Annotated in this window: 52 protein-coding genes, 1 tRNA gene and 1 riboswitch (2 of these 54 running past the window's edge); of the genes, 28 read left to right on the top strand and 25 right to left on the bottom strand. The window is 60.5% G+C overall.

Annotated features, from left to right (window positions below):
* The 3 genes in view from ACQZ48_RS18960 to ACQZ48_RS18950 are tightly spaced (at most 10 nt apart) and all read right to left on the bottom strand, a layout consistent with a single transcriptional unit that may run on beyond the window.
* A protein-coding gene (locus ACQZ48_RS18960; protein ID WP_077982200.1) for an MlaD family protein crosses the window boundary here: on the bottom strand, positions 1-28 show its 5' portion. Its footprint begins 1,343 nt before the window's first position; 28 of the gene's 1,371 nt are visible here — the first part of the coding sequence; its start codon is at positions 26-28; its stop codon lies off the left edge, out of view.
* 8 nt (positions 29-36) lie between these two features.
* On the bottom strand, positions 37-873 hold the full coding sequence (locus ACQZ48_RS18955) for an ABC transporter ATP-binding protein (RefSeq protein WP_271365367.1): 837 nt from the start codon (positions 871-873) through the stop codon (positions 37-39).
* Positions 874-883: 10 nt separating this feature from the next.
* Positions 884-2,044, bottom strand: a complete 1,161-nt coding sequence (locus ACQZ48_RS18950) for an MlaE family lipid ABC transporter permease subunit (RefSeq protein WP_448729178.1) — start codon at positions 2,042-2,044, stop codon at positions 884-886.
* Between the two features lie 143 nt (positions 2,045-2,187).
* On the opposite strand from ACQZ48_RS18950, the gene dgcA reads away from it, so the two are divergent.
* On the top strand, positions 2,188-3,171 hold the full coding sequence (dgcA, locus tag ACQZ48_RS18945) for an N-acetyl-D-Glu racemase DgcA (protein WP_448729177.1): 984 nt from the start codon (positions 2,188-2,190) through the stop codon (positions 3,169-3,171).
* 254 nt (positions 3,172-3,425) lie between these two features.
* Here the strand turns inward: dgcA and ACQZ48_RS18940 are convergent, their stop codons facing one another.
* Positions 3,426-4,265, bottom strand: coding sequence for a UDP-2,3-diacylglucosamine diphosphatase (locus ACQZ48_RS18940; RefSeq protein ID WP_269824656.1), 840 nt, complete (start codon positions 4,263-4,265; stop codon positions 3,426-3,428).
* A 228-nt stretch (positions 4,266-4,493) separates the two neighbouring features.
* Here ACQZ48_RS18940 and ACQZ48_RS18935 point away from each other — a divergent pair, with 228 nt between their 5' ends.
* Positions 4,494-6,809 carry an NADP-dependent malic enzyme gene (locus ACQZ48_RS18935; RefSeq protein ID WP_448729176.1) on the top strand — a complete coding sequence of 772 codons (2,316 nt, stop codon included), beginning with the start codon at positions 4,494-4,496 and terminating at the stop codon, positions 6,807-6,809.
* A 136-nt stretch (positions 6,810-6,945) separates the two neighbouring features.
* Positions 6,946-8,049, top strand: coding sequence for a DUF2865 domain-containing protein (locus ACQZ48_RS18930; protein WP_448729175.1), 1,104 nt, complete (start codon positions 6,946-6,948; stop codon positions 8,047-8,049).
* Between the two features lie 197 nt (positions 8,050-8,246).
* Here ACQZ48_RS18930 and bluB read toward each other — a convergent pair whose 3' ends face one another.
* A complete protein-coding gene (gene bluB / locus ACQZ48_RS18925; protein ID WP_173989192.1) occupies positions 8,247-8,963 on the bottom strand; it encodes a 5,6-dimethylbenzimidazole synthase in 717 nt (238 codons plus the stop codon).
* Positions 8,964-9,059: 96 nt separating this feature from the next.
* A riboswitch (cobalamin riboswitch) is annotated at positions 9,060-9,242 on the bottom strand.
* A 70-nt stretch (positions 9,243-9,312) separates the two neighbouring features.
* On the bottom strand, positions 9,313-10,143 hold the full coding sequence (locus ACQZ48_RS18920) for a TolB family protein (RefSeq protein WP_191218242.1): 831 nt from the start codon (positions 10,141-10,143) through the stop codon (positions 9,313-9,315).
* Positions 10,144-10,335: 192 nt separating this feature from the next.
* Here ACQZ48_RS18920 and ACQZ48_RS18915 point away from each other — a divergent pair, with 192 nt between their 5' ends.
* The gene (locus ACQZ48_RS18915; protein WP_173989196.1) at positions 10,336-10,713 is read left to right on the top strand and encodes a glyoxalase superfamily protein; all 378 of its coding nucleotides are present in this window, start codon (positions 10,336-10,338) and stop codon (positions 10,711-10,713) included.
* 244 nt (positions 10,714-10,957) lie between these two features.
* Here the strand turns inward: ACQZ48_RS18915 and ACQZ48_RS18910 are convergent, their stop codons facing one another.
* Positions 10,958-12,637 (bottom strand): NAD+ synthase, encoded by a 1,680-nt coding sequence (locus ACQZ48_RS18910; protein WP_191218241.1) that lies wholly within the window; start codon positions 12,635-12,637, stop codon positions 10,958-10,960.
* 222 nt (positions 12,638-12,859) lie between these two features.
* On the opposite strand from ACQZ48_RS18910, the gene ACQZ48_RS18905 reads away from it, so the two are divergent.
* From ACQZ48_RS18905 to sthA, 3 genes are all read left to right on the top strand, one after another.
* Entirely contained in the window at positions 12,860-14,800 is a 1,941-nt protein-coding gene (locus ACQZ48_RS18905; RefSeq protein WP_448729174.1) for an LTA synthase family protein, read from the top strand.
* Positions 14,801-14,914: 114 nt separating this feature from the next.
* Positions 14,915-15,448 carry a DUF1003 domain-containing protein gene (locus ACQZ48_RS18900; RefSeq protein ID WP_077982190.1) on the top strand — a complete coding sequence of 178 codons (534 nt, stop codon included), beginning with the start codon at positions 14,915-14,917 and terminating at the stop codon, positions 15,446-15,448.
* A 726-nt stretch (positions 15,449-16,174) separates the two neighbouring features.
* Positions 16,175-17,578 carry a Si-specific NAD(P)(+) transhydrogenase gene (gene sthA / locus ACQZ48_RS18895; RefSeq protein WP_137410458.1) on the top strand — a complete coding sequence of 468 codons (1,404 nt, stop codon included), beginning with the start codon at positions 16,175-16,177 and terminating at the stop codon, positions 17,576-17,578.
* A gap of 199 nt (positions 17,579-17,777) precedes the next feature.
* Here the strand turns inward: sthA and ACQZ48_RS18890 are convergent, their stop codons facing one another.
* The 4 genes from ACQZ48_RS18890 to ACQZ48_RS18875 all read right to left on the bottom strand — a co-directional run bounded on the left by ACQZ48_RS18890 (position 17,778) and on the right by ACQZ48_RS18875 (position 21,214).
* On the bottom strand, positions 17,778-18,428 hold the full coding sequence (locus ACQZ48_RS18890; protein WP_077982188.1) for a hypothetical protein: 651 nt from the start codon (positions 18,426-18,428) through the stop codon (positions 17,778-17,780).
* A gap of 250 nt (positions 18,429-18,678) precedes the next feature.
* Positions 18,679-19,218: an AAA family ATPase gene (locus tag ACQZ48_RS18885; protein WP_137411018.1), complete on the bottom strand. Its 540-nt coding sequence runs from the start codon at positions 19,216-19,218 to the stop codon at positions 18,679-18,681.
* 206 nt (positions 19,219-19,424) lie between these two features.
* On the bottom strand, positions 19,425-20,903 hold the full coding sequence (gene tig / locus ACQZ48_RS18880; RefSeq protein ID WP_191218238.1) for a trigger factor: 1,479 nt from the start codon (positions 20,901-20,903) through the stop codon (positions 19,425-19,427).
* 228 nt (positions 20,904-21,131) lie between these two features.
* A tRNA-Leu gene (locus ACQZ48_RS18875) sits at positions 21,132-21,214 on the bottom strand.
* A gap of 653 nt (positions 21,215-21,867) precedes the next feature.
* Between ACQZ48_RS18875 and ACQZ48_RS18870 the strand changes: the two genes are divergently transcribed.
* The 8 genes from ACQZ48_RS18870 (at position 21,868) to ACQZ48_RS18835 (ending at position 30,074) form a co-directional block, all read left to right on the top strand.
* A complete protein-coding gene (locus tag ACQZ48_RS18870; protein ID WP_004433052.1) occupies positions 21,868-22,014 on the top strand; it encodes a DUF1127 domain-containing protein in 147 nt (48 codons plus the stop codon).
* 478 nt (positions 22,015-22,492) lie between these two features.
* On the top strand, positions 22,493-22,636 hold the full coding sequence (locus tag ACQZ48_RS18865; RefSeq protein WP_003515516.1) for a DUF1127 domain-containing protein: 144 nt from the start codon (positions 22,493-22,495) through the stop codon (positions 22,634-22,636).
* A gap of 520 nt (positions 22,637-23,156) precedes the next feature.
* On the top strand, positions 23,157-24,614 hold the full coding sequence (gene trmFO / locus ACQZ48_RS18860; RefSeq protein ID WP_448729173.1) for a methylenetetrahydrofolate--tRNA-(uracil(54)-C(5))-methyltransferase (FADH(2)-oxidizing) TrmFO: 1,458 nt from the start codon (positions 23,157-23,159) through the stop codon (positions 24,612-24,614).
* 150 nt (positions 24,615-24,764) lie between these two features.
* A complete protein-coding gene (locus ACQZ48_RS18855; protein WP_077982185.1) occupies positions 24,765-25,892 on the top strand; it encodes an S-(hydroxymethyl)glutathione dehydrogenase/class III alcohol dehydrogenase in 1,128 nt (375 codons plus the stop codon).
* A 282-nt stretch (positions 25,893-26,174) separates the two neighbouring features.
* Complete coding sequence (locus ACQZ48_RS18850; protein ID WP_448729180.1) at positions 26,175-26,915, top strand: hypothetical protein; 741 nt, start codon at positions 26,175-26,177, stop codon at positions 26,913-26,915.
* 105 nt (positions 26,916-27,020) lie between these two features.
* Positions 27,021-27,284, top strand: a complete 264-nt coding sequence (locus tag ACQZ48_RS18845; RefSeq protein WP_077982183.1) for an acyl carrier protein — start codon at positions 27,021-27,023, stop codon at positions 27,282-27,284.
* The gene (locus tag ACQZ48_RS18840) at positions 27,281-28,813 is read left to right on the top strand and encodes an AMP-binding protein (RefSeq protein WP_077982182.1); all 1,533 of its coding nucleotides are present in this window, start codon (positions 27,281-27,283) and stop codon (positions 28,811-28,813) included. Before ACQZ48_RS18845 ends, ACQZ48_RS18840 begins: the two co-directional genes overlap by 4 nt.
* Entirely contained in the window at positions 28,797-30,074 is a 1,278-nt protein-coding gene (locus ACQZ48_RS18835) for a type III PLP-dependent enzyme (RefSeq protein WP_448729172.1), read from the top strand. The genes ACQZ48_RS18840 and ACQZ48_RS18835 overlap by 17 nt, the downstream gene beginning before the upstream one ends.
* A gap of 34 nt (positions 30,075-30,108) precedes the next feature.
* On the opposite strand, the gene ACQZ48_RS18830 is transcribed toward ACQZ48_RS18835, so the two are convergent.
* From ACQZ48_RS18830 to coaD, 6 genes are all read right to left on the bottom strand, one after another.
* Complete coding sequence (locus ACQZ48_RS18830; RefSeq protein ID WP_448729171.1) at positions 30,109-31,287, bottom strand: aminodeoxychorismate synthase component I; 1,179 nt, start codon at positions 31,285-31,287, stop codon at positions 30,109-30,111.
* A gap of 123 nt (positions 31,288-31,410) precedes the next feature.
* Positions 31,411-32,541, bottom strand: a complete 1,131-nt coding sequence (gene tgt / locus ACQZ48_RS18825; protein ID WP_065115820.1) for a tRNA guanosine(34) transglycosylase Tgt — start codon at positions 32,539-32,541, stop codon at positions 31,411-31,413.
* Complete coding sequence (gene queA, locus ACQZ48_RS18820; protein ID WP_077982179.1) at positions 32,541-33,623, bottom strand: tRNA preQ1(34) S-adenosylmethionine ribosyltransferase-isomerase QueA; 1,083 nt, start codon at positions 33,621-33,623, stop codon at positions 32,541-32,543. Before queA ends, tgt begins: the two co-directional genes overlap by 1 nt.
* A gap of 250 nt (positions 33,624-33,873) precedes the next feature.
* Positions 33,874-34,383: a peptidylprolyl isomerase gene (locus ACQZ48_RS18815; protein ID WP_077982178.1), complete on the bottom strand. Its 510-nt coding sequence runs from the start codon at positions 34,381-34,383 to the stop codon at positions 33,874-33,876.
* Positions 34,384-34,418: 35 nt separating this feature from the next.
* On the bottom strand, positions 34,419-34,988 hold the full coding sequence (locus ACQZ48_RS18810; RefSeq protein WP_191218233.1) for a peptidylprolyl isomerase: 570 nt from the start codon (positions 34,986-34,988) through the stop codon (positions 34,419-34,421).
* A 29-nt stretch (positions 34,989-35,017) separates the two neighbouring features.
* On the bottom strand, positions 35,018-35,512 hold the full coding sequence (gene coaD / locus ACQZ48_RS18805; RefSeq protein ID WP_077982176.1) for a pantetheine-phosphate adenylyltransferase: 495 nt from the start codon (positions 35,510-35,512) through the stop codon (positions 35,018-35,020).
* Positions 35,513-35,948: 436 nt separating this feature from the next.
* On the opposite strand from coaD, the gene ACQZ48_RS18800 reads away from it, so the two are divergent.
* The 8 genes from ACQZ48_RS18800 (at position 35,949) to ACQZ48_RS18765 (ending at position 43,626) form a co-directional block, all read left to right on the top strand.
* Positions 35,949-36,128 carry a hypothetical protein gene (locus tag ACQZ48_RS18800; RefSeq protein WP_165691133.1) on the top strand — a complete coding sequence of 60 codons (180 nt, stop codon included), beginning with the start codon at positions 35,949-35,951 and terminating at the stop codon, positions 36,126-36,128.
* A gap of 41 nt (positions 36,129-36,169) precedes the next feature.
* Positions 36,170-36,304: a hypothetical protein gene (locus tag ACQZ48_RS18795; protein WP_321186488.1), complete on the top strand. Its 135-nt coding sequence runs from the start codon at positions 36,170-36,172 to the stop codon at positions 36,302-36,304.
* A gap of 268 nt (positions 36,305-36,572) precedes the next feature.
* Positions 36,573-38,465, top strand: a complete 1,893-nt coding sequence (locus ACQZ48_RS18790; RefSeq protein ID WP_137410468.1) for a peptidylprolyl isomerase — start codon at positions 36,573-36,575, stop codon at positions 38,463-38,465.
* Positions 38,466-38,480: 15 nt separating this feature from the next.
* On the top strand, positions 38,481-39,509 hold the full coding sequence (gene trpD, locus ACQZ48_RS18785; RefSeq protein WP_077982172.1) for an anthranilate phosphoribosyltransferase: 1,029 nt from the start codon (positions 38,481-38,483) through the stop codon (positions 39,507-39,509).
* Between the two features lie 10 nt (positions 39,510-39,519).
* Positions 39,520-40,335 carry an indole-3-glycerol phosphate synthase TrpC gene (gene trpC, locus ACQZ48_RS18780; RefSeq protein WP_448729170.1) on the top strand — a complete coding sequence of 272 codons (816 nt, stop codon included), beginning with the start codon at positions 39,520-39,522 and terminating at the stop codon, positions 40,333-40,335.
* Positions 40,336-40,342: 7 nt separating this feature from the next.
* The gene (moaC, locus tag ACQZ48_RS18775) at positions 40,343-40,834 is read left to right on the top strand and encodes a cyclic pyranopterin monophosphate synthase MoaC (protein ID WP_137410469.1); all 492 of its coding nucleotides are present in this window, start codon (positions 40,343-40,345) and stop codon (positions 40,832-40,834) included.
* On the top strand, positions 40,835-42,052 hold the full coding sequence (locus ACQZ48_RS18770) for a molybdopterin molybdotransferase MoeA (RefSeq protein WP_448729169.1): 1,218 nt from the start codon (positions 40,835-40,837) through the stop codon (positions 42,050-42,052).
* A gap of 503 nt (positions 42,053-42,555) precedes the next feature.
* Complete coding sequence (locus tag ACQZ48_RS18765; RefSeq protein ID WP_191218230.1) at positions 42,556-43,626, top strand: GGDEF domain-containing protein; 1,071 nt, start codon at positions 42,556-42,558, stop codon at positions 43,624-43,626.
* A gap of 123 nt (positions 43,627-43,749) precedes the next feature.
* On the opposite strand, the gene ACQZ48_RS18760 is transcribed toward ACQZ48_RS18765, so the two are convergent.
* The 3 genes from ACQZ48_RS18760 to ACQZ48_RS18750 all read right to left on the bottom strand — a co-directional run bounded on the left by ACQZ48_RS18760 (position 43,750) and on the right by ACQZ48_RS18750 (position 46,812).
* Positions 43,750-44,358, bottom strand: coding sequence for a pyridoxamine 5'-phosphate oxidase family protein (locus ACQZ48_RS18760; protein WP_077982167.1), 609 nt, complete (start codon positions 44,356-44,358; stop codon positions 43,750-43,752).
* Positions 44,359-44,412: 54 nt separating this feature from the next.
* Positions 44,413-46,224 (bottom strand): monovalent cation:proton antiporter-2 (CPA2) family protein, encoded by a 1,812-nt coding sequence (locus ACQZ48_RS18755; protein WP_142912301.1) that lies wholly within the window; start codon positions 46,222-46,224, stop codon positions 44,413-44,415.
* Positions 46,225-46,443: 219 nt separating this feature from the next.
* The gene (locus ACQZ48_RS18750; RefSeq protein ID WP_269825609.1) at positions 46,444-46,812 is read right to left on the bottom strand and encodes a gamma-butyrobetaine hydroxylase family protein; all 369 of its coding nucleotides are present in this window, start codon (positions 46,810-46,812) and stop codon (positions 46,444-46,446) included.
* Between the two features lie 132 nt (positions 46,813-46,944).
* Between ACQZ48_RS18750 and moaA the strand changes: the two genes are divergently transcribed.
* The 5 genes from moaA to mobB all read left to right on the top strand — a co-directional run bounded on the left by moaA (position 46,945) and on the right by mobB (position 51,470).
* A complete protein-coding gene (gene moaA / locus ACQZ48_RS18745; protein ID WP_269824688.1) occupies positions 46,945-47,994 on the top strand; it encodes a GTP 3',8-cyclase MoaA in 1,050 nt (349 codons plus the stop codon).
* 171 nt (positions 47,995-48,165) lie between these two features.
* Positions 48,166-49,134: a DMT family transporter gene (locus ACQZ48_RS18740; protein WP_142912304.1), complete on the top strand. Its 969-nt coding sequence runs from the start codon at positions 48,166-48,168 to the stop codon at positions 49,132-49,134.
* A 1-nt stretch (position 49,135) separates the two neighbouring features.
* On the top strand, positions 49,136-50,335 hold the full coding sequence (locus ACQZ48_RS18735) for a multidrug effflux MFS transporter (protein WP_448729168.1): 1,200 nt from the start codon (positions 49,136-49,138) through the stop codon (positions 50,333-50,335).
* Entirely contained in the window at positions 50,332-50,958 is a 627-nt protein-coding gene (gene mobA / locus ACQZ48_RS18730) for a molybdenum cofactor guanylyltransferase MobA (protein WP_448729167.1), read from the top strand. The genes ACQZ48_RS18735 and mobA overlap by 4 nt, the downstream gene beginning before the upstream one ends.
* Entirely contained in the window at positions 50,955-51,470 is a 516-nt protein-coding gene (gene mobB / locus ACQZ48_RS18725) for a molybdopterin-guanine dinucleotide biosynthesis protein B (protein WP_077982160.1), read from the top strand. Before mobA ends, mobB begins: the two co-directional genes overlap by 4 nt.
* Before the next feature lie 95 nt (positions 51,471-51,565).
* On the opposite strand, the gene ACQZ48_RS18720 is transcribed toward mobB, so the two are convergent.
* From ACQZ48_RS18720 to tatC, 5 genes are all read right to left on the bottom strand, one after another.
* Positions 51,566-53,131 (bottom strand): peptidoglycan DD-metalloendopeptidase family protein, encoded by a 1,566-nt coding sequence (locus ACQZ48_RS18720; RefSeq protein ID WP_448729166.1) that lies wholly within the window; start codon positions 53,129-53,131, stop codon positions 51,566-51,568.
* Between the two features lie 344 nt (positions 53,132-53,475).
* Positions 53,476-54,117 (bottom strand): protein-L-isoaspartate(D-aspartate) O-methyltransferase, encoded by a 642-nt coding sequence (locus tag ACQZ48_RS18715; RefSeq protein ID WP_077982158.1) that lies wholly within the window; start codon positions 54,115-54,117, stop codon positions 53,476-53,478.
* An 8-nt stretch (positions 54,118-54,125) separates the two neighbouring features.
* Positions 54,126-54,896: a 5'/3'-nucleotidase SurE gene (gene surE, locus ACQZ48_RS18710; RefSeq protein ID WP_003509717.1), complete on the bottom strand. Its 771-nt coding sequence runs from the start codon at positions 54,894-54,896 to the stop codon at positions 54,126-54,128.
* A 213-nt stretch (positions 54,897-55,109) separates the two neighbouring features.
* Complete coding sequence (gene serS, locus ACQZ48_RS18705) at positions 55,110-56,393, bottom strand: serine--tRNA ligase (protein ID WP_191218227.1); 1,284 nt, start codon at positions 56,391-56,393, stop codon at positions 55,110-55,112.
* 98 nt (positions 56,394-56,491) lie between these two features.
* Positions 56,492-56,980, bottom strand: the 3' portion of a protein-coding gene (gene tatC / locus ACQZ48_RS18700) for a twin-arginine translocase subunit TatC (RefSeq protein WP_191218226.1). Its footprint extends 315 nt past the window's final position; only the last 489 of its 804 coding nucleotides appear in the window; its start codon lies beyond the right edge, outside the window; it ends in the stop codon at positions 56,492-56,494.

Here is a 56,980-nt window from a genome sequence, read left to right as displayed (position 1 = left end):
CTATGGTGTAGTTCGCCTTGGTTTCCATGCTTCTTGTTACTCCACCGGATTTTCGTGTCTGCCGTCCGGAAGAACGACAGAGCGCGCCCGTTTGCCGCGGAAATAGGACTGCACCCACGGGTCTTCGCAGGCGAACATGTCCTGCAATGTCCCTTCCACCAGCACTTTCTTCTGTCCCAGCACCGCAATGCGGTCGCAGACTGAGAACAGGCTGTCGAGGTCGTGCGTCACCATATAGACGGTCAGGCCAAGCGAATCGCGCAAGCGCGCAATCAGCATATCAAATTCCGCCGCCCCGATGGGATCGAGGCCGGATGTCGGCTCATCGAGGAAGACGAGGTCGGGATCGAGCGACAAGGCCCGGGCGAGCGCCGCACGCTTGATCATGCCGCCTGATAGTTCGGATGGGTATTTGTCGCCGGCATCGGGCTTCAACCCCACCATCTCGATCTTGAGATAGGCCAGCTCGTCCATCAGCTTTTTCGGCAGGTCCAGATATTCCCGCATCGGCAGCTGGATGTTTTCCTTCACCGTCAGGCCGGAAAACAGTGCGCCCTGCTGGAACAGCACGCCAAGGCGCTGATCGAGCATCATGCGGTCGTCTTCGCTCGCCTTGTCGTAATCGGTGCCGAGAATGCGGATGGCACCTGCCTGGCGGGGCAGAAGCCGCAGGATCGCGCGCATCAGGACGGATTTGCCCGCGCCGGATGGCCCGATGAAGCCGAGGATTTCGCCGCGATAGACATCGAGATTGAGATCTTCGAGCACGTTGCGGCCATTGAACCCGACAGTCACACCCTCGACGGAAAGCACCGCCTCGCGGCCATCCTTTTCGGTTTTTGTCTCTTGCGGTTTCTGGTCCAGTGTTTCCAACGCGCCCTCCTTAAAAATCGATGGCTGCGTAGAAGATGGCGAAAAGACCATCCACCAGAATGACGACGAAGATCGATTTGACCACCGACGAGGTGACGTGCTTGCCAAGCGATTCCGCCGAACCGCCCACCTTCATGCCCTCCACCGCCGCGACGATGCCGATGATGAGCGCCATGAACGGCGCCTTGATCATGCCGGCCGCAATGGTCGACTCCTCGACCGCGCCATGCAGGCGAGACAGGAACACCTCAAACGTGATGCCGGAATAAGCAAAGGCCACGATGGCGGCGCCAAACAGGGCGGCGAAATTGGCAAGAATGGTCAAAAGCGGCAGCGCGATGGTGAGCGCCACCAGCCGCGGAAACACCAAAACGCCCACGGGGTTGAGGCCGATCACCTTCAGCGCGTCGATTTCCTCGCGCATCTTCATCGAGCCGATTTCCGCCGTGATCGCGCTGCCGGAACGGCCAGCGATCATGATCGCGGTCAGAAGCACACCGATTTCGCGCAATTGCAGAATGCCGACGAGATCGACAACGAAGACTTCCGCGCCGAAATAACGAAGCTGGAACGCGCCCTGCTGGGCGATGATCGCGCCGATCAGGAACGACATCAGCATGATGATCGGCACGGCGCGCACGCCCATATGGTCGATCTGGTTGACGATGGCCGCCGGCGAAACGCCGCGCCCGCGCCCGAGCTTCATCTGCGCGCCGCGCACGGCGGAGCCGAGAATATACATGCCCGCCAGAAAATCCGCGCCGTTCTGCACGACGGCCTTGCCGACAGGCGCAAAAATACGTTCGGCAAGCCCCGCTTTCGCAGCGGCCGCGCCCTCCATTTCCACTTTTTCGGGCAATTGGGAAATGACCTCTTCGATACGGTCATTGCCCGTCACGGTGACGGTGGCGCCATTTGCCTCCAGGTCCCTGCGCAGGCGCTGAATGATCCATGCGCCGGTCGTATCGATGGCCTCGACGGAAGAAAGATCGATTTCCACCGGGCCGGTGGATTTGCTTTTTTCGATCTTTTCAAGACTGGAGAAAATACCGGAGAGATTGCTGTTGCGCCAGGAACCGCTCAGGGCAAAACGCGAACCGCCGCCGGAGACGTTATCGTCTTCGGTGATTGCGGCCGGGTTCGCCTGTTGCCGTGTGTCCTGTTCTTGCATAATGCTCCGAGCGAGTGCAGTCGTTACGAGATTCTTAATGGTTTCATAACGGTTTGACCTTCGGCAAGCCACAGTGACGGCCGACAATTCGCGATAAATTTGGCGTCATGTGTCTTTTGACGCCTGTTAGGAAGTGAAAAAACATGCCCCGTTACCTTCAAGCCACAACAGAACGTTTCCCCGTGGCTGGCAGCTTCACCATTTCACGCGGCACCCGCACGCATGCGGATGTCGTAACGTGTACCATCCGCGATGGTTCCTTTACCGGCAGAGGTGAATGTGTGCCCTATCCGCGTTATGGCGAAAGCATCGAGGGCGTCATCGCCGATATCGAGGCGATGGCGGAACAGATCGCCGGCGGCGTGACACGACAGGAACTACAGCAGGCGATGCAACCCGGCGCCGCCCGCAATGCGGTCGATTGCGCGCTATGGGACCTCGAGGCCAAGATCAGCGGCAAGACTGTTGCCACACGCATCCTTGGACAGGCGGCAAAGCCGCTCGTCACCGCCTATACCATCTCGCTTGCCGACCCGGAGACCATGGCCGCGAAAACGGCGGAAAACGCAGGCCGCCCGCTGCTGAAGATCAAGACCGGCACGGCAGATGACGAGGCGCGTCTAAGGGCCGTGCGCGCCGCCGCACCCGAAGCGCGCATCATCATCGACGCCAATGAGGGCTGGAATGACTATAATATCGAATATTATCTGCGGCTTGCGGCAGAGCTGAAGATATCGCTCATCGAGCAGCCGCTACCCGCCGGCAAGGATGACATCCTCGCCCGCATCGACCATCCGGTGCTGATCTGCGCCGATGAAAGCGTGCATTCCACCAGGGACCTCGCCGGCCTTCGCGACCGTTACGATGCAATCAACATCAAGCTCGACAAGACCGGCGGCCTGACTGAAGCGCTTGTCATGAAAGCGGAAGCGGAACGGCTCGGCTTCACCATCATGGTGGGCTGCATGCTCGGCACCTCGCTCGGCATGGCGCCGGCCGTGCTGGCGGCGCAGGGTGCGGCCTTCGCCGATCTCGATGGGCCGCTATTGTTGGCGCACGATCGTGATCCGGGGTTGGTTTATGAGGGTTCGCTGGTTTATCCGGCGCGGCCGGAACTGTGGGGGTGAGCCCCTAAAATTAAAACCAGATGAGGTGCGCCGCCACCGCGTATTTCTTCTCCCCGCCGGGGAGAAGGTGGCCCGAAGGGTCGGATGAGGGGGAAACGTAGCCGAATTTCGGAGAGCTTGCCCCCTCATCCCGCTGCCGCGACCTTCTCCCCGGCGGGGAGAAGAAACAAGCGGCATCCACTCGTACCACACGAGCGCGCATTGATCGCAAGGAAACACCGAAGGCTAGGTATCCCTTTAGCTCGCAGGCCCAATCAGGCCGCGTGCTTGCCAATCAAACCCGGAATATCCACCGGCTCCATCTCGTCCGATACCTGTTCGGCGGTAACGTCGCTCGTCTGCATCCAGGTGATCAGCTCGAAGCTGCCATCGGCGTTTTCGGCAATCGCCGTGCAGCTTTCCACCCAGTCGCCGGTGTTGATGTAGCGGATGCCGTCCATGTCTTCCATGACAGCGTGGTGAATGTGACCACAGATGACGCCATCGACATTGTTGCGCCGCGCCTCTTCGGCGACCACGCGCTGGAATTCTCCGATGAAGTTGACGGCGTGTTTCACCTGCAGCTTGGCCCAGGCCGAAAACGACCAGTAAGGCAGGCCGATGCGGCGGCGCACGGCGGCAATCGCGATGTTGAGCGCAATTGCCGCGTCATAGGCCCAGTCGCCGAGATAAGCGAGCAGGCGGGCGTTGCGCACCACCACGTCGAATTCGTCGCCATGGATGACGAGGTATTTCTTGCCGTCGCCCGCCTCGTGGATCATGCGTTCGGCCACTTCGATACCGCCGAAATGCATGCCAGGGAACTCCCGCAGGAATTCATCGTGATTGCCCGGAATATAAACGATGCGGGTGCCCTTGCGAGCCTTGCGCAGAAGCTTCTGCACCACGTCGTTGCAGCCCTGCGGCCAGTACCAGCTGCGGCGCAGGCGCCAGCCGTCGACGATGTCGCCGACGAGAATGATCGTTTCGGCTTCGTGGTATTTCAGGAAGTCGAGCAGATAATCCGTCTTGGCCGCCTTGGAGCCGAGATGAACATCCGAAATGAAAAGCGTTCTGAACTGTCTGGTTTCGATTTGACCGGCCACGGATTTCATCCCCCTGTTCGGTTGCGTCCCTGCGGCTTTCTTACCTCTCAGAACCAGACTCGTGTTTCAGCAACATGACAGCGGCGGTTTTTTGTATGGAATATGACGGATAGCTTCACGAAAACGCGAATAAGCCATGCCCGCATTTGCATAAGGAGGCGGTAAATAACGGCTGTACCACGGGGAAGTTTGTTGTATTCAGGGGGCCGGAATTGAACCAGACATGACGGTGGAAGAATGACCTCTCACGATAAGAACAACACGCCCGCCAACACGGCAAAGGCCGACATCGAGGAACAGGCGCTCTTTTTCCACCGCTACCCGCGCCCCGGCAAGCTGGAAATCCAGGCCACCAAGCCGCTCGGCAACCAGCGCGATCTGGCGCTCGCCTATTCGCCGGGTGTGGCCGCCCCGTGCCTCGCCATCCACGAGAACCCCGAAATGGCGGCTGAATATACCGCGCGCGCCAATCTCGTTGCCGTCATTTCCAACGGCACGGCGGTGCTCGGTCTTGGCAATATCGGCCCGCTCGCTTCCAAGCCTGTGATGGAAGGCAAGGCCGTTCTCTTCAAGAAATTCGCCGGCATCGACGTGTTCGATATCGAGATCGACGCACCCGGCATCAACGACATGGTCTCCACCATCGCGGCGCTGGAGCCCACCTTCGGCGGCATCAACCTTGAGGACATCAAGGCGCCGGAATGTTTCGAAGTGGAGCGCCAGCTGCGCGAGAAGATGAACATTCCGGTCTTCCACGACGATCAGCACGGCACTGCGATCATCGTCGCCGCCGCCGTCACCAATGCGCTGGAACTGGCCGGAAAATCTCTGTCCAGCGTCAAGATCGTCGCCTCGGGCGCCGGTGCAGCTGCCCTTGCCTGCCTCAACCTGCTCGTCGCCATGGGCGCGAAGAAGGAAAACATCTGGGTCCACGACATCGAAGGCCTCGTTTATGACGGCCGCAACACGTTGATGGACGAGTGGAAGGAAGTTTACGCCCAGAAGACCGACAAGCGCGTGCTGGCCGAAACCATCGACGGCGCGGATGTCTTCCTCGGCCTTTCGGCCGCCGGCGTGCTGAAGCCGGAACTGCTCGAGCGCATGGCGGCAAACCCGCTGATCCTGGCGCTTGCCAACCCCAATCCGGAAATCATGCCGGAAGCGGCGCGTGCTGCCCGTCCGGATGCGATGATCTGCACCGGCCGTTCGGATTTCCCGAACCAGGTCAATAACGTCCTCTGCTTCCCCTATATCTTCCGCGGCGCGCTGGATTGCGGCGCAACCACGATCAATGAAGAAATGAAGATGGCCGCAGTGCAGGCCATCGCGGAACTCGCGCGTGAGGAAGTCTCCGAAGTGGCCGCCAAGGCCTATAGCGGCGAAACGCCGATCTTCGGCCCAACCTACCTCATCCCCTCGCCCTTCGATCCGCGCCTCATCCTGCGCATCGCCCCTGCGGTCGCCCGTGCCGCCGCCGCAAGCGGTGTCGCCGCCCGGCCGATCACCGATTTCGAAGCCTATCTCGACCAGCTGAACCGTTTCGTCTGGCGCTCCGGCTTCATCATGAAGCCTGTCTTCAATGCCGCGAAAGCCGCCGAAAAGAAGCGCATCATCTTTGCCGAAGGCGAAGACGAGCGCGTGCTGCGCGCCGCCCAGGTGCTCCTGGAAGAAGGCACCGGCGTCCCGATCCTCATCGGCCGTCCGCAGATCATCGAAACGCGCCTGAAGCGCTTCGGCCTGCGCATCCGCCCGCATACGGATTTCGCCGTGGTCAACCCGGAAGACGATCCGCGCTACCGTGAATACGTGGATGATTATTTCGCCCTCGTCGGCCGCGTCGGCATCAACCCGGAAGCGGCGCGCACCATCGTGCGCACCAACACGACCGTCATTGGTGCGCTTTCCGTCAAGCGCGGCGAAGCCGATGCGCTGATCTGCGGCCTCGAAGGCCGTTACGACCGCCATCTGCGCGACGTGAACCAGATCATCGGCAAGCAGGAAGGCGTGCGTTCTTTCGCGGGCTTGAGCCTGCTCATCACCCAGCAGGGTGCGCTCTTCCTCACCGATACTTTCGTGAACTATGACCCGACCTCCGAGGAAGTGGCGGAAATGGCCATTCTCGCGGCCAAGGAAATCCGTCGCTTCGGCATCACGCCGAAAATAGCACTCGCCAGCCACTCCAATTTCGGCTCGCGTGATTCCGAAAGCGCCCGCAAGATGCGCCGCGCCCTGAAGATCGTGCAGGAAGCCGCACCGGAACTGGAAGTGGACGGCGAAATGCAGGGCGGCTCGGCGCTGTCGGAAGCACTGCGCAAACGCGCCATGCCCAACAGCGTCCTGACCGGCGAAGCGAACCTTCTGGTCTTCCCGAACCTCGATGCCGCCAACATCACGCTCGGCGTCACCCGCACCTTGACGGAAGGCCTGCATGTCGGCCCGATCCTGCTCGGCACGGCCCTGCCCGCCCATATCCTGTCGCCCAGCGTCACCTCGCGCGGCGTCGTCAACATGGCAGCCTTTGCCGTGGTGCAGGCCTCGCACCCTTCGGTGTGATAGAGGCCGCATTAACGCAATTTTGAACAGGCTGTTGCCGCATTGCGGCAACAGCTTATGTTATCTTCCTGAAACACGGATTTCCTGAAGCATAACACCCCTGCCACCGGCCGGGGACATCGAACGGATCGAACAATTGACCCGCCGCAGCCGCATCATCGGCCTCCTGCTTCCCCTTGTTCTCATGGCTCCTGCCGCCGCTTCTGCGGATCAGGTCTGCGATACGCTTTATGGGCAGTTGCGCGAGCCGCCGCGCGTCATCGGCAATACGGCCGAGGTGCGGCGTTACGCCAATGCGCTTGCCCGCCAGAACATCGTCATCCGCAAGATCAGGAACGACCTGCGCAGCTATGGCTGCTCATCCGGCAGCGTCATTGTCTATGGCAATCCCAATGCCGGTCTCTGCGCCGAGATTGGCGATGCGCTGGCGGAAGCTGAAGCCGAGCGTGATGCGATCATCCGCGACCGCGACGACGCCATGGCGGCCGCGCGTGACAACGACGGCGACATCAGGCGTCAGCGCATCCTCGCCGCCCTCGATGCCAATGGCTGCAACACCGTACCGCAAACGGAAACGCAATTGCCGCCGCCTCGGGATGTGACGCGTTATCCCGACGCCTTCCGACACAATGGCGACGAGCCGGGACAAGCGGGGCTTTCGCCCTATCCCAACGCCGCCGCCGAGGGCGGACTTCGCACGCTCTGCGTGCGCACCTGCGACGGCTCGTTTTTCCCCATCGCCTCCAACGCCTCACCGCTCGATTTCCGCACCCAGGCGGAGCAGTGCGAGAAAATGTGTCCGGGGACGGAGACCGAACTCTATTTCCACTCCATGACGGATCAGGAAACATCAGACATGGTTTCCGCTGAAACCGGCAAACCCTACAAGGATTTGCCCACGGCCTTCGCCTACCGCAATTCGTCAGTGAAAGCACCCGGCTGCGCCTGCAATATGGCCGCCTATCACGAGGAGATGCAAAAACAGGAGGAGGCCGCCCGGCCGCAAGCCGAAAAGCCCTATTCCGGCATCACCACCATCCCATCATCCCAAAGTGACAAGTCGCAGACCCCCACCGAACAGCAACAGGCCGCAAAACCGCCTGAGCAGCCCGTTCCCGAACGCGACTACGATCCGAACGACACCAGGGTGCGCGTCATCGGCCCCAAATTCCTGCCGGACCAGACAGGCCGGATCGATCTGAAGAACCCGGCGCTGAAGGGCATTCAGCCGCAGCAGTGAAATCTCTTGCGCGCGCGTAATGGGGCGAGCGCGCGACCCTTGTTTCTTCTCCCCGCCGGGGAGAAGTCCGCGGCAGCGGGATGAGGGGGCGACGTCGGCGATATTCGGAGAGCTGGCCCCCTCATCCGACCCTTCGGGCCACCTTCTCCCCATCCGGGGAGAAGAAACGATAGGCGACGCTATGCGCATCTCATCCCTTACCGCCCACCCCAGCGATTGCGAAACACCAGCTCCTCCAGCGGCACGCGCTGCCGCCAGCCCTTCACCGCCAGTTCCGGCTCGGTATAGAGCGTGTCGACCCGGCCGAGACACAGCCATGCGACGATTTCGATATGCTCGGGTATATCGAGAATGGCGCGAATATCGCTGTCATGGAAAATGCTGACCCAGCCGACACCGATGCCTTCGGCACGGGCGGCAAGCCAGAGGTTCTGGATGGCACAGACGGTGGAATAAACGTCCGTGCGCAGATTGTGGGTGCGGCCCAGCACCACCTTGCCGCCGCGTGTCGGATCGCAGGTGACACAGATGCTGAGCGGGGCCTTGCGGATGCCTTCAAGCTTCAGGCTGCGATAAAGCGCCTGCTTTTCGCCCGTAAACATCGCCGCCGCCTCCTCATTGGCGCGGCTGAAGGCCACAAAGGCCGCCTGGCGCACGGCGCCATCGGTGACGAGGGTGAAATTCCATGGCTGCATGAAACCGACCGAAGGTGCGGAATGCGCCGCCTTCAAAAGGCGCTCGACGAGATCATCCGGCAGCGGGTCCGGCAGGAACTGGTCGCGCACATCACGGCGCGTCTCGATGGCGCGGTAGATCGCCTCGCGCTCCTCCCGGGAAAACGGGCGGGCGGGCGAAAGCGCGTGATCGAATGGATTGACGTCGGGCGACGTTGTGACAGGCGGTTCGGTCGGCATCGTTTATCCCCAACAATGCGGGCGCGCCGATGCAGAAACCATACCGGTTCCGCCGCGACGACGCGCTTTTTCAGCAACCTGCCGCCGTCCGCGCGGTTCGGTCTATCGTGTCAGGCCGGTCTTCTGACTAGGCTTCATCCGCCCCTTTCGCCTTCCCGAATAACTTCAGTGGCATGAGAAAAAGGGCATCCGCCTCACAGCGTTGGGCACGTTCCGGTCTTTCACCGGATTCCCGATTCTCCCGCCGCAAGGGCGGGCACCTGACGGGAGAAGCTATGGGCAAAAAAGCTTGCGAATGCAAGTATCCTGCGGGTGGTGCGGCAATGTGGCCTGCTGCACCTTACCGTCATCATGCCACCGGGAAATACCTGACATACGCAAACTCATCGCCATCAGGTGACCAATTGGGCGAGTTCATCGTGCCCTGCCCGCCGAACAGGTCGAACAGCGTTTCGACATTGCCGCCATCCATATCCATCAGCCGCACCCGCACATCCAGATCGCGCGGATGGTCGAAGACATCGGCATCATAGGAAATGAACACCACCTTGTCGCCCTTCGGAGACGGATGCGGGAACCAGTCGCCATAAGCGCTGTCGGTGATGCGCTCGACGGCGGAGCCGTCCACACGCACCCGCCAGATCTGCATGAGCCCGGTACGGCTGGAATTGAAATAAATCCATTCGCCGTCGGGCGAATAATCCGGTCCGTCATTGCGGCCCTCACCATGGGTGAGACGTGTTTCGACACCGCTGTCTATGTCCATGGAATAGATATCGAAAACCTGATCGCGAATGCCGCAATAGGCAAAACCTTTCCCATCCGGCGACCAGCCGTGCCAGTAGGAAGGCAGGTTCTTCGTCATCAGCCGCGGCGCGCCGCCCGCCGAAGGCAGCAGATAGATGGCGCTCTTGCCGAATTCCACCTTGTCGGAAATGGCGTAGAGCGAACCGTCGGGCGAAATGCCGTGGTCGTTGTTGCAGAGTGTGGCAAAGCCGGTATCGACCTTTTCCGGCGACACATCACCGGCAAGAGACAGGCGATACAGCAGTCCTTCGCTGTTCAGCAGCAGATAGTGTCCATCCGGCGACCAGTTCGGCGCTTCGAAGAGATCAGGCGTCTGCCACACCACCCGCATCTGGCGGGTGCGGATGTTGAAGATTTCGATGGAGCTGCGCATTCTGCCTCCCGGGCATGTCCATGTTCTCATTCAAAACGCTTGGTGACGCAGACATTCCGTTTGCATCCACCATGGCCTTGATTATGATCCTAGGGCGGCAGGCACCGTCCTGCAAATTCAAACCGGAAAAAACGCCAGCGCCCCGGCACCGTCCGTGGCCCTCCCCGTTTCTCCCAGATCCGAGGTTCCGCGATGAATTCCATCGCCGATCACAGCATCCGCTTCGGCCGGATCGCCGCAATGCTCCCTGTCAAAAACATCGAAAAGGCCCATGATTTTTACGTTGGCGTGCTCGGTTTCGAAAAGACCTTCGAAAACGGCAACCCTGTCGGCTTCATGATCCTCAAACAGGGCAATGCCGAGCTGCACCTGACATTGCAGCCCACCCACAAAGCGGCACCCTTCAATGTGGCGCATATGATGGTGAGCGATGTGGACGCGCTGCATGCGCTCTGCAAGAGCCAGGGCTTGCGCATTATCAAGGGCCTGCAGGACAAGGATTATGGGCTCCGGGCCTTTGTCTTTGAAGACCCTGACGGCAACCGCATCGATGTGGGGCAGGTTATTTGAAGTGATCGGGCGGCGCGGGGTTTTCCTCGCGCCGTCTGTTCAAATACGTAGGCTTATTCTGGACCGAGCGCATGCCACTTGTTTCTTCTCCCCGCCGGGGAGAAGTCCGCGGCAGCGGGATGAGGGGGCGAGCGTCAATATATACGGAGGGGTTGCCCCCTCATCCGACCCTTAGGGCCACCTTCTCCCCCGCGGGGAGAAGAAACAGGTGGCACCGCCGAACCTACCCGCATCGCCCCTTCGACTACCGATCCCGAAACCGGTTGGTAATCGGATAACGCCGGTCACGCCCAAAATTCTTCTTGGTAATCTTCACACCCGGAGCGGATTGCCGGCGCTTGTACTCGGCGAGGTAAAGCAGATGCTCCACCCGGTGCACGGTCGCAATATCATGCCCGCGCGCCAGGATTTCCTCGACCGACATTTCCTTCTCCACAAGGCATTCCAGAATGTCATCCAGCACCGGATAGGGCGGCAGCGAATCCTGGTCGGTCTGGTTGGGGCGCAATTCGGCCGAGGGCGCCTTGGAAAGGATATTGGCGGGGATCACCTCGCCGGAAGGGCCTAGAGCGCCCGGCGGCACATGGGCATTGCGCCAGCTGGAAATGGCGTAGACCTGCATCTTGTAGAGGTCCTTGATGGGGTTGAAACCGCCATTCATGTCGCCGTAAAGCGTGGCGTAACCCACCGACATCTCAGACTTGTTGCCCGTCGTCACCACCATCGAGCCGAACTTGTTCGAAACGGCCATCAAAATGGTGCCGCGTGTGCGGCTCTGCAGGTTTTCTTCGGTAATGCCCTCTTCCGTACCCTCAAAGAGTTCGGAAAGCGCCGACAGGAAACCCTCGACCGGCTCGACGATCGGCACGATATCGTAACGGCAGCCGAGCGCTTTCGCACAATCGGCGGCGTCCTTCAGCGATTCTTCCGAGGTATAACGGTAAGGCAGCATGATGCAGCGCACCCGCTCCTCGCCCAGCGCATCAACGGCAAGGGCGGCGCAGATCGCCGAATCGATGCCGCCGGAAAGGCCCAGAACCACGCTCTTGAAGCCGTTCTTGTTGACGTAGTCACGGAAACCCAGCATGCAGGCGCGGTAATCCGCTTCCTCGCCTTCAGGGATTTTCGAGAATGGACCGCTCTCGCAGCGCCAGCCGTCAGCAGTACGCTTCCAGTCGGTGACCGCAAGCGTGGCCTCGAACTGGCTCATCTGGAAGGCAAGCGTCTTGTCGGCATTAAAGGCGAAACTCGCACCGTCGAACACCAGCTCGTCCTGCCCGCCCAGCTGGTTGGCGAAGACGAGAGGCAGACCGCTTTCGATAACCTGCCGCAGCGCCACCTGATGGCGCACATCCAGCTTGCCGCGATAATAGGGCGAACCGTTCGGCACCAGCAGGATTTCCGCCCCGCTTTCGGCGAGTGTTTCACAGACACCCATATCGTTCCAGATTTCCTCGCAGATCGGAATGCCGATCCGCACGCCACGGAAATTATAAGGCCCGGAAATCGACCCTTCAGAGAAAACCCGCTTCTCGTCGAATTCGCCGTAATTCGGCAGGTCGATCTTGTCGCGCAGCGCAACGATCTTGCCGCCATCCAGCAACGCCACGGAATTGTGCCGGCCCGTCTCGCCCTGTCGCGGAAAGCCGATGACCACGCCCGGCCCGCCATCGGCGGTCTCCGCCGCCAGCTCTTCCACCGCTTTCAGGCAGGCTTTCAGGAAAGCCGGCTTCAGCACCAAGTCTTCCGGCGGATAGCCGGATATGAACAGCTCCGTCAGGAGCAGAAGATCGGCGCCCTGCGTCGCCGCATCGGCCCTTGCCTCGCGCGCCTTGGCGAGATTGCCCGCCACGTCGCCAACGGTGGGATTGAACTGCCCGACGGCAATCCGGAGATGGTTCTCTATATTGTGTCTGTCGCTCATGGCTTTTCAATACCGCGCCCGTGGCCGCTCCGCAACGCGGCAATTGCATGGCGGCGCCCGTTACGCTTCGGCCGCGCGGCTTCACGTTAAGGTTATCGCCGCACCGGCCAGACTCTTCAAAGTTCATGTCGCGTTCATCGCGCTTATGTGACAGTTACATGACACTTTTGCGACACCCGATTCACCTCCCCGGATCGGTCGTGCCGCCTGCAATACCGGAGTATGGGTTTGAAACATTCGGCGCCAAAAACAACGGCTTCCGAAAAGGCTGGTTTCGTCTTTTCGCCTGCATGGACAAGGAGCCTTTCCAAGCTTTCGGGCACGGCCTATACGCTTGCCAATCTGACGGTCGCGTCCGTCGTGCTGGTTGTGGCGCTGGAGTGGATCGCGCGGGGCTCGCTCACCGATGTCGGCGCTTTCCTCACCTCCTCCGCCCGCCCCGGAATGACCACCATTGCCGCCGTGCTCGCCCTCCTCGTGGCACTGGATGCACTTCTTGGCAGGCGTTACCTGTCGCTGATCGCGCTTGCGCCGCTCTGCGCGCTGACGGGGCTGATTTCGGCGCAGAAGCAGACCTATCTCTCCGATCCTCTTTATCCATCCGACCTCTTATTCGGCCGCCAGATCCTCGAGCTTCTGCCGACCATGCTGAGGGCTCAGCCGATGACGGCAGCCCTCGTCGCCCTCGGCATCTTTGCCACGATTGCGGCACTTACGGGCCTCTGGCTGCTGGCGCGCCGCCACTCACCGGGCCTGAGCTGGCGCGAACGCGCCGCTGGTCTCGCGCTGGCGCTGCCGCTTCTCGCCGGTCTTGCCTCGCTTATGGACTATTCGCATTATTCCTGGGTGCGCGATCGCCTCAACATCATTCCCATGATGTGGGATCAGCAGGAAAATTACCGCCATAACGGCTTCCTGATGGCCTTCGCCTTCAATATTCCGATGGCCAATGTCGCAGCGCCGCAGGGGTACGGCGAAAATGCCATCGCCGACCTGACATCCAAGCCCGCCGCCTTCGCCGCCAACAAGGGCGATTACCCCGATGTCATCATGCTGATGAGCGAATCGCTGTGGGATCCGAAGCGGCTTGAAAATGTGAAGCTCTCCGACGATCCCATGCCGACGATCCGCGCCAAACGGTCCGGCAATGTCTTTTCCCCGGAGTTCGGCGGCATGACGGCGAATGTGGAATTCGAGGCGCTGACCGGCTTCTCCAACGCCTTCCTGCCCTATGGCAGCATTCCCTATCAGCAATATATCCGCCGCCCGGTGCCCTCGCTCGCCAGCTTCTTCCGTGGCGAAGGTTATTCCGCCATCGCCATGCATCCCTTCCAGGAATGGTTCTGGAACCGCAAGCAGGTCTATGCGAATTTCGGCTTCGAGGAATTCCGCTCCGAAGAGACGCTGCCGGCCATGGAAAAACGCGGCAACTTTGCCTCCGACGATGCGCTGATGGACGAGATCATGGCGACGGCCGAAAAGGCGCAGAACCCGCTCTTCCTCTTCGCCGTCACCCTTCAGGGACATGGTCCCTATGAGGCGACCCGTTACGCAAAAAACACGATTGGCATCGAAGGCGACCTCTCCGCCTCGGCCTCGCAGGCGCTTGCCACCTATTCTCAAGGGGTGGCGGAAGCTGATGAAGCGCTGCTGAAACTGATGCGCTGGGCGAAGAAGCGCGACCGGGAAACCATCATCGTCCTCTTCGGCGATCACCTGCCGCCGCTCGGCCAGACCTTTGTCGAAAGCGGTTACATGCCGGGCATGGTGGCAAGCCGCCGCGCGCCGCTGGAGGTGATGAAAAAGGAACACGAGACACCGCTCGTCGTCTGGTCCTCAAAAAAGGGCGTGCGCAAGAATATCGGCACCATCAGCCCGGCGCTTTTGCCCTATCATGTGCTGAAGACGGCGGGCTTCTCCGATCCCTTCTATACCGGCATGCTCGGCGAGGTTCAGCAGGCCTTTTCCGTCGTCGACCGGCACATGCTGGTGACGGCCGACGGCAAGGCCCAGCCCGACTGGTCGATTGCCGCGAACGCCGTTCCCGAGGTGGTGCGCGATTACAGGATGCTGCAATTCGACATGATGTTCGGCCAGCAATATGGCCGCGAACGCTTCTTCCCCGGTTTCAACTGGCTGCACGAGGGGGCGCCATCGGTCTGATGGTTTTCGGCGAGGGACGCCTGAACCGCATGGCGGTGGAAATCGTTTGAATTCCACCGCCATGCGGGTTTATCTCGCAAAACGTTCAGGCCTCATCAGAACCGGAGACACACCGTGTCAGATATCTCCGACTATATCATTTCGCATTTCAAGCGCTCCTCCCGTGAAATCGGCGAGGTGGAACGGCGCATCCTGGAACTGTCGCACCAGAAGAAGCTGGTTTCGAGCGACACCAATGCGGAATTTTCCGCCGGGGCCAGTGTCGGTGACAGGCTGGCGGACAATATCGCCAAGGTCGGCGGCTCCTGGGGTTTCATTCTCAGCTTCTGTTTTTTCCTGATCTTCTGGGCCATCATCAACACCATCGTGCTGACCACCCGCGCTTTCGACCCCTACCCCTTCATTTTCCTCAATCTGCTTCTCTCCATGCTGGCCGCCATCCAGGCGCCGATCATCATGATGTCGCAGAACCGCCAGGCCGCCCGCGACCGTTTCGAGGCCGCCAAGGACTACGAGGTGAATCTGAAGGCCGAGCTTGAGGTGCTGTCGTTGCATGAAAAGATCGACGTGAAGGTGCTGGCCGAACTGGCCGCACTGCGCCAGGACCTTGCAGCGCTTCACCGCCATGTCGCTCGCAAGGAAGACTGACGCCGAAAAAATTCATCCCCGCTTTTCCCCGCCCCGCGACCCGCTGTTAGATTAAACGCAGTCCCGCCGGGTGGACGCCAGACGTGGCGAAAACCGAGGGACGGTTCTGAAAGGGACGGTGGCGCGTTCGTGACGACAGGACCATTTCGCAAAGCGCGGTGCACGGCCCTTTGCGAAATACGGCATGGTGAAAGACCCGGCTGCGCAACGCATCCGACCCACACCAACCTCACATGAAGCGCAGCCTGGGATCGCCCGGTGCTCTCCATCCATACCCCGCATGGCAGCGCCGTGCGGGATGAAGGTGTTGGTTTTTTTGGGGCGTATTCAGGAAGTGCGCGGGGCTTTACCCCCCTCTGCCCTGCCGGGCATCTCCCCCTCAAGGGGGGAGATCGATCTGCAGCGAGGTTTCGCCCCTCTCAACGTTTGAGGATGAAGCGACAAAAGGGCCTCCTGCTGATCTCCCCCTTGAGGGGGAGATGCCCGGCAGGGCAGAGGGGGGTAAGCCACACCCACCCTCGATCTCCCGAAAATCCACCCCCAGTTACGAATCCGTCAGATTCTTACGCTACAGATTGACGCAGGCGTTTGTTGCATTGCACTCTTGCGGGCAAGGCTGACCGGGGAATCACTCCCCATCGTCAAAATGGCATCACGACCATTTCGCGGCGACGCCACGCCGGATGCGACATCCGGTCATCGCAATATTCTGTTCCGGGGTTTTTCATGCACCAGTTCGATCTGATTGTTGTCGGCAGCGGTCCGGCGGGTAGACGGGCCGCCATTCAGGCCGCCAAGCTCGAAAAGAGGGTTCTGGTCATTGAGAAGGGCAGCCGCGTCGGCGGCGTTTCGGTGCATACCGGCACCATTCCTTCCAAAACCCTGCGCGAAACCGCGCTCAACCTCACCGGCTGGCGCGAGCGCGGATTTTACGGCCGCGCCTATCGCGTCAAGCAGGAGATCGATGCGGAAGACCTGCGCCGTCGCCTCCTCATCACGCTGGATCACGAGGTGGAAGTGCTGGAACACCAGTTCGCCCGCAACCGCGTGCAGCACATTCGCGGTACGGCAAGCTTCATCGACGCCAACACCATGAAGGTGGTGAAGAGCGACGGCGAGATCATGACTGTCACCGCCACCTCCATCCTGCTGACCATCGGCACCCGCCCCTACAGGCCGCCGCATATTCCCTTCGATGGCGAAGCGGTGCTCGATTCGGACGAGATTCTGGAAATCAAGGAACTGCCGCGCTCCATGATCGTCGTTGGCGCCGGCGTCATCGGCATCGAATATGCCACCATCTTCAGCGCGCTCGACACGCAGGTAACTGTGGTGGAACCGCGCGAGACCATGCTGGAATTCATCGACAAGGAAATCGTCGAGGATTTCACCTATCAACTGCGCGACCGCAACATGAAACTGATCTTCGGCCAGAAGGCGGAAAAGGTGGAGCGCGACGAGAGCGGCAAATGCCTTGTCTCGCTCGGCAACGGTCGCGTGCTGAAGGCCGAGACCGTCCTCTTCGCCGCCGGTCGCGTCGGCGCCACCGATACGCTCAATCTTTCCGCCTGCGGGCTGGAGGCCGATAGCCGTGGCCGCCTGAAAGTCGATCCCGAGACCTTCCAGACGTCTGTGCCGAACATCTATGCCGCCGGCGATATCATCGGTTTCCCGAGCCTTGCCTCCACCTCCATGGAACAGGGCCGCATCGCCGCCCGCCACGCCGTTGGCGCCCCTGCCGGCGAACCGCCGCAATTCTTCCCCTATGGCATCTATGCCGTGCCTGAGATCTCCACCTGCGGCCTGACGGAAGAAGAAGTCATCGAACGCAACATTCCCTATGAATGCGGCATCGCCCATTTCCGCGAAACCTCACGCGGCCACATCATGGGCCTCGACAGCGGGCTCTTGAAGATGATCTTCTCGCTGAAAACCCGCCGCCTGCTCGGCGTCCACATCGTCGGCGAAGGTGCGACCGAACTGGTGCATATCGGCCAGGCGGTGCTGAACCTGAAGGGCACGGTGGAATATTTCGTCGAGAATACCTTCAACTATCCCACACTTGCGGAAGCCTACAAGATTGCCGGGCTTGATGCCTGGAACCGGATGGGTGAGATCAAGAAGGATTGAGGCTTTGTCGCGGGTAAGGAGATAATCTGCAATGTTCGAAAACATCTCCTGCCGTCATGCTCGGGCCTGTCCCGAGCATCTGCAACGTCTCGGTTTATGAGACGTGATTAGATCCTTGGGACAAGCCCAAGGATGACGCCGCGTATCGAGCGAGAATGCCGGTCGTACGCATTGCTTAGACGACAGGTCACGCATACCCTCACCACCGAATGCTATACCGCGCACTCACGCCGGGCCGGAAATGATCCGCATAGCCCTGATCAAGCGTGCCGCGCACAGTCAGGTGATCGCCAATCTTCTGCTCCACCGCCACGCCGCTGCTGAACTCATTGAAACTGTTTCGGCTCGCCCCCGTCAGCACAAAGGCCGTGCCGGTTTCCGACCGGGACAGGCGCAGCGACTGCGACACATCCAGCCCGTTCCATTGCTGCGCCGTGCCGTCATAACGGACGGTGAAATTGCGGTTCGCCTCGATATCCAGCTCCGGCGTGACGACACGTTTCTGCCGCGAGGTCATGGAGATACTGCTCGACCCCGTCAGCGCATTGAAAATGACGCCGACATCACGGGCCAGGGAAACGCCAGGCAACTGTTCGGCGAGCAGCGTGACATTGCCCCATAGCCGCACCGGCGTATCGACCAGCTGCCCACCCTTAGACGCGCTCATGCCCATTTCGAGGCCCGCCCGGATCGGCGTATCGACCGGCAGCTTCGCGCCGATGCGCGCCGTATAGGAACGGTCTGAATTCTTGACCGGCTTCCAGATCAGCCCGGCCTCATCAGCATGGGCCGCGGTGCCAGTGGCGGTGAAAAGAGACAACAGGAGGGTAAAACCCATTCTTGGCGACATATCTTGTCCCCTGGCAAATTAAGGGCGCGCCGGGAGAACCCGGCAGGCACGGTAAAAGCGTAAGGCCAATGGTTGGCAGCGACGAGGCCGCATCGAGCGGCGCTTCATGCCCGAACGGCCGCTGAATACGACCTGAGCAAATCATGCCGCGCAGGGTGCCAGATGAACGGGAGATGAACAAGAGCAGATGCAGCAAAAAATCATGCTGCACTGCATTGTGATCGGAACAATGGCGCGGGAAGTTCGGCCGCTACCCTTTTTCGACCGGAAGCGCGCAGCGGGCGAGAATATCATCGACCACCACGGTCAAAGGTCTGGATGAATCGAGGACCGTTGCGTCAACGGGGATGTCTTCCTTCGTTGCATGGAGTTGCAGGACAAATTCGCGCTCCTGCGGGTTTCCGCCGAACTCGTCCGCGGGTCTCTCGATCAGCCGTTTTCGCAAGGTCTCGCTATCGAGATCGAGAACGAAGACCTCATCGAACACATCCATGAAACGCTGAAAATTTCTCGAGCCACCGCAAAAGAATGTGAGTGCGTGGCTGCGGTCGGCGGCGATCCGCCGAACCTTTTCGACATCCCAGATATGATGCCGATGCCGGAAAGGCATATCGGTCGCATCGCCCCGCAACAACGCGGGATCGAGCGGTTCGCCGGTTTCAGGGTCGCCCTTGTAGGCAAGCTCCCGGTCGCCGTGGATCACATGATGGCCACGCCGCTGAAGTTCTATCGCAACCGAAGTCTTCCCGACCCCGGAGACACCCTCGACCAAGTAATTTCTCACACCCATGGCACTGCCGTTCGACATTCCTCGACTATGGTCCTTGAAGCCTGACCCAGCATTATGGGTTTCGACTATAATAACCAGGAATGACGCAACGATGTCGAAGGATTGAGAAACGGGCGATTGCGTAGCTGAACAAGCGGGGCGCCCAAACAAAAAGGCCGCAGCTTTCGCCGCGGCCCTTCCATTCAATCAGCTTTCGCCAACCAAGATTATTCAGCGTCGCCTTCAGCGGCCTTCTTCTTGGCAGGAGCCTTCTTCTTCGGAGCGGCTTCTTCGCCTTCAGCGGCGTCGTCAGCCTTGGCAGCAGCCTTTTTCTTGGCAGGCGCCTTCTTCTTGGTTTCCGTTGCTTCTTCGCCGTCGTCAGCCAGAAGCTCTTCCTTGGAAACGGTCTTGTCCGTTACCGAGATTTCGGTGAGCAGCTTGTCGATGACCTTTTCTTCGAAGATCGGAGCGCGCAGCGAAGCAGAAGCGCCTGGCGTGTTGCGGAAGAAATCGAGGATTTCCTTCTGCTGACCCGGGAACTGCTGCAGCTGCTGGAACAGCGCGCGCTGCATTTCTTCTTCGGTCACTTCGACGCCGGCCTTTTCGCCGATTTCGGAGAGAACGAGGCCGAGACGGACGCGGCGTTCAGCGAGCTTGCGATATTCTTCGCGGGCTTCTTCTTCGGTCGTGTCTTCGTCAGCAAACGTCTTGCCCGACTGGGCGAGATCGGTGTTGATCTGGCGCCAGATATTGTCGAACTCGGCGTCGACGAGGCCAGCCGGCGTGTCGAACTTGTACATTTCGTCGAGCTGGTCGAGGATCTGACGCTTGACCTTCTGGCGGGTGACGTTGCCATACTGGCTCTCGATCTGACCCTTGACGATTTCCTTCAGCTTTTCAGCCGATTCGAGACCGAGCTTTTCAGCCAGTTCGTCGTTGATTTCAACGGCGGCAGCGGCAGCGACTTCCTTGACGGTGATGTCGAAGTTGGCTTCCTTGCCGGCAAGGTTCGCAGCCGGGTAATCGGCCGGGAACGTCACGGTGATGGTCTTTTCCTCGCCGGCCTTGACGCCAACGAGCTGGTCTTCGAAGCCGGGGATGAAGCGGCCCGAACCGAGAACCAGTTCAGCGTCTTCAGCAGCGCCTCCATCGAAGGCTTCGCCGTCAACCTTGCCGAGATAGTTCATCGTGACGCGGTCGCCTTCAGCGGCCTTGCCCTTCTTGGCTTCAAAAGTGCGGGCGCTTTCGGCGATCTTGAGGATCTGCTCGTTGATTTCGTCTTCGGAGACTTCAACAACTTCGCGGGTAACCTTGATGCCGTCATTGGCCTTCAGTTCGATGGCCGGAATGATTTCGTAGGCAACGGTGAATTCGAAATCGGATTCGGCCGACAGGATCTTTTCGGCTTCCTGCTCGTCTTCGGTCATCGAGATGGCCGGCTGCGTTGCGGACTTTTCGCCACGGCTGGAGAGGATTTCGGTCGGCTTTTCACGAACCAGCTCGTTGACGAGATCGGCCATGATGGACTTGCCGTACATCTTCTTCAGGTGGCCAACCGGCACCTTGCCGGGACGGAAACCGTTGATGCGAACCTTGTCCTTGGCGTCAACCAGGCGCTCGTCCAGACGGGCCTTCATGTCGGCGGCCGGAATAACGACCTTGAGTTCGCGCTTCAGCCCTTCAGCGAGCGTTTCGATAACCTGCATTTTCTCAAACCTTCACATCATGGCGGCGGTGCTCAGACAGCCGTTGGTTTACTTTCGAGCACTGCACTGGAACAACGTCCCGGCCGTGGCTTCTGTTATTTCGTTGCACAAGCGCCTGCCGGACACCTTCGCGCCCGCGCCTGAGACAGCTTGAGGGGCACCCCAAAAGCCCTCGCATCTTATAAAGATGCACTCTGGCGCAAGCATGGCGCAGCCATGCCTTGCTTGTGGTGCGGGTAGAGAGACTCGAACTCCCACGCCGAAGCGTTGGTACCTAAAACCAATGCGTCTACCAATTCCGCCATACCCGCACGTTGGGCGGCGGTATGTCACAATGTTCTGAAAGGGTCAAGCGCGCCTTATCGCCGCCTTTCGTTTCCTCCGGACTTTTCTCACCCGCAGTACCGGCGGCGGGAGCCGTCGGCGGGCGCCGCTTATTCGCCGCCCTGACGGGGGGACAGCGCGCGACAGCCGGGCAGAGGCAATCTTTGGGCGGAAAACGGCAAGCCGCCCCCCCATCCTCCCTCGCCTTCCCGACCCGGGCCGCCCGGCGCATCGCATGCCGGCAAGGGGAGAAAAGTAGACAATATTTATGGAGCTGCATTGACATTATATATAGCGCCCACCGCAGCCGGATTGCAGGCCCTTGCTCCAAATCAGCGATGGAGGGCTTCTGCACCCTTGCCCCGGCATTATCCGGTCATACCGCACGCTCTCGCACGACCACCCACCACACGATCACCAAAAGCTCATAAAATGGTCACAAATTATGCACGAATCGTCGCAATCGGCCTGATTTACCGGCTTGCATTGCAATGAGCGCATAGGTGACATCTTGCTTTGTCTGTTTTTGTTTTGATTAAACCGATTATATTCATGGCCATACAGAGATCGAGTTCAGCCCCGGACCAAAGCCTCCCAAGACTGGCCGTTGAGACTGAACAGCACGAAGAGGAAGATGAAAATGAACATTGCACGCTCGCTCACCAACTGGCGCAAGTATCGTCAGACCGTAACCGAACTCGGCCGCATGACCGACCGCGAACTGAGCGACCTCGGCATCGGCCGTCAGGACATCCGCCGCGTCGCCAAGACCGCCGTCGGCTTCTGATTATACGCCCGCCGCTCCTTGCGGCGGATGCGAGACGACCTACTCAAAAGGCCTGAGGCTCCCGCCTCCGGCCTTTTTTCGTTTTGGGCGGTTCTCCGGGGCGAACCGGCATTGCCACAGCCGCCCGCAGGGTCGGCAGATGAAAAATGCATCGATGGCCGACCCCATTTACGCAACGCCCGGATAGCGCGCGCCCTTCCCGATGCGTCTTTTTACACCGGCAAGCCCCTTTTGCGCCGCCAAAGGCTGCCAAACCCGTCGAAACCGCCTGAAACACAGGCATTTCCGCTCATATTTTGCTCAGATGATATTCAAAGCCGCAAATTTAGCCGACATAGTGCACAAATGCATGGCAGTAGCCTAAAATCTGCACTGCACAACATGGCTCAATGTCTATATATAAACCTCAACAGCCGAGAGCACAGAGAAACGCTGAGCCGGCCGACGAAATCAACAGAGATAGATTGAGGAAACGACCATGAACCCTATCCGCATCGCAAAGAACTGGATCTCCTATCGCCGCACGATCAACGAACTCGGCAGCCTGTCCAACCAGGCCCTGAGCGACATCGGCCTGACCCGTTACGACATCCGTAACGTTGCTTCCCGTTCGTTCCGCTAAGGCGTAAACGATCGTCCCGCTGCCCGACCTCCAGGGCGCGACGATTGAGCGACAGGTTTTAAGAAAACGGCGCCTCGGGCGCCGTTTTTGATTCTAGGTGTTCGGCTTGAGTTCGGCCTTCAACATCGCCCAGCATTGAGAATCACGAGGAAGGCCGGGCATCGCGGCACACTTCTTCTCCCCGCCGGGGAGAAGGTGGCCCGAAGGGTCGGATGAGGGGGCAACGTTGCCGTATCCCTCTACCCTCGCCCCCTCATCCCGCTGCCGCGGACTTCTCCCCGACGGGGAGAAGAAACAAGTGGCGCGCGCTCACTCCCCAAAAAACACTTGCCTGCTTTTTAGCCCTGCAGCGAAATTGGTAGCCTGACCATCTTCATATCCCTTCCCCGCAAAAACATTTGGCTGCCCAGGCCATGCATGCTAGTGCATCCCGCAACAATGCCGCGTCCCCAAGGGACCCGCGCGGAACCATCACTCGAATGACAGCCGCCGGACGGGAGCTTTGCCCCGCGCGCGGTTCATGGACGCCAGCATGCAAGACAAGACCACTTCTCCCATTCATGTCGTGGGCGGCGGACTGGCCGGCTCGGAAGCCGCATGGCAGATCGCGCAGAGCGGCGTGCCTGTCATCCTGCACGAAATGCGCGGCGTGCGCGGCACAGATGCGCATAAGGGCGATACGCTGGCGGAACTGGTCTGTTCCAACTCCTTCCGCTCCGACGACGCGACGGCCAATGCGGTCGGTGTCATCCATGCGGAAATGCGGCTTGGCGGCTCTCTCATCATGGCCTGCGCCGATAAACATCAGGTGCCGGCCGGCGGCGCGCTCGCCGTCGACCGCGACGGGTTTTCGCAGGCCGTGACGGATATGCTTGAAAATCACCCGCTGGTGACAATTGTCCGCGAAGAAGTAACAGGCCTGCCGCCAAAGGAATGGGGCAGCACCATCATCGCCACCGGCCCGCTCACCTCGCCGGATCTGGCGGCAGCGGTTCAGGCCGAGACGGGCGAAGATGCGCTGGCATTCTTTGATGCCATCGCGCCCATCGTGCACCGCGACAGCATCAACATGGATATCTGCTGGTACCAGTCACGTTACGACAAGGTCGGCCCCGGCGGCACGGGCAAGGATTACATCAACTGCCCGATGGACGAAGAGCAATATAACGCCTTTATCGATGCGCTCATTGCCGGTGATACGGTCGGTTTCAAGGAATGGGAAGGCACACCCTATTTCGACGGCTGCCTGCCGATCGAGATCATGGCGGAGCGCGGCCGCCAGACGCTGCGCCACGGCCCGATGAAGCCGATGGGCCTGACCAATGCCCATAACCCGACCGTCAAGGCTTATGCCGTCGTCCAGCTGCGGCAGGATAATGCGCTCGGCACGCTCTATAATATGGTCGGTTTCCAGACGAAGCTGAAATATGGCGTGCAGGCGGATGTGTTCCGCATGATTCCCGGTCTCGAAAATGCGGAATTCGCCCGCCTCGGCGGCCTGCACCGCAACACCTATATCGATTCCCCCATCCTGCTGGACCGCTCGCTAAGGCTGAAATCGCGGCCGGACCTGCGTTTTGCCGGCCAGATCACCGGCTGCGAAGGGTATGTGGAAAGCGCCTCCGTCGGGCTTCTCGCCGGTCGCTTCGCCGCTGCGGAGCGGAAGGGCGAGGCTCCTAGCCTGCCGCCGGCCACCACAGCGCTCGGCTCGCTGCTCAACCACATCACCGGCGGCCATCTCTCTTCCGATGATGAGCCGGGCAAGCGTTCCTTCCAGCCGATGAACATCAATTTCGGCCTGTTCCCGGAACTGGAGCCGGGCTCCATCGTCAAGCCTGATGGCGTGAAACGTTTTCGCGGCAAGGACAAGACCATCATGAAGCGCCAGCTCATCGCAGCGCGGGCGCTGAAGCATTGCGCCGCGTGGCTTGGCGTGGAACACGTCGCAACGGAACAAGAGAGCGACGCAACGCCATAGGCCTGCCCCGCATCTATCGGCCAGAATAAAGGGGCATGTGTCCGCACACGCCCCTTTTCCATTCCGGGTCACCGGATTTTGCCTTGCCCGGCCAGTCGCGCTCGGGCAAAACCTTTTTATTTCGACATTAAAAGACTGAGGAGATCGAATATGGACGTTCGCGCCGCCGTTGCCATTCAGGCAGGAAAACCGCTCGAGGTCATGACCGTTCAGCTTGAAGGTCCCCGCGCCGGCGAAGTGCTGATCGAGGTGAAGGCCACCGGCATCTGCCACACCGACGATTTCACCCTCTCCGGCGCCGATCCGGAAGGCCTGTTTCCGGCCATCCTTGGCCATGAAGGCGCGGGTATCGTCGTTGATGTCGGCCCCGGCGTCACTTCGGTCAAGAAGGGTGACCACGTCATTCCGCTCTACACGCCGGAATGCCGCGAATGCTATTCCTGCACCTCGCGCAAGACCAATCTCTGCACCTCCATCCGCGCCACCCAGGGCCAGGGTGTGATGCCGGACGGCACCTCGCGCTTCTCCATCGGCAAGGACAAGATCCATCACTATATGGGCTGCTCGACTTTCTCGAACTATACGGTTCTGCCCGAGATCGCGCTGGCCAAGATCAACCCGGATGCCCCCTTCGATAAGGTCTGCTACATCGGCTGCGGCGTGACGACCGGCATCGGCGCCGTCATCAACACCGCTAAGGTCGAGATCGGCTCCACCGCAATCGTCTTCGGTCTCGGCGGCATCGGCCTCAACGTGCTTCAGGGCCTGCGCCTTGCCGGCGCGGATATGATCATCGGTGTTGATATCAACAATGATCGTAAGGCCTGGGGCGAGAAGTTCGGCATGACCCACTTCGTCAACCCGAAGGAAGTCGGCGACGACATCGTGCCCTATCTGGTCAACATGACGAAGCGTAATGGCGACCTGATCGGCGGCGCGGACTATACGTTCGACTGCACGGGCAATACCAAGGTCATGCGCCAGGCGCTGGAAGCCTCACATCGCGGCTGGGGCAAATCCGTCATCATCGGCGTTGCGGGTGCGGGCCAGGAAATATCCACGCGTCCGTTCCAGCTCGTCACCGGCCGCAACTGGATGGGCACCGCCTTTGGCGGCGCGCGCGGCCGCACGGATGTGCCGAAGATCGTCGACTGGTACATGGAAGGCAAGATCCAGATCGACCCGATGATCACCCACACCATGCCGCTCGAAGACATCAACAAGGGCTTTGAGCTGATGCACAAGGGTGAATCGATCCGCGGCGTCGTGGTTTATTGATTCCAGGCGAAGGCGGGCGCGCCTGACGGTGCGCCCGCCATTCGTGCAAATGTGATTGCCAAGAGTCTGCTGCAGCCATGGCGATTAACGGCACGGTAAATCTATCGTCGTAAGCCGATACTGCGCGGTGGAGTTGAAAACCTCTCCCCGGCCAGAGCAAGGCCAGACAGCGGAGAGCCACCCGTGAAAATCGTACCGATCGACAACGGAAACCGCGCCGCCGCCGTTGGCCTTCTGGCGAAAGGTTTTCCGGAAAAAAGCGAGGCCTTCTGGGCTCGAGGCCTGTCGCTTATCGGTGAACATCACGAGCGGCGTCATCTCGGCCCCATCGGCCAATTGCTGATGAAGGGCGGCGATGCCGCAGGCGTGCTGCTGACAATCAGAAGCCGTCTGCCCGACACCAACAGAGTTATCGTCAATCTCTCAAGCTGGTATGTCGAGCCGTCCTGCCGCTGGTTCGCGCCGCGCATGTTACAGATGGCGTCGTCGGACGAAAACGAACTCTTCACCGATCTTACCCCCTCGCCCGAAGCCCGCCAGCTGAACGAGCGGCTGGGGTTTCACACGGTGACAAATTGCACATTGTTTTATCCGCTGCCGCTCACGACTTTTCGCCCGACAGGCGGACGGCTTCATCCGTTCACACAGACAACGGCGAAAACTCTCTCTTCAGAAACACGCGACATGCTGGAAGACCACGCCCGTCTGGGCTGCATCGTGGCCATTCTGGAAGCGGAAGGCCGTCCCTATCCTCTGGTTTTCCTGAAAACCATAACCAAAAAACTCCCCTCCGCCCGCCTGATCTATTGCGAGGACCGGCAGATCGCGCAAAGCCACCTGCCCGCCATTGCCCGCCACCTGCTGGGTAAAGGCCGGTTCGCGCTCACCATGGCGGCTTGCGAGGAGGACCGAAAGGCGGCCGGCTTTGCCGCACATAAAATTGCACCAATACAAGTAAAAGGCGCATGGAACCCACAGTTTATTAACGAAACATACTCAGAGTTGGTGTTATTGCCACCTTAGGTATTCTAGTGAATCCTTCGTGACCTGATGGAATCCTGGCCTTTACAGGCAAAGCGTCGTTCCGGGGCGGGTCCATGGTTTCAAACGGGAAATTGGAGAACAAGCATGCTCGCGGCGAAAGAAAATGAAATCGACGTTGCCGACACGATTTATTCCTACCTGGCTGACCGTTTTCCCGCCTATGCCCCCTTTTCCGCCGATACGCTGCTTCTCGAAGGCGGCGCGATCGATTCGCTCGGCTTTCTCGAGTTGATGGTCTTCCTCGGCGAGAGTTTCGGCATCATTCTCGATGACGAGCATTTCCAGCCCGAAAATCTCGGCACGCCGGCCGATCTCGTCGCCTTCGTCCTCAGGGAACGGAGGAGATGACACCCCATTTCCTGCTGCACCACCTGCTTACCGCCCGCGCGGCAAGCGACGACCAGGCCCTCGTCCACAAGGACCGATCGCTGAATTATCGCGACTTTGCCACAGCGGCGGCCCGTTGCGCAGCGGCATTGCAGGAAGCCGGCGCGCAACGCGGTGACCGCGTCGTTATCTATCTGCCGCGCGGCATCGCGGAATGCTGGTCGATCTTCGGTGTGAGCATGGCGTCCGGCGTCTTCGTGCCGGTGAACGCGTTGCTGAAAGCGCAGCAGATTCGCCATATCGTCAAGGATTGCGGCGCAAAAATCGTCATCAGCGACGCCGCGATGATGGAAGAGCTGAAAGCGGCACTGGAAGACCTTCCCGAGGTCACGGTCCTGCTGGCGGAAGAGATTGAGGCACGCGCCGAAACACTCGCCCGCCCCTCAGCGGCAATCGGCGAAGACCTGGCCGCCATTCTTTATACATCCGGCTCCACCGGCTCGCCCAAGGGCGTGATGCTGTCACACCGCAATCTTCTGGCCGGCGCGCGCATCGTGCGCACCTATCTGGCAATCACCGGCAAGGACCGCATTTTGTCCCTTCTGCCCTTCAGCTTCGATTATGGCCTGAACCAGCTGCTCACGGCGGTGGAACAGGGCGCGGCCACGATCATCTCCACCTTCCGGCTGGGCGACGAGATTATCCGCGATCTGCGCGACCATGCCATCACGGGTCTCGCCGGCGTGCCGACGATCTGGGCGATCCTGACGAAAGCCGCCCCGTCGCTGACAAAGACGCCTCTGCCGCATCTGCGCTACATCACCAATTCCGGCGGACGCGTGCCGCAGGAAACCGTCAAGGCCTTGCGCGAGAAGTTGCCGGATACGAAAATCTACCTGATGTATGGCCTCACGGAAGCCTTCCGCTCCACCTTCCTGCCGCCCGATGAAATCGACCGCCGCCCAACTTCCATCGGCAAGGCCATTCCCGAATGTGAAATCTTCATCGTCACCGATAAGGGACAGAGGGCGAAGCCGGGTGAACCCGGCATTCTCGTGCATCGCGGCCCAACCGTCTCGCTGGGTTACTGGAACCGGCCGGAGGATACGGCAAAGGTGCTGCGCCCTCACCCCTTCATTCCGGCGGCGCTGGGCGGCGAGACCGTATGTTATTCCGGCGATCTGGCGGTGGAGGACGAGGACGGTTTCTTCAGCTTCGTCGCCCGCAACGATGCGATGATCAAATCGTCGGGCTATCGCATCAGCCCGACCGAGGTGGAGGAAAGCCTGATGTCGACGGGGCTTTTCCGTGAGGTCGCCGTCATCGGCCTGCCGGACCCCTTCGCCGGCGAAAAGGTCCATGCCGTGGCGACTGCCGCCAACCAGAATATCGACGTTTCGGCAGCGCTGAAGAAGGCCGCCGAAATGCTCGCCCCCTTCATGATCCCGCGCGCCATCGAACTGGTGGAACGACTGCCGGTCACGGCCAATGGCAAGGTGGATTACCGCGCGCTGGTGCGCGAACGGACGGACAATGGCGCCAACGGATAAACCCCAGACCCACGGCCCGACCTTTGCAGCCGCGTCATTCGACATAAGCGAGAACGATCTGATGATCGGCGGACTTCCCGTGCGCGATATTGTCGCCGGGACCGGAACGCCGTGCTTCCTTTATGACGCCGCCGCTATGCGCCGCGCCTATCGCGATCTCGAAACCGCGCTGGGCGGTTTTGCCGATATCTATTATTCGGTGAAGGCCAATCCCCTGCCCGCCATCGTCTCGCTTTTCCGGCAGGAAGGTGCGGGTGCGGAAATCGCTTCCGTCGGCGAATATCGCGCCGCCATTAAGGCTGGTGTCGCAGCGGAAAACATCATCTTCGCCGGCCCCGGCAAAGGCATGGCCGAACTGCGCGAAGTGATCGAGAGCGGTATCGGCGAAATCCACATCGAAAGCGCCGAGGAAATTGCCCGCATCGAGGCGATCGGCAGGCCGGTCAAGGCGTCGATCCGCATCAATCCGGTGCCGGATGCGCAGGCGGGCGCCATGCGCATGGGCGGCAAGGCCACCGCCTTCGGTTTCGACGAGGAAGAGCTGGAAAATGTCCTGCCGCTCTTCAAGGACGCCCGATATATCGATCTCGTCGGCGTCCATATTTACGGCGGCACGCAGATTCTCGATGCCGACATGCTTGTCTCCCAGTGGCGACACGGCATTTCCGTTGCCGCGCGCATGGCCGAGATGCTCGGCAAGCCGCTCGAAACCATCGATCTCGGCGGCGGTCTCGGCATCCCCTATTTTGCAGGCGAAACGCCGCTTGATCTCGCCAAGGTGGCCGCTTCCATTCCCGATCTCAAGGCGCTTCTTAACGAGCACCCGCTGATCGCCGAAGCCCATATCATCATCGAACCCGGCCGTTTCCTCGCCGGTTCCGGCGGCCTCTATGTGGCGGAGGTGAATTCGGTAAAGACCTCGCGCGGCACCACCTTCGTGGTGGTGGATGGCGGCATGCATCACCATCTCGCCGCCTCCGGCAATCTCGGCCAGATCGTCAAGCGCAACTATCCCATTGTCGCACCTGCCATGATGCAGGCGGAGCATGAGGAAACGGCAACCATAGTCGGCCCGCTCTGCACGCCGCTCGATACGCTTGCCCGCAATGCGGCCCTGCCGAAGCTGAAAGCCGGCGACCTCATCGCCATCCTGCAATCGGGCGCCTATGGCGCCAGCGCCAGCCCCGTGGGCTTTCTCAGCCACCCGGCGGCGAAGGAAGTGCTGGTTGAGGATGGGACGTTTGAGGTGATCGGGCGCTGACGACGTTTGGTAGCGAAAACCGTAACCGGCTTTCCTAAGGGCACACATTTGGCTGCTTAGCCCGCAGCAACCTGTCCCCCACCGCGAATTTCGATTTCAGCAGACACTCGTCATACTCTGCCTCACCTACGGAATCGAACACGATGCCGCCGCCGACATTGAAGACCGCACGGCCGTCGTCAAACAGGCTGAGCGTGCGGATCGCCACGGAGAACCGCATCTCACCATCTGGAGACATGAAGCCAATTGCGCCGCAATAGGCGTCGCGCGGGGTCGCCTCCAGCTCGCGCAGGATTTTCATCGCCCACATTTTCGGTGCGCCGGTAACGGAGCCGCAGGGAAACAGGGCGGCGAAGATATCTTCCACCGTCACATCGGGCAAAAGCTTCGCCCTGACATGGCTGACCATCTGGTGCACGGTCGGATAGGTCTCGATATCGAACAGCCGCGGCACATCAAGGCTGCCAACCTCGGTAATGCGGGAAATATCGTTGCGCAGCAGATCGACAATCATGCGGTTTTCGGCGAGTGTTTTTTCGTCGCCAAGCATCGCCGCGATGATCGCCCGGTCCGCTTCCGCATCCGCCCCGCGCGGCGTGGTTCCCTTCATCGGGTGGGTTTCGATGAAACCTTCCGCATCGACCGAGAAGAACAGTTCCGGAGACCGCGACAGGATGACCGGGCCGCCGAGATCGACCAGCGCGCCATATTTCACCGGCTGCCGTTCGATCAACGACCAGAAGGCCGTCAGCGGATCGCCGCTCCAGCGGGCGTGAACGGGCATGGTCAGATTGCCCTGGTAACAATCACCGCGGCGCAGATGCTCATGCAGCTTCTCGAAACGCTGCCGATATTCGGGAAGCGTCCAGGCCGCTACCGGTTCGGTCAGAAAGGCGTCCGCATCTGGCACCGCGTCGGGTCGCGCAAAGCGGCCTTCATCCGGCTGCGAGCCGGAGAAGACGCCGAAGTTCAGAAACGGCACGTTGCGGGGCTCGGCGGCAAAAGACGCAAGCTTCGGCTCGAACAGGAAACCAGCCTCGTAGGACATATAGCCGGCAAGGTATTTCCCGGCGCGCCGCAACGCCTCCATGCGCTCCAGCGCGGCAAAAAACGCCGCCGGTTCATCCGCGACGATGATCTCTTCCGGCTCGGTGAAGGCTGTCACCGTGCCGGTCGTATCATCCCGGAAAAGAACGTAAGGCGCGTGTGCCAAGGAAAAATCCGTAGAATGAAGGTTTGGGGCGTTCAAAGCGGTGGATGGAAACCTCTCCTCCGTCATCCTCGGTCCCCGGATCAAGCCCGAGGATGACGTCGAGTGTCGGGGAGGCTCTGCAACCTAAACCGGGTCTATGTCGCCCCGCGCCCACATTTCGATGGTTTCCGCATAAAAATCGGCGAAACGGCCTTCCTCGATCGACTTGCGGATACCCTGCATCAGCTCCTGATAATAGGCAAGATTGTGCCAGGAGAGCAGCATGCCGCCCAGCGCCTCGTTGGAGCGCGTGAGGTGATGCAGATAGGCGCGGGAATAGTCACGCGAGGCCGGGCAGTTGGACTGCTCGTCCAGCGGGCGCATATCTTCGGCGTGGCGGGCATTGCGGATGTTAACCCTGCCACGGCGGGTAAAGGCGAGACCATGACGGCCGGAGCGGGTCGGCATCACGCAGTCGAACATGTCGATGCCGCGCGCGACGGACTTGAGAATATCGTCAGGCGTGCCGACACCCATCAGGTAACGCGGCTTTTCGGTGGGCAGCACCGGCAGGGTGATATCGAGCATGCCGAGCATCACATCCTGCGGCTCGCCGACGGCAAGGCCACCGACGGCGTAACCCTTGAGATCGAGCTGCTTCAGTCCCTCTGCGGAACGAATGCGCAGGTCCGGCTGGTCGCCGCCCTGCACGATGCCGAACATGGCCTTGCCGGGCTGCTCGCCAAAGGCGACGCGGCAGCGTTCCGCCCAACGCAGCGACATTTCCATGGCGCGCTCGATTTCCTTGCGTTCGGCGGGCAGCGCGATGCATTCGTCAAGCTGCATCTGAATGTCGGAATCGAGCATGCCCTGAATTTCGATGGAGCGTTCCGGCGACATGTGGTGCAGCGAACCGTCAACATGGCTCTTGAAAGTCACGCCCTGCTCGTCCAGCTTTCGCAAGCCGGAAAGCGACATCACCTGAAAACCGCCGCTATCGGTGAGGATCGGATGCGGCCAGCGGATCAGCTCATGCAGGCCGCCGAGGCGGGCCACACGCTCAGGACCCGGCCGCAGCATCAGGTGATAGGTATTGCCGAGAATGATATCGGCCCCCAGCTCCCGCACCTGATCGAGATACATGGCCTTGACGGTGCCGACCGTGCCAACCGGCATGAAGGCGGGCGTGCGGATGACGCCGCGCGGCATGGCGACTTCGCCGAGGCGCGCGCCGCCGCTCGTGGCTTTCAGGGTGAAAGTGAATTTGTCGTGCATCAGTTTTTCCGGAACAACAGGCTGGAATCGCCATAGGAATAGAAGCGGTATCCGGTTTCGATCGCGTGCTTATATGCGTCACGCATCGTTTCGAGACCGCAGAAAGCCGAAACGAGCATGAACAGCGTCGATTTCGGCAGGTGGAAATTGGTCATGAGCATATCGACCGCGCGGAAGCGGTATCCCGGCGTGATGAAGATGCCGGTAGCATTGGACCATGGGTGGATGGCGCCATCTTCCGTCGCCGCACTTTCGATCAGCCTCAGCGAGGTGGTGCCGACGCAGACGATACGCCCGCCGCGCGCCTTCACCGCATTCAGCCGGTCAGCGGTTTCCTGCGAGACGTGGCCGATCTCGAAATGCATCTTGTGGTCATCGGTATCGTCGGCCTTGACCGGCAGGAAGGTGCCTGCCCCCACGTGAAGCGTCACGAAATGCCGCTCAATACCGGCCTTGTCGAGCGCCGCAAACAGCTCGGGCGTGAAATGCAGGCCGGCGGTGGGGGCGGCAACGGCGCCCTTCTCGCGGGCGTAGATGGTTTGGTAGTCCGTCTGGTCCTGCGCATCTTCCGGTCGCTTGGCGGCGATGTAAGGCGGCAGCGGAATATGGCCGACGGAGGCTATCGCCTCATCCAGCACCGGGCCGGAGACGTCGAACAGCAGCGTGATTTCGCCGTCCTCGCCCTTTTCCTCGACGGTGGCTTCCAGATGGGCAAGGCCGCAAGCATTGTCGCGCTCGTAACCAAACCGGATGCGGTCGCCTTCCTTGATGCGCTTGCCGGGACGCGCGAAGGCCTTCCAGCGCGATTGATCGGCGCGCATGTGCAGCGTGGCCGAAACCGCCGTCTCCGGCGCGCCTTCGCGCAGGCGCACGCCTTCCAGCTGGGCAGGAATGACGCGGGTGTCGTTGAAGACAAGCGCATCGCCGGGTCGCAGGAAGGACGGAAGGTCGAAGACGCGATGGTCTTCCATGCGATTTTCATTCGGATCGACCACCAGCAGGCGCGCACTGTCGCGCGGGTTTGCCGGGCGAAGGGCGATATTCTCCTCGGGCAGATCGAAATCGAACAGGTCTACGCGCATTGCAGGGGCTCTCGAAAATATCAAAACCCGCCCTGCATTGCGTGGGGCGGGTGGAAGGTGATGACAAGCGTGCCTCTACACTCGACGTCATCCTCGGGCTTGTCCCGAGGATCTAACCACGTTGACGTTGTGGATCGTTAGATCCTCGGGACAAGCCCGAGGATGACGTCTGAATGGTTGGCACCCTTGTCATCAATGTGAAACGCCCCGCAGTTTCCTGCGGAGCGGGTAAACGCTTTATACGTTACACTCAAGCCGCAGAAGCGAGCTTCATCGAAACGATCGAATCGGGATCCTTCACCGGCTCGCCACGCTTGACCTTGTCGATGGCTTCCATGCCTTCGATGACCTGGCCCCAGACGGTGTACTGCTTGTTGAGCCACGGGGAATCGGTAAAGCAGATGAAGAACTGCGAGTTGGCGGAGTTCGGGCTCTGCGAACGGGCCATGGAGCAGGTGCCGCGCACATGCGGAATGGCGGAGAATTCTGCCTTCAGGTCTTCCTTGTCGGAACCGCCCATGCCGGCGCGGGCCGGGTTGAAGCTTTCGGAACCCTTCTTGCCGAACTTCACGTCACCCGTCTGGGCCATGAAGTCTTCGATGACGCGGTGGAAAACGACGCCGTCATAGGCGCCTTCCGATACCAGTTCCTTGATGCGGGCGACGTGGCCCGGCGCAACTTCAGGCAGCAGCTGGATCACGACCTTGCCGGTCGTGGTTTCCATGATGATGGTGTTTTCCGGATCCTTGATCTCGGCCATGTTATTCTCCTCTGTTCGGGCTCTATTGCCCTACCTTACTTCTTGCCGACGGTGACCTTGATCATCCGGTCGGGGTTGGAAACTTCGCCGTTGCCGCCCTGCCCGCGCTTGATCTTGTCCACGGCTTCCATGCCGGACACGACCTTGCCGACCACGGTATATTGACCGTTCAGGAACGGGCCGTCGGCAAACATGATGAAGAACTGCGAATTGGCGGAGTTCGGATCCTGCGAGCGGGCCATGCCGACCACGCCGCGCGTGAACGGAACCTTGGAGAATTCGGCCGGAATATCCGGCAGGTCGGAACCGCCCGTACCCGCGCGCTGGGCGCTGAAGCCCTTCTCCATGTTGCCATACTGCACGTCGCCGGTCTGCGCCATGAAACCGTCGATGACGCGGTGGAAGGCGACATTGTCATAAGCGCCCTTCTTGGCCAGCGCCTCGATCTGCGCCACGTGCTTGGGCGCGACATCCGGCATCAGTTCGATGACAACGGGGCCGTCCTTCAACTGCACGGTCAGGAGTTCGGCGGCGGAAGCGAAGGTGCTGGCGGCGAGAGCGCCTGCAAATATGGCGCCGGCAAAGGCAAATCGAACGAGTTTCATCGGATTGGCTCCAGAATGTGAGGCTGAAGTCAGCGCTTCAGCTTGGCGTTGAGGGCTTCAAGCACGGCTTTCGGCACGAAAGCCTCGACATTGCCGCCCATGGCGGCGATTTGCCGGACCAATGTGGCTGTAATGGGTCGCGACGATGTGCCGGCGGGCAGGAATACGGTCTGGATATCCGGCGCCATCTGGCGGTTCATGCCGGCCATCTGCATTTCATAATCGAGATCGGTGCCGTCGCGCAGGCCGCGCAGCAGAAGGCGTGCGCCGTGCTTTCGGGCGGCATCGACGACCAGATTATCGAAGGAGACGACTTCCATGCGCGCCGCTTCACCCGGCAGATGTTCGGCAAGCGCCTGCTTTATCAGCCCTGCCCGTTCCTCGAAGCTGAACAGCGGCGCCTTTCCGGGATGAATGCCGACGGCCACGATGACTTTCGACGCCACGTTCAGCGCCTGGAGAAGCACATCCAGATGTCCGTTGGTCATCGGATCGAAGGATCCTGGATAAAAGGCAATCGTCATATCGCTCTCAGGTGGTGGGCGCGTCTCGACGCTTCGACATATGTGCCGCCTTTTGTCATGGAGAGGCACGCCGCGCAAGACTTTATAACTATCCCTCACACGCACGGCTGTGGCGTGAACCCCGGATGAATGGGCCGTTCAGTGCTGTTTCACAGCTATTTTGTTTAAATGCACAGCATCGGGAAACCGAAACGCCCCTCACCCGTTAATCACCCGGAGAATTGAAAATGCTGGCCTTCATGATCGTCCTTTCGGTCATCGCATCATTCGCAGCCGAGTATGTTTTTTTCGAATGACGCCCTTCGCCAGATTCCTGAACGCCAGATGAACGAGCCATTCAAGGAAGTTTCACCGGGGCGATGCTAATCGATTTTTACGGTTAACGCGGAACATGTTGAAACATGGTGCGTTAAGACAGAACCAAAGGAACGGACAGATGTTTGTAAGAGAAAAACAGTCTACTTCGGCGAAAATCAGCGTCATCAGCACCGCCTGGACAGTACTGGTTATCGCAATGGTAGCAACGACGTTTAGCCTTTATGAGCACAAGTCTGAAACGCAGGGACCGGACTACCCGCAGCTGACCGCCCGCTACCAGTATATGAATTATTACTGAGTAACGGAGAGAATTTTCTCAAATCTCCCGGAGACGATATCATGTTTACAGTTCTGACGATGCTTCTGGCCCTGATCAGCGTAATGTTCGTGACGTCGATGATCTCCGTGGTCGCCGAGATGCGACGCGAGGATGAGGAATTCAAGGCGACGATCCGCCGAAACCGCGCCTTCTGAGCGCGGCAGACCGGCCTCAGCGCTTTTTAAAATGATTCTTCGTAACCGCCTGGACCCTCCGGGCGGTTTTATTTTGCCGCCTTACGGGGCGATACGGAGAAGATGACGGCGGAAAAACCGGCCTCCAATCACATAAGCGTTTTCAAAACCCCGTTTTTCCAAGGCAAATTCCCTTCAATTTCCCTTTGGATTGATTTAAGGAACGCCGATACGTTGCGGGCCGGAAGGCTGGCGACCGCAATGACGTTCCTGTGAGGTTTGCATAACGATGCTCGATTCCCTGAGAAATGCTTCTCGAACCATGGCAGCCAAGCTGCTGCTTCTCCTGCTTGTTGTTTCGTTCGGCGTCTGGGGCGTTTCCGCATCGCTTGTCACCTCCAATTCCCATGCCGTCATGACGGTGGGTGACCAGACGGTGAGCCCGCAGGAATTCCGCCTTGCCTATCAGCGCCAGATTTCCGATCTCAGCCGTCAATTCGGAACAAGGCTGACGACCGAGCAGGCCAAGGCCTTCGGCATTGATCGTCAGGTCTTCAGCCAGCTTGCGGCGGGCGCAGCACTTGACGAACTGGCATCAAAAATGAATCTCGGCCTTTCGGAAGACCGCCTCGCCAACCTGATCGCCGAAGACCCGGCCTTCAAGTCGGTCAACGGCCAGTTCGATCGCAATCTCTTCAGCGAACGCCTGCGCAATTCGGGGTTCCGCGAGGATGACTATATCAAGGAACGCAGCAAGGTCGCCGTCCGAAGCCAGATCGTCGAAGCCGTGTCGGACGGTTTTACCGCACCGCAGGTGCTGGTGGATGCGTTGAAACAATATCGCAACGAGCAGCGCGCCGTCGATTACGTCATTCTTTCGAACGCCGTCATTCCACCGGTCAAGGCACCGGGCGACGACGTGCTTGCCCCCTGGTTCGAAACCAACAAGGCGAAATATCGCGCACCGGAATTCCGCAAGTTCACCTATGTGAAGCTGGAACCGTCCGACATCGCCGAGCCGGCCTCGGTAACGGACGCGCAGATTGCCGACTATTATAACAGCCACAAGGACAGCTTCCGCACCGCCGGCCGTCGCACCGTCGAGCAGCTGACCTTCCCGGAAAAGGAAATGGCAGCCGCTGCCGCCGAGCAGATCAGGCTTGGCAACACCACCTATGACCAGGTGGTGAAGGATCAGGGCAAGACCGCGTCCGACGTCACGCTCGGCGAATTCACCAAGGACACAATTCCCGACCAGTCGATTGCCGACGCCGCTTTCGCCATCCAGAAGGATGGCGGCGTATCTCCGGTGGTCGACGGCTCTTTCGGCCCGGTCATCCTGCGCGTCACCGGCATCAAGCCGGAAACGACCCGCACACTGGAAGAGGCGAAGGAAGATATCCGCAAGGATCTCGCCACGGCCGCCGCCGCCGAAGAAATCACCAATGTTCACGACCGGTATGAAGACCTGCGCGCCGGCGGTTCTTCGCTCGCCGACGCTGCCCAGCAGCTGAACCTGAAACCCGTCACCGTCGCCGCCATCGACGCGTCCGGCCTCGATGAAAAGGGTGATAAGGTTGAGGGCCTTCCCTCCCCGCAGCTGGCGCAGGAGGTCTTCAAGACCGAACCCGGGACGGAAGCGCTGCCGATAAATCTCGGCCGTGAAGGCTACATCTGGTTCGATGTCGACCAGATCATCCCCGCCCGCGACCGCACGCTTGCCGAAGTCCGCGACGATGTCGTGGCCGACTGGACGGCGGAGCAGCAGCGCAACGCGCTTGCCGCCAAAGCCGAAGAACTGAAAACGCGCGTCGAAAAGGGCGAAACGCTGGAAGCAGTAGCGGGTGAGTTGAGCCTCGCGGTCGAACAGAAGTCCGGCCTGCGCCGCAACAGCGAAGACGCTATTTTCGGCCAGCAGACGATCGCGGCGGTCTTCTCCGGCGCAGAGGGCAAGGTGGGCGAGGCGGCTGATGCCGACGGTTCCAGCCGTATCCTCTTCAAGGTCACCTCGGTCGACACCAATGCGCCTGCCGATGCGCTCGCCAATGACGACCAGCAGTTCGCCGCCATTGCCCGCGCGGCCGGCGACGACATGCTGGACCAGATGGTCAACCGCCTGCAGAATGACTATGGTGTGACGATCAATCAGGCCCTCGCCGATCAGGCGATGGTCGGTTTCTAACCGGGGGGCGACAAGATGGCCGAACTGAAGCCGCTGATCGCCAGGGTCGCGAACGGAGAAAGCCTGAACCGCGAGGATGCGCGCACTGCTTTCGACATTCTGATGTCGGGCGAAGCCACCCCGTCGCAGATCGGCGGTTTCCTGATGGCGCTGCGCGTGCGTGGCGAAACGGTAGACGAAATAGTCGGCGCCGTTTCTTCCATGCGTGCCCGTATGCTGCCGGTTTCGGCCCCCGCCAATGCCATCGATATCGTCGGAACCGGCGGTGATGGCATCGGCACCTACAACATCTCGACGCTGGCCTCGATCATCACCGCCGGCACGGGGCTGCCGGTCGCCAAACACGGCAACCGGGCGCTGAGCTCCAAGTCAGGCACGGCAGATGCCCTCTCGGCACTCGGCGTGAAGCTCGATATCGGTCCCGATCTCATCGCCCGCTGCATCGCGGAGGCTGGCCTCGGTTTCATGTTCGCGCAGCTTCACCACTCGGCCATGCGCCATGTAGGCCCGAGCCGGGTCGAACTCGGCACCCGCACCATTTTCAACCTGCTCGGCCCCCTCTCCAACCCCGCCGGTGCAAAACGTCAGCTGCTTGGCGTTTTCTCGCCGCGCTGGCTGGTGCCGCTCGCCGAAGTGCTGCGCGATCTGGGGTCGGAGAGCATCTGGGTCGTGCATGGCGACGGCATGGACGAGGTGACGACGACGGGCGTTACCCACGTCGCGGCGCTGGAAGACGGCAAGATCCGCACTTTCGATCTGACGCCGAGGGATTTCGGTGTCGAGCCCGCTTCCATGGAAGACCTGAAGGGCGGCGATGGCATTGCCAATGCGGCAGCGCTGCGCGAGGTTCTGTCCGGCAAGCGCAACGCCTATCGTGACGTGTCGCTGTGCAACGCGGCCGCAGCGCTGGTCATTGCCGGCAAGGCGGAAACGCTTACCGACGCGATGACGATTGCAAGCGATGCGCTCGATAGCGGCAAGGCCGCTGCCGCGCTCGACCGATTGGTCGCCGTATCCAACGAAGCCAATTCAGGGCAGGAATGAGAGCGAGATCATGAGCGACATCCTGAAAAAGATCGAGGCTTACAAGCTCGAGGAAATCGCCGCCGCCAAGGCCAAGGTTTCGCTGGCCGATCTGAAGGCCATGGCTGCGGACCAGAGTGCACCGCGCGGTTTCTATAAGGCGCTGCGGGCGAAACAGACCGAAGGCAAGTTCGGGCTTATCGCCGAAATCAAGAAGGCCAGCCCCTCGAAAGGCCTCATCCGACCGGATTTCGATCCGCCGGCGCTGGCCGCCGCCTATGAAGCCGGTGGCGCTGCCTGTCTTTCGGTGCTGACGGATAGGCCAAGCTTTCAGGGCGCGCCGGAATTTCTGACCGCCGCCCGCAATGCCTGCGCCCTGCCGGCGCTGCGCAAGGATTTCATGTTCGACACCTATCAGGTGCATGAGGCCCGTGCCTGGGGTGCGGACTGCATTCTCCTGATCATGGCATCGCTGTCGGACGACGATGCGAAGCGCCTCGAAGACGAGGCTTTCGCGCTCGGCATGGATGTGCTGATCGAAGTGCACGATGAAGAGGAAACCGAGCGCGCGCTGAAGCTCGCCTCCCCGCTTCTCGGCATCAACAACCGCAACCTGCGCACCTTTGACGTCAGCCTCGAAACCAGCGAGAAACTCGCAGGCCTCGTGCCGTCTGACAAGCTGCTGGTGGGCGAAAGCGGCATCTTCACCTTCGAGGACTGCAAGCGTCTCGAGAAAAGCGGCATCAGCACCTTCCTCGTCGGCGAAAGCCTGATGCGCAAGGACGATGTGACAGCGGCGACCAGGGCGCTGCTGACCGGCCAGTCCGGCATTCTGGCCGCGGAATAATGCGCCAATGAGCGATGGCCAGAAGCTCACCCATATCGATGCGAGCGGCGAAGCACATATGGTCGATGTCGGCGACAAGGCGGAAACCCTCCGTGTCGCCGTCGCCGAAGGTTTCGTGAAGATGAAGCCGGAAACGCTGGCGCTCATCCGCGAAGGCAACGCCAAGAAGGGCGATGTCATCGGCACAGCACGCCTCGCCGGCATCATGGCCGCCAAGCAGACGGCAAACCTCATCCCGCTCTGCCATCCGCTGATGCTGACCAAGGTGGCGGTGGACATTGCCGAAGACGCCGCCCTGCCCGGCCTGCGGGTCGAAGCGCTGGTGAAACTGTCCGGCAAGACCGGCGTGGAGATGGAAGCGCTGACCGCCGTCTCCATCGCCTGCCTGACAATCTATGACATGGCGAAAGCCGCCGACAAGGCGATGGAAATCGTCAATATCCGCCTGCTCGAAAAGAGCGGCGGTAAATCCGGCGATTTCCGGCGACAGGAGAATTGAATGAAACCGCTGCTGCCCGTGGATGAAGCCATAAGGCGCCTTCTGGAAGCGGCGGTTCCTGTAGCGGAAAGCGAGACCCTACCGCTTGCCGAATGTGATGGCCGGGTTCTTTCGACCGATCTGACGGCGCGCCTCACCCAGCCGCCCTTCGACGCCTCTGCCATGGACGGCTACGCGCTGCGCAGCGCCGATGCGGCCGATATCGGCTCGGTGCTGACCGTCATCGGTCAGGCCGCCGCCGGCCATGCCTTTACCGGCACGGTAGGTGAAGGCCAGGCCGTTCGCATCTTCACCGGCGCGCCCGTGCCTCAGGGTGCGGATACCATTCTCATTCAGGAAGATGCCGAAGTGCTGGAGGGCGGAAAAATCCGCACCGCCTTCGACGTCACCGCCGGGCGACATATCCGCCCGCGCGGACAGGATTTTACCGAAGGCGAAGCGGCCCTGAAGACCGGTCGGGAACTCGGCTTCACCGACCTGACGCTGGCGGCCGCGATGAACCATGCCGCTCTCACCGTCTATCGCAGGCCCCGCATCGCCATCCTCGCCACCGGCGACGAGTTGCTGCCGCCGGGAAGCGCGCCACAGCCCGCGCAGATCATCGCCTCCACCACCTTCGGCGTCGCAGCCCTTGCCCGGCAGGCCGGGGCCGAGGTTATCGATCTCGGCATCGTCGCCGATAATGACAGGCTGATCCGCGCCGCCATCGGCAAGGCCGTCGCAGCGAATGTCGATGTGCTGGTGACGCTCGGCGGCGCTTCCGTCGGCGACCATGACCTCGTGCAGGCAGCCTTGAAGGCGGAAGGCATGCAGCTCGATTTCTGGCGCATCGCCATGCGTCCGGGAAAACCGCTAATGGTCGGCGCCATCGGCTCCATGCAGGTTCTGGGCCTGCCTGGAAACCCGGTTGCCAGCCTTGTCTGCGGCCTGCTGTTCCTAGAACCGCTGATCCGCAGCATCGCCCGCCGCGCACCCCGGCAACGAGCGGCGACCGCCCGCACCGCCACACCGCTGAAAGCGAATGATCATCGGCAGGATTATCTGCGCGCCCGTTTCAGCACCGACGAAAACGGCCTGCTGGTGGCGGAAGCCCATACGAAGCAAGACTCATCGATGATGAAGATATTGGCCCATTCCGACGGGCTGCTCGTGCGCCCGCCAAATGCGCCAGCGGCGGCGGCTGGGACAGAATGCCCGGTCATCCGGTTGAAATCCTGACGCACGGTCTATACGGGCGGATTACGGCCGGCCGCATAACTGGCCTTTTCCTGAACCTTGCCGAATGATTGCCGCGCCGTCCCAAAACGGCGCTGCCGCGTCCCGCAGGCGCAGGAACCCAAGATAAGACTGTAACATTCCTGTATCCCGACACGAATGACAAAAAAAAACGCCTATAGGCGGGGTCGCGCCGAATTAAAAAACCACCATACCTTTTCACGCCGGGATTATTTCTCCATCTTGCTGTACCAAAATAAACCACACGAATCCCGTTATTAGGATTGACAGAATAAATGCGGTTCTGTCACCAAGGCAAACAATAGAGGAAAAAGTTCCGGAATTCGGGAAAATGAAAATTACTTATATTTATCAATTAAATAAAATACAAAGTGGCAAAAATGAAGTTTCATGGCACAAAAATTAGTTTCCCATAAATTAAGCTTTCCAAAACGAACTTCATAATAATAATCATAGTCGATAAGCAGACTCACTGGAGTTTCTTGATGAACACGGCATCCACGCCCAAAACCACGGGGCCCGACATTGCCGGGCAGATTGCCTATGCCATGCGGAGCATGGGTGTTTCGCCGATCCCGCGTAACTATAGTCTCTTTTACGAAGCCTATATCGGCTCGAACCCTGCCCTGACGAAGGAGCTGGCCGCGCTTGGACACCGGGTGACGCAGGAGGATCTGGACGAGCTGTCCTCCCGTTACGGAGAAGGAAATCCCGCCCGGTCGATCGACGACGCGCATGAGAAGCTCAGGCGCGAACTGGAGGGCCTTCTGGGCACGCTGAGGCGCGAACAATCCTCCATCGAAAACTACAACCGGATACTCGGTGAAACGCGCCAGCGCATCGATGACAAGAATGCAGCCAGCAGCAATATTCTAAGGAATGCGATTTCGCTGCTGGCCGAGGCCACTGGCTCGAAAATCATCGACGGCGAAAAGACCTTCAACGATGTCAACCGCCATGCCGAGGAAATGCACCAGGTGCGCCTGGAGTTGGATGAGTACAAGCGCATCGCCAATACGGATTCGCTGACGCGCCTGTCCAACCGACGCGCCTTCGATGACCGGCTGGCGTCCATCTATGACAGCTCCATCGGCCTGCAATATACCACGCTCGTCCTGCTCGATATCGATCACTTCAAGCGGATCAACGACACTTTCGGCCACCCGGTCGGCGACAAGATCCTCGCCACCGTAGCCTCCGTCATCCGCGCCAATGTCCGCAAGGATGGTTTCGTCGCCAGAAGCGGCGGCGAGGAATTCGCCATCATTCTGGATGGCAATACGCCGGAAGAGGTGATGGTGATGTGCGAGCGCATCCGCCTGTCGCTGGAAAGCACGCCCTTCCGCAATTCCAGATCAGGCGCCGACTACGGCACGGTCACAATCTCCCTCGGCTTCGCTTCCGCCGCACAGGCCAGCAACCCGAGCGAGCTTTACGGCCATGCAGACACCGCGCTCTATCATGCCAAGGAAACCGGCCGAAACCGCTCCGTCTATTACGAGGACGGCATGCAGAAGAACTATGCAGGCAAGAACTGGCTGATTTATCGGACGTGAAAATTAGAGGGCAGCAGCCGTTCCGTTGACGCCCTCATTCCTGTGCTCGTCACAGGAATGAGGGCGGGGTTACGCAAGTGCATGCCCTTTAAATGCCAACCTGTTGCTGCGGCAATTGATGCCTCACCACATGGTCTTTGCCGCCCGCGCCGCCCATTCCCGATCATAAGTCTCCTGATCGAACTCCGCCTTCGCCGCCTTGAGCATGGTGCCGGGCGTCGGCAGCGATGCCACATCGACGAAATTGGCGGGGTTCCACAGTTCGGAGCGCATCAGCGCCCGTGCACACTGGAAATAGACCTCGTTTATCGTCACCACGATGACGGTGCGCGGATGTTTGCCATCCATCTCGAAGCTCTGCAACAACCCCGTATCGACGGAAACCACCGCGTGGCCATTGATGCGCATGGTCGTGTTGGAACCGGGGATCAGGAACATCAGCGCCACCCGTGGGTCGCGCACGATGTTCAGAAGCGAATCGATGCGGTTGTTGCCACGCCAGTCCGGCAACAGCACGGTCCTGTCATCGGCCACCCGCACCACGCCACCCTTGTCGCCGCGCGGTGAACAGTCCATGCCTTCAGGCCCCACCGTTGCCAGCGCGAGGAAAGGCGAAGTTTCGATCATCAGCCGGTATTCGGCTGTCAGCGCGGCTGTCACCTTGGCGATCGACGCCTCGCTCGTGCCGTCATAGATGGCCTTCAATTCCTCAACCGTGCGAATGATCGTCATGTCCGTTCCTATCCCTGCCAATTGCCTCTGTCGCCGCCGAAAGACCGGGGCGTCCTATTCCTCTGCGGCTTCCGCCTTTTCCCGCTCTGCCCGCTCGCGCGCGGTGCGGGCGGCCACGAGATCGGCCGGCTGGGCGTTGCCGCGGATCAGCGAACGGCCGGCATAGATGCCGCCGACGACTTCCATGGCGAAACGCTCCTCGTCGCGGTCGCGGAATTCCTCCACCAGACGTGCGGCATCTTCCCGCTCCTCGCCCATGGCGCCCAGCACTTCCTCGCTGAAATTCAGCGCCGATTCCAGCGTCTCGCGGATCTGGTAGTCGACGCCGGCTTTCAGCAGATCGATGGCATGGCCGCGGTCGTAAGCACGGGCGAGAACCGGAACCAGCGGAAATTCGTGTTTGACGATCTCCGCGATCCGCACAGCAGCTTCCTTGTCATCGACGCAAATAAGTACCGCGCGCGCCGTGCTGGCACCGGCGGCATGCAGGATTTCCGCCCGCGAACCGTCGCCATAATAGACCTTGAAGCCGAATTCCGCCGCATCGCGCACGAAGTCGGCGTCCTTGTCGATCAGCGACAGCGTATAACCGCGCGCCAGAAGCGGCTGGCTGACGATCTGGCCGAAACGGCCGAAGCCGATCAGCAGAATGCTGCCCTCGACATTTTCAGGCACGTCGAGATCGTCAGTATTGGGAACCGCCGCCGGCACCAGCCGGTCATGCAGGATGACCATCAGCGGCGTCAGCACCATGGAGATGATGATGGTCGCCGTCAGGATGGCGTTCGCCTCCCGGTCGAGAATGCCGGCGCTGACGGCAGCCGAATAGAGCACGAAGGCGAATTCGCCGCCCTGCGCCATCAGCACCGCCCGTTCCAGGCTTTCGCGCCGGGTGGTGCCGAGCGCCCGCGCCACGCCATAGATCAGGAAGGCCTTGAGCAGCATATAGCCCACAACGCTGATGACCACGAGCTGCCAGCTGGAGGCAATGACGGCAAGATCGATCGCCATGCCGACACCGAGGAAAAACAGGCCGAGCAGAATGCCGCGAAACGGCTCGATATCCGCTTCCAGCTGATGGCGGAAGGAGGATTCCGACAGCAGCACGCCGGCGAGAAAGGCCCCCATGGCCATGGAAAGGCCGCTGACCTGCATCAGAAGCGCTGAACCCAGTACCACCAGCAGCGCGGCGGCCGTCATCACCTCGCGCGCGCCGGAGGCCGCCAGCAGGCGGAAGAACGGGTTGAGCAGATAACGCCCGGCAAGGATGAGCGCACCGACGGCAGCAAGCGCGATGCCGACGGAAGCCCAGCGCTCCGATGCCGTGACGTGTTCGCCGCCCGAACCGAGGAAAGCGACAAGCGCCAGCAGCGGCACGATGGCCAGATCCTCAAACAGCAGAATGGCGATGATGCGCTGCCCTTTCAGGCTCGACATGCTGTTGCGCTCCTGCAGCATCTGCATGACGATGGCCGTCGAGGTCAGCACGAAACCGGTACCGGCAACGAACGACATGATGACGGGAAAACCGAGACCGACCCCGATCAATGTCAGGCCGGCCATGCAGACCAACACCTGAAGCGCACCCAACCCGAAAATATCCTGCCGCATCGACCACAGCCGCGACGGTTGCATCTCAAGGCCGATGATGAACAGGAACATCACCACGCCGAGTTCCGCTATATGCAGAATGGCCTGCGAATCGGAGAAAAAACCGAGACCGTAAGGCCCGATCACCAGACCGGCGGCCAGATAACCGAGCACCGAACCGAGGCCGATGCGCTTGAAGATCGGCGCGGCGACAACGCCCGCCGCCAAAAGCACGACCACCTGGGCCAGATCATTCCCGTTCGCTTCTACAGCCACACGCCACCCCGCTGAAAATCGATAAGACGAGGGTGTTCCCTCCCTCACTTCCTAGCGCATCGGCGTGAAAAGCGAAAACGATTTTACTGAAGGACGATGCACAGATTCAACGGGTTATTTGTCGCTCAGGGCATGCGATCCTCGGATGCCGCTGTCCTCCTCCCCTCATTGGTGTGCTTGTCACAGGAATGAGGGTGGGTCCGCAGGCCTTGCGTCCGTCTACCGGTATCGCGGCTCTCTGCTCAAGCCCTTTTCGGCGAGCTCCCGCTCATAATCCGCAAACAGCGCATCGCCGGTCTCACCCAGTTCCTTCAGATATTTCCAGGTGTAGATGCCGCTATCGTGGCCATCGTCAAAGATGACGCGCACCGCATAATTGCCGGTCGCGACCATGGAGCGGATGGCGACATCGCGTTTTCCGGGCACCGTGACCTTTTGCCCCGGCCCGTGGCCCTGCACTTCGGCCGAGGGAGAAAGGACGCGCAGCATCTCGGCTCGGAGACGGTAAACGCTGCCGTCATCAAAAGAGACGGTCAGTTCGCGCCGGTCTTTTGACACAAGCAGCTCGGTCGGCCAGGCATCACTCATTTTTCACTTCCGCAAGCTCGTCATATGCGTCAGAATTACGAACTTGCCTCACGATAGGCAAGCCACTACATCACCTGATAGAGCACACATTCGGCGTGTGTGCCAGGCGCGAGGCGCAGTGAGGATGGAGACGTGAACGGTTTCTCCGGTTCGCTTGAAAAGGCGAAAACCCTGACGGAAAACAGCACACCGATGGTGGACCCTTTCGGCCGCTCCATCACCTATCTGCGTGTCTCGGTCACCGACCGCTGCGATTTCCGCTGTACCTATTGCATGTCCGAGCACATGACCTTCCTGCCCAAAAAGGATCTTCTGACGCTTGAAGAACTCGACCGGCTCTGTTCCGTCTTCATAACGCGCGGCGTGCGCAAGCTGAGGCTGACCGGCGGTGAACCGCTGGTGCGCAAGAACATCATGTCGCTGGTGAGAAACCTTGGCCGCCACATTGAAACCGGTATGCTGGAAGAGCTGACGCTGACGACAAACGGCTCACAGCTCGCCAAATTTGCCGACGAGCTTGCCGATTGCGGGGTGCGCCGCATCAACGTGTCGCTCGATACGCTCGATCGCGATAAGTTCCGCCATATCACCCGCTGGGGCGATCTCGACCGCGTCATGGAGGGGCTCGACGCCGCCCAGGCCGCGGGCATCAAGGTCAAGCTGAACGCGGTGGCGCTGAAGGACTTCAACGACGCCGAGATTCCCGATCTCATGCGTTTTGCCCATGGTCGCGGCATGGACCTGACGGTCATCGAAACCATGCCGATGGGGGAGATCGAGGAAGACCGGACAGACCGCTACCTGCCGCTTTCGCAGTTGCGCGCCGATCTGGAAAAGAGCTTCACACTGATCGACAGCGATTACCAAACCGGCGGTCCCGCCCGTTACGTGACGGTGAAGGAAACCGGAGGCCGGCTCGGCTTCATCACGCCGATGACGCATAATTTCTGCGAAAGCTGCAATCGCGTCCGCCTCACATGCACCGGCACGCTTTATATGTGCCTGGGCCAGGATGACGCCGCCGACCTGCGCACCGCGCTGCGCGCCTCCGACAGTGATGCCTATCTTTCCAGCGCCATCGATGAAGCCCTTCTGCGCAAGCCGAAAGGGCATGATTTCATCATCGACCGCACCCACAACCGGCCTGCCGTCTCCCGCCATATGAGCGTGACCGGCGGCTGAGCGAAGGCTGAAACTGTTTCTCGTCCACCCACCCATATAAACGGTTGAAATGCCGGCTGTGGCGTGCCACGTCTCTTTGCATGGAGGAATGCGTGGTCACGCCCGAAAGGCGGCCCAAATCGCCCCGAAAGGGCGGCCGGGAAAACCGCGCATGGTCTGGGATATTTTGGAATGGCATTGACGGACAATACGCGCGGCGCCCTTTTCATGGCGCTCGCCATGGCAAGCTTCACGGCCAATGACGCCCTGACGAAATCCGTCACCCCCTATATCAACACCGGCCAGATCATGTTCGTCCGCGGCATCATAACGGTGGTGCTGATCTACATCGCCGCCCGCCATTTCGGTGCGCTCCGGCCGCTGAAAACCCTCATGCGCCCCATCATCATCCTGCGCTGTCTCTGCGAGGTGACTGCGGCCGTGCTCTATCTGACGGCGCTCGGCCTCATCGAATTTTCCAATGCCTCGGCCATATTGCAGTCCCTGCCCCTGGTGGTGACGCTGGGTGCGGCGCTGTTTCTGCGCGAGCCGGTGGGCTGGCGACGCTGGATGGCGATCATCGTCGGCTTTATCGGCGTGCTCGTCATCATCAGGCCCGGCCCGGAAGGCTTCACGCCGGGGGCGCTTCTGGTCGTCGCATCGCTCGCCGTCACCGCCGCGCGCGATCTGCTGACGCGGAAAATGTATGCCGATGTGCCCTCGCTCGCCATCACCGTCATCACCGCTTTCGTCAATATGGCGGTGGGCGGCCTGCTGATCGTGCCCTTCGGCGGCTGGCAGCCGATGAATTTCATGATCCTCTCACATCTCGCCGGTTCCGCCATCCTGGTGCTGGTGGGCTATCAGGCGATCATTCTCGCCATGAGATCGGGCGAAATCTCCTTCGTCGCGCCGTTCCGTTACACCAGCCTGCTCTGGGGTTTCATGATCGGCGTATTCTTCTTCAATGAAAAGATCGACAATTATACCATCGTCGGCGCCCTGATCGTCATCGGTTCGGGCCTCTACACCTTCTACCGCGAAAGCCTGCGCAAGCGCTCGCAGATGGCCAAGCGCGCGGCCGCCACCCCCACCGCCGCGACCACGGTACGGCCGGCTTCCGTTACGAAAGCTGCCGTAACGGGCGAGGCTGGAGAATGATATGAACAGCGGCCGTTTTCTGGACAGGACCACACCGCCGCACATCATCACGCTGGTCGTCATCGCCGGCGTTGCGGCTCTGTGCATGAATGTGTTCCTGCCCTCGCTTGCGGCCATGGCGGTTTATTTCGAGACCGACTACGCGGTGATGCAATTTGCCGTTTCGGGTTATCTTGCCGCCACCGCCTGCCTGCAGCTCATCATCGGCCCGCTTTCCGATCTTTTCGGGCGCCGCCCGGTCATGCTGGCCAGCATCGCCATCATGATCGTCGCAACGCTCGTCTGCATGCTCGCGCCCAACATCACCGTCTTCATGATCGGGCGCGTTGCGCAGTCAGCAGTCGTTTCCGGCTTCGTGCTGGCGCGCGCCATCGTGCGCGACATGGTGCCGATGGAACAGGCAGCCTCGATGATCGGCTACGTGACCATGGGCATGTCCGTGGTGCCGATGGTGGGGCCGACGGTTGGCGGGCTGCTCAACGACATTTCCGGCTGGCAGTCGAGCTTCGCCCTCCTCTCCCTGCTCGGCGTCGGCATTCTGGTGCTCGCCTGGTTCGATCTCGGTGAAACCAACCATAATAAATCGGCGAGCTTTTCGCAGCAGTTTCACGCCTGGCCGGAACTTCTGCGCTCTCCGCTCTTCTGGGGTTATGCGCTGACCTCGACCTTCTCGTCCGGCATGTTCTTCTCCTTCCTCGGCGGCGCGCCCTTTGTCGGCAGCGTGCTTTACGGGCTCGCCCCGGCCATGCTCGGCCTGCAATTCTTCTTCATGGCCAGCGGTTACATGCTCGGCAACTTCATCTCCGGCCGTTATGCCAGCGAAATCGGCATTACCCGCATGATGCTGTCGGGCAATGTCATCGCCATTGCCGGCATCGTAACGACCATGCTGCTGATCTCCGCCGGGGCGGAAAGCGCCTATGCGTTTTTCGTGCCGCTTGCCTTGATCGGCGTCGGTAACGGCGTGACACTGCCGAGCGCCAATGCCGGCATGGTCAGCGTCCAGCCGCATCTGGCCGGCTCCGCCTCCGGCCTCGGCGGCGCGATGACCATCGGCGGCGGCGCAGCGCTCTCGGTGCTCGCCTCCTCGGTCCTGTCCAGGGAGGACGGAACCTGGCCGCTTCTTCTGGTGATGCTGGCGACCGGCCTTGTCGCCCTCCTCACCACCCATGTCGTAAGGCTGCAGGAACAGCGGGAATGACGGCCCCTTTCGAAATACCAGGTCTTGTGCTCGCCGGCGGGCTTTCGCGGCGCATGGGCAGCAACAAGGCGATGGTGCAATTGGGCGATACGCCCCTCATCTCCCATGTCATCAACCGCATCGCACGGCAGGTGTCAGACGTCACCATCAATGCCGCCAATGGCTGGGCGGAGAATTTCGGCCTGCCGCTGCTTCGAGATACGCTGAGCGGCCATGCCGGACCGCTTGCCGGTATTCTGGCCGGCATGCGCCATTTCCAGCATCGTGAGAGCGCGATCAGTCACTTCCTGACCGCGCCCGCCGACAGCCCGTTTTTCCCGAACGATCTCGTGGCGCGGCTTTGCGAACACCTGTCAGACGATGCAATCGTCATCGCCGCCTCCAGCGGCCAGCTTCACCCGGTTTTTGCGCTGTGGCCGGTAGCGCTTGCCGATGATCTCGAGGACTGGCTGAAGAACGATGAAAACCGGCGCATCCGCGCCTATCTGGCCCGGCACGTCACCATCGGCGTGGCCTTCCCGCCGCTGGAAACGGCAAAGGGCAGCCTCGATCCGTTCTTCAACATCAACACGCCGGATGAACTGGCGCTGGCGCGCAGCTATCTGGAGAAGCTGGAGCAATGACGGCACAAAAGGTCTTCGGCATCGCCGGCTGGAAAAACTCGGGCAAGACCGGCCTTGCGGTCCGTATCGTCACCGAGCTGACGGCGCGCGGCTACCGCGTCTCCACCATCAAGCACGCCCATCATGATTTCGATATCGACAAGGTCGGGGCGGATAGCTGGCGTCACCGGCAGGCCGGCGCGCACGAAGTCACCATCGTCTCCGGCACCCGCTTCGCCATCATGCATGAATTGCGCGGCGAACCGGAACCCTCCTTCGAGGACATCCTCTCCCGCCTCGCCCCCTGCGATCTCGTGCTGATCGAGGGTTATAAATACGAGCCGGTGCCGAAGATCGAGGCGCGCCGACTGGACGCGGCCAAGACCGAACCGCTCGCGCCGCTCGATCCGCATATAATCGCCATTGCTGCCGATCATGACGTGGCGGACACGACGTTGCCCGTTTTCGATCTCGACGATACCGGCGCCATTGCCGATTTCATCGAGAAGACGGTGGGACTGGTGAGGCAGTAGCGACGTTTCCGCCGCCTCCTCTCCTCCGTCATCAAGCCAAAAAATGAAAAAGCCGGGCTCATCACCCGGCTTCATCATTCCTTGAGACGCAATACCTATTCAAGGAAAGTGGAAGGGTTCACCGGCGTCGCATCCTTGCGAACTTCGAAGTGAACCTGCGGACGCTTGGCGCTACCGGTCATGCCCGATGTGGCGATGGTCTGGCCGCGCTGAACCTTCTGGCCGCGCTGCACGTCAAGATTGGCGGCGTTGCCGTAAACGGTGACCTTGCCGTCGTCATGGCGCACGAGAACCGTGTTGCCGAGCTGCTTCAGGCCGTTGCCCGCATAGATGACCACACCGTTTTCGGCGGCCTTGATCGGCGTGCCTTCCGGAACGGAGATGTTGATGCCATCGTTGCGGCTGCCTTCGACATTATCGCCGAAATTGTTGATGACCGCGCCGCGAACCGGCCAGCGATATTTGCCGATGCCGGTGGATTCCGGTGCGACGGAAGCCATGTCGGCCTTTTTCTCGATGTCGCTGACACTGGCGGTGGCCGGTGCGGCAGGCGCAGTCGGAGCCGCGGCAGCAGCCGGTGCCTTGTAGGGCTCAGGCTTGGCGGATGCGGTTTCGACCGGCTTGGCCGCTTCTTTGGCCGGAACGGAAGCCGTCTTGATGGCATCCGTCGAAGCGCCGGGCATGTTGAGCGTCTGGCCGACGCGGATGCTTTCGTTGCTGAGACCGTTTGCCGCCTTGAGGGCGGCGACCGACACGCCGTTTGCGCGGGCGATCTTGGACAGGCTGTCGCCCGGCTGCACCTTGTAGCCGCCGGTGGGCGGCAGCGGCTTGCCGCCAGGCGGCGTCAGCTTGCCGGTTTCGGAGGAAACCTTGTCACGGGCGGCGGCCTGCGACGGCAGCACAGCCACGTTCCCCTCGGGACTACGCAGCGGCGTCGGCTGGTCGCCATTGCGGTTGAGCGCAATATTGCTGGCGGCATCCTTGGCGGCATTGCGGACCTGACCGAACTTCGGAATGATGATCGACTGGCCGGCCTGTGCCGAGGATGCGGTCTTCAGGCCGTTGACGCGCAGCAGTTCCTTTTCCGGAACGCCGTAACGGTTGGAGAGCGTCGCGATGTTTTCGCCGGGACGCAGGGTCACGGAGGCGGCGCCATCCGTGTGCCAGCCGTTCTTGTCGGAGCGGACCGTTGCGGTGGTCAGATTGTCGGCCGCGGGAGCGGCAGCCTGCCGGGCGGGCGCTGCAAGAGACGGCACGACCTTGGGCTGGGCGGATGGGAAAGGCTGGGCCATGGCTTCGCTGCGGGTCGACGGATCGCGGCTTGCCACAGCTGTCGGCGCAGCCAACTCGGATCGCTGCACGGGAGAGGCCGAAGCCGAGCGGGCCATGGAAGGCTGAACGCCGCTATAACCGCCCGATTGCGGATAGGAATTGCCCGCCATGTTCTGGTTGGCATAACCGCCCTGCGGCGCGGCGGAGGCGTAACCGCCATTCATGTCGCCCTGCGGCACCGGGGCCTGCCCGTAAGCACCGCCGCCCTGACGGGCAGGAATTGACGCCGTGGTCATCTGATCCGGTCCACTGGAAAAGAGGCCGCTGAACCGCGTTGCATCCGAGCTACAGCCCGTTGCGACGCTTGCCAGCAATGCCGCTGCGAACATTTTTGCGACTGATTTTCCGATTTTAGACGAATGTCTCATACGCATGACTCGATCTACACTGACGCCAACCCGCCGCATCGAGACCGATCCGGCACAAATTTCACTTCTTGCAAGGCCCATTTCCCGAAGTGGGAAAACCATGCGTCGATGTTTATGATTAAAGCGCGTTAGTGTTACCACGCCGTTAAAACGTTAAGCCGCTTGGCGCTTTTTTGACACTTCGATAACCATGACGAAAACAGAATGCGTCACGTTGGAACAATAATGATATTAAAAATCAGTTAGTTGCAGAAATTCAGAACATTAGGAGACAAAGATGGAATGTCTCCAAAATTTTCATTTCGTCACAAATGACGCGCAATATGCGTGCTGAGCGGCAGGTAAGGCGCCTCGAACAGTTCTTCCTTCTCGAAGCGGCTGCCGGTCTTGGAGAACCGCGTCATCACGCAACGCTCGTCTTCGAGAATGATCGGGGCGATCATCATGCCGCCTGAAACGATCTGTTCGGCAAAGAAGCGGGGCATGGTGGTGAAGGCCGCCGTGGAGACGATTCGGTCGAAGGTACCCTCGCCCACCAGGCCGTTGCTGCCATCCGCCTGACGGATGACGACATTGCGGATGGAGAGATCGTCGAGACAGTTCTGCGCCCGCTGCACCAGCGTCCTGTAACGCTCCAGCGAAAAGACGCGTTCGACCCGCCGAGCGATGATCGCCGTCATGAAACCGCTGCCGGTGCCGATTTCGAGCACACGCTGGCCGGGTTTCAGCTGCAGTCGGGCAAGGATTTTCACCGCCATGTCGGCGCCTTCCATGAAGGCGCCGCAGTCGATCGGGATCGTGCGGCTGGAATAGGCATCGGCCGCAAATTGCGGCGGCACGAATTTCGAGCGCGGCGTCTGCTCGACCGCCGTCAGAAGGTCGAGATCGGAAATCCCCTCACCCCTTAAGCGGAGAACGAGAGCGGCAAAACCTTCCTTTTCGACCATTGCGGATTTCAATCGGCGACTCCGAATCCAAGTGCTTGCGCAACCCGATCCTTCACCGTGTAGTCCGTCAGGTCAAGCTTGAGCGGTGTGACGGAAATCTTGCCATGTTTCAAAGCGTGGATATCGGTGCCTTCGCGGAAGGTACCGAGACGCTCGCCGAAGCGCAGCCAGTAGTAGGGAAGACCGCGACCGTCCTGCCGTTCCTCCACCGTCAGGCCAAAATCGAGCTTGCCCTGCCCGGTGACAGACACGCCCTGCACATCCTTGGGCGCACAATTGGGGAAGTTGAGGTTGAGGAAGGTGCCATCAGGCAGATCGACATCGATGAGCTTGCGGATGAGATCGGGCGCATAGGTCTCCGCCACTTCCCACGGCACGACACGGCCTTCGGCATGGCTGAAGGCCTGGCTGAGCGCAAAGGAGCGCACGCCCTGCAGCGTGCCTTCGATGGCGCCGGCAATGGTGCCGGAATATGTCACGTCATCGGCCATGTTGGCGCCAGCATTGACGCCGGAGAGGACGAGATCGGGCTTTTCCGGCAGGACTTCGCGAATACCCATGATGACGCAGTCGGTCGGCGTGCCGCGCAGCGCGAAATGCTTGTCGGAAACTTTTCGCAACCGCAGCGGTTCGGACAAGGTCAGCGAGTGCGCGAGACCGCTCTGGTCTGTCTCCGGCGCAACGATCCAGACATCGTCGGACAGCGTGCGGGCGATACGCTCCAGCACCGCCAGACCTTCGGCGTGGATACCGTCGTCATTGGTCAGCAAAATCCGCATGGTTCTCTCTCCGCTTTTCATATCTTCAAGGACGGAGCATGCTCCCCAACCGCCAGTGAGGTGTGCAGCTCTCCCATGGTCATCCTCAGGCCTGTCCAGAGAATCTAATCACGTCGAAATCAATCGAAAAGTTGCAGATCCTCAGGCCTGTCCCGAGGACGACGTCGGCCAAATTGGAAGACTCTCCTTCCAATAGCACGACGCTGCGCTCCCTCAGGCCGCTTTCTCGATCCGAGTCAGACCACCCATATAGGGAAGCAGCACATCCGGAATTGTGACGGAACCATCGTCGTTCAGGTAATTTTCGAGAACCGCGATCAGGCAGCGACCGACAGCCGTTCCGGAACCGTTCAGCGTGTGCACGAATTTCGTCGTCTTGTCTTCCTTGCCGCGATAGCGCGCATTCATGCGCCGCGCCTGGAAATCGCCGCAGACCGAGCAGGACGAAATTTCGCGATAGGTGTTCTGGCCCGGCAGCCACACTTCCAGATCGTAAGTCTTGCGGGCGCTGAAGCCCATGTCGCCGGTGCAGAGCGTCATGGTGCGGAAATGCAGGCCGAGGCGCTTCAACACCTCTTCGGCGCAGGCCGTCATGCGCTCATGTTCGGCGACCGCGCTTTCCGCATCGGTGATGGAGACGAGTTCGCATTTCCAGAACTGGTGCTGGCGCAGCATGCCGCGCGTGTCGCGGCCGGCCGAACCCGCTTCCGAACGAAAGGATGGCGTCAACGCGGTAAAGCGTAGCGGCAGCTTCTCCTGATCGAGAATTTCGCCGGACACGAGGTTGGTCAGCGTCACCTCGGCCGTCGGAATCAGCCAGCGGCCATCCGTGGTCTTGAACAGGTCCTCGGAGAATTTCGGCAATTGGCCGGTGCCGAACATCGCCTCGTCGCGCACCATCAGCGGCGAGGAGACTTCGGTATAGCCATGTTCCGAGGTGTGCAGGTCGATCATGAACTGGCCGAGCGCCCTTTCCAGACGCGCCAGCTGGCTGGTCAGCACGGTAAAACGTGCGCCCGAAAGCTTGGCGGCACGCTCGAAATCCATATAGCCGAGCGCTTCGCCAATCTCGAAATGCTCCTTGGCCTCATGGTTCCAGCCGGGCTTCTGGCCGACGACGCGGGTCACCACATTGTCATGCTCATCCTTGCCATCGGGCACATCGTCGAAGGGCATGTTGGGCAGACGCGAGAGCGCATCGTTCAACTCGGCGGTGACCTGGCGGTCCTCCTCCTCGGCGCGCGGCATGTTTTCCTTGAGATCGGCGACTTCGGCTTTCAGCTTTTCCGCCAGCTCCATGTTCTTCTGCGCCATCGCAGCGCCGATTTCCTTGGAGGCGGCGTTGCGGCGCGACTGCATGTCCTGCAGGGACTGGATGACGGAACGACGCTTTTCATCAAGCGCGAGCAGGCCGCTGGCGGCGGGCTCTGCGCCACGGCGTGCAAGCGCCGCATCGAAAGCTTCGGGGTTTTCGCGTATCCATTTAATGTCGTGCATCGTCGTTCCAGACCGTTGTTGCATCGTCGCGTTTTACAGCAAAACGCCGGGCATGAACCCGGCGCGAGGATTTTTGAGCGGTGAGACCTTCAGGAAAATCAGGTCTCCTCCAGCTCCGTGCTTTTGGATTCCGCCGCACGTTTCCTCTCCACGAGTCGAGCCATGTAGATGGAAATCTCGTAGAGAATGATCGCAGGCAGCGCAAGGCCGATCTGGGACATGGGGTCCGGCGGCGTCAGGACGGCTGCGACTACAAAGGCGAGGACAATCGCGAACTTGCGCTTTTGCCGCAGCCAGTCGCTGGTCAAAAGCCCGACGCGGGCCAGAAGCGTGGTGACGACGGGCAGCTGGAACACCAGACCGAAGGAGAGAACCAGCGTCATGATGAGGCTGAGATACTCCGACACCTTCGGCATCAGCGAAATAGCCACCTCGCCGTCTTCGGGCAATTGCTGCATGGCGAGGAAGAACCACATGACCATGGGCGTGAAGAAGAAATAGACAAGCGCCGCACCGATGAGGAAAAGGATCGGCGAAGCGATGAGGAACGGCAGGAAGGCCGCCCGCTCGTTCTTGTAAAGGCCGGG

The sequence above is a fragment of the Agrobacterium sp. 22-209-1 genome, assembly GCF_053522485.1.
The sequence above is the reverse complement of the archived record's forward strand: the minus strand, read 5'-3'. Positions and strand labels throughout refer to the sequence as shown.

What these genes read in the sequence shown, in the direction of transcription:
- ACQZ48_RS18840 (WP_077982182.1), top strand. Translation starts at nt 27,281, where the DNA reads ATGACACCCCATTTCCTGCTGCACCACCTGCTTACCGCCCGCGCGGCA.
- surE (WP_003509717.1), bottom strand. Translation starts at nt 54,896, where the DNA reads ATGCGGATTTTGCTGACCAATGACGACGGTATCCACGCCGAAGGTCTG.
- trpD (WP_077982172.1), top strand. Translation starts at nt 38,481, where the DNA reads ATGGCCGAACTGAAGCCGCTGATCGCCAGGGTCGCGAACGGAGAAAGC.
- ACQZ48_RS18865 (WP_003515516.1), top strand. Translation starts at nt 22,493, where the DNA reads ATGAACCCTATCCGCATCGCAAAGAACTGGATCTCCTATCGCCGCACG.
- ACQZ48_RS18790 (WP_137410468.1), top strand. Translation starts at nt 36,573, where the DNA reads ATGCTCGATTCCCTGAGAAATGCTTCTCGAACCATGGCAGCCAAGCTG.
- trpC (WP_448729170.1), top strand. Translation starts at nt 39,520, where the DNA reads ATGAGCGACATCCTGAAAAAGATCGAGGCTTACAAGCTCGAGGAAATC.
- ACQZ48_RS18760 (WP_077982167.1), bottom strand. Translation starts at nt 44,358, where the DNA reads ATGACGATCATTCGCACGGTTGAGGAATTGAAGGCCATCTATGACGGC.
- ACQZ48_RS18935 (WP_448729176.1), top strand. Translation starts at nt 4,494, where the DNA reads ATGACCTCTCACGATAAGAACAACACGCCCGCCAACACGGCAAAGGCC.
- ACQZ48_RS18715 (WP_077982158.1), bottom strand. Translation starts at nt 54,117, where the DNA reads ATGGTCGAAAAGGAAGGTTTTGCCGCTCTCGTTCTCCGCTTAAGGGGT.
- dgcA (WP_448729177.1), top strand. Translation starts at nt 2,188, where the DNA reads ATGCCCCGTTACCTTCAAGCCACAACAGAACGTTTCCCCGTGGCTGGC.
- ACQZ48_RS18890 (WP_077982188.1), bottom strand. Translation starts at nt 18,428, where the DNA reads ATGTCGCCAAGAATGGGTTTTACCCTCCTGTTGTCTCTTTTCACCGCC.
- ACQZ48_RS18950 (WP_448729178.1), bottom strand. Translation starts at nt 2,044, where the DNA reads ATGCAAGAACAGGACACACGGCAACAGGCGAACCCGGCCGCAATCACC.
- ACQZ48_RS18740 (WP_142912304.1), top strand. Translation starts at nt 48,166, where the DNA reads ATGGCATTGACGGACAATACGCGCGGCGCCCTTTTCATGGCGCTCGCC.
- ACQZ48_RS18735 (WP_448729168.1), top strand. Translation starts at nt 49,136, where the DNA reads ATGAACAGCGGCCGTTTTCTGGACAGGACCACACCGCCGCACATCATC.
- serS (WP_191218227.1), bottom strand. Translation starts at nt 56,393, where the DNA reads ATGCACGACATTAAATGGATACGCGAAAACCCCGAAGCTTTCGATGCG.
- moaC (WP_137410469.1), top strand. Translation starts at nt 40,343, where the DNA reads ATGAGCGATGGCCAGAAGCTCACCCATATCGATGCGAGCGGCGAAGCA.
- ACQZ48_RS18770 (WP_448729169.1), top strand. Translation starts at nt 40,835, where the DNA reads ATGAAACCGCTGCTGCCCGTGGATGAAGCCATAAGGCGCCTTCTGGAA.
- coaD (WP_077982176.1), bottom strand. Translation starts at nt 35,512, where the DNA reads ATGACGATTGCCTTTTATCCAGGATCCTTCGATCCGATGACCAACGGA.
- ACQZ48_RS18855 (WP_077982185.1), top strand. Translation starts at nt 24,765, where the DNA reads ATGGACGTTCGCGCCGCCGTTGCCATTCAGGCAGGAAAACCGCTCGAG.
- ACQZ48_RS18815 (WP_077982178.1), bottom strand. Translation starts at nt 34,383, where the DNA reads ATGGCCGAGATCAAGGATCCGGAAAACACCATCATCATGGAAACCACG.
- ACQZ48_RS18915 (WP_173989196.1), top strand. Translation starts at nt 10,336, where the DNA reads ATGAATTCCATCGCCGATCACAGCATCCGCTTCGGCCGGATCGCCGCA.
- ACQZ48_RS18800 (WP_165691133.1), top strand. Translation starts at nt 35,949, where the DNA reads ATGTTTGTAAGAGAAAAACAGTCTACTTCGGCGAAAATCAGCGTCATC.
- ACQZ48_RS18720 (WP_448729166.1), bottom strand. Translation starts at nt 53,131, where the DNA reads ATGTTCGCAGCGGCATTGCTGGCAAGCGTCGCAACGGGCTGTAGCTCG.
- ACQZ48_RS18905 (WP_448729174.1), top strand. Translation starts at nt 12,860, where the DNA reads ATGGGTTTGAAACATTCGGCGCCAAAAACAACGGCTTCCGAAAAGGCT.
- trmFO (WP_448729173.1), top strand. Translation starts at nt 23,157, where the DNA reads ATGGACGCCAGCATGCAAGACAAGACCACTTCTCCCATTCATGTCGTG.
- ACQZ48_RS18810 (WP_191218233.1), bottom strand. Translation starts at nt 34,988, where the DNA reads ATGAAACTCGTTCGATTTGCCTTTGCCGGCGCCATATTTGCAGGCGCT.
- ACQZ48_RS18940 (WP_269824656.1), bottom strand. Translation starts at nt 4,265, where the DNA reads ATGAAATCCGTGGCCGGTCAAATCGAAACCAGACAGTTCAGAACGCTT.
- ACQZ48_RS18885 (WP_137411018.1), bottom strand. Translation starts at nt 19,218, where the DNA reads ATGGGTGTGAGAAATTACTTGGTCGAGGGTGTCTCCGGGGTCGGGAAG.
- ACQZ48_RS18870 (WP_004433052.1), top strand. Translation starts at nt 21,868, where the DNA reads ATGAACATTGCACGCTCGCTCACCAACTGGCGCAAGTATCGTCAGACC.
- ACQZ48_RS18795 (WP_321186488.1), top strand. Translation starts at nt 36,170, where the DNA reads ATGTTTACAGTTCTGACGATGCTTCTGGCCCTGATCAGCGTAATGTTC.
- mobB (WP_077982160.1), top strand. Translation starts at nt 50,955, where the DNA reads ATGACGGCACAAAAGGTCTTCGGCATCGCCGGCTGGAAAAACTCGGGC.
- ACQZ48_RS18765 (WP_191218230.1), top strand. Translation starts at nt 42,556, where the DNA reads ATGAACACGGCATCCACGCCCAAAACCACGGGGCCCGACATTGCCGGG.
- queA (WP_077982179.1), bottom strand. Translation starts at nt 33,623, where the DNA reads ATGCGCGTAGACCTGTTCGATTTCGATCTGCCCGAGGAGAATATCGCC.
- ACQZ48_RS18920 (WP_191218242.1), bottom strand. Translation starts at nt 10,143, where the DNA reads ATGCGCAGCTCCATCGAAATCTTCAACATCCGCACCCGCCAGATGCGG.
- bluB (WP_173989192.1), bottom strand. Translation starts at nt 8,963, where the DNA reads ATGCCGACCGAACCGCCTGTCACAACGTCGCCCGACGTCAATCCATTC.
- sthA (WP_137410458.1), top strand. Translation starts at nt 16,175, where the DNA reads ATGCACCAGTTCGATCTGATTGTTGTCGGCAGCGGTCCGGCGGGTAGA.
- ACQZ48_RS18845 (WP_077982183.1), top strand. Translation starts at nt 27,021, where the DNA reads ATGCTCGCGGCGAAAGAAAATGAAATCGACGTTGCCGACACGATTTAT.
- ACQZ48_RS18910 (WP_191218241.1), bottom strand. Translation starts at nt 12,637, where the DNA reads ATGAGCGACAGACACAATATAGAGAACCATCTCCGGATTGCCGTCGGG.
- tig (WP_191218238.1), bottom strand. Translation starts at nt 20,903, where the DNA reads ATGCAGGTTATCGAAACGCTCGCTGAAGGGCTGAAGCGCGAACTCAAG.
- ACQZ48_RS18750 (WP_269825609.1), bottom strand. Translation starts at nt 46,812, where the DNA reads ATGAGTGATGCCTGGCCGACCGAGCTGCTTGTGTCAAAAGACCGGCGC.
- ACQZ48_RS18835 (WP_448729172.1), top strand. Translation starts at nt 28,797, where the DNA reads ATGGCGCCAACGGATAAACCCCAGACCCACGGCCCGACCTTTGCAGCC.
- tgt (WP_065115820.1), bottom strand. Translation starts at nt 32,541, where the DNA reads ATGCACGACAAATTCACTTTCACCCTGAAAGCCACGAGCGGCGGCGCG.
- mobA (WP_448729167.1), top strand. Translation starts at nt 50,332, where the DNA reads ATGACGGCCCCTTTCGAAATACCAGGTCTTGTGCTCGCCGGCGGGCTT.